At 72.0% G+C, this 57,671-nt stretch carries 47 protein-coding genes, 1 pseudogene and 1 riboswitch (2 of these 49 running past the window's edge); of the genes and pseudogenes, 31 read left to right on the forward strand and 17 right to left on the reverse strand.

From position 1 onward, the window contains the following. Positions 1-444 carry the 5' portion of a bacterioferritin gene (gene bfr, locus KGS77_RS27485; RefSeq protein ID WP_242585852.1) on the reverse strand. The gene continues 33 nt to the left of window position 1, outside the view, so the window shows 444 of its 477 coding nt (coding positions 1-444); it begins with the start codon at positions 442-444; its stop codon lies beyond the left edge, outside the window. Between the two features lie 154 nt (positions 445-598). On the opposite strand from bfr, the gene KGS77_RS27490 reads away from it, so the two are divergent. Further along, positions 599-1,222: a sulfite oxidase-like oxidoreductase gene (locus KGS77_RS27490; protein WP_242585853.1), complete on the forward strand. Its 624-nt coding sequence runs from the start codon at positions 599-601 to the stop codon at positions 1,220-1,222. A gap of 71 nt (positions 1,223-1,293) precedes the next feature. On the opposite strand, the gene KGS77_RS27495 is transcribed toward KGS77_RS27490, so the two are convergent. The 5 genes and pseudogenes from KGS77_RS27495 to thiO all read right to left on the reverse strand — a co-directional run bounded on the left by KGS77_RS27495 (position 1,294) and on the right by thiO (position 7,145). Continuing rightward, positions 1,294-2,193: a deoxyribonuclease IV gene (locus KGS77_RS27495; protein ID WP_242585854.1), complete on the reverse strand. Its 900-nt coding sequence runs from the start codon at positions 2,191-2,193 to the stop codon at positions 1,294-1,296. Between the two features lie 136 nt (positions 2,194-2,329). Next, complete coding sequence (locus KGS77_RS27500) at positions 2,330-4,489, reverse strand: PASTA domain-containing protein (protein ID WP_242585855.1); 2,160 nt, start codon at positions 4,487-4,489, stop codon at positions 2,330-2,332. Between the two features lie 272 nt (positions 4,490-4,761). Then, a complete protein-coding gene (locus KGS77_RS27505; protein WP_242585856.1) occupies positions 4,762-5,556 on the reverse strand; it encodes a thiazole synthase in 795 nt (264 codons plus the stop codon). A 9-nt stretch (positions 5,557-5,565) separates the two neighbouring features. After that, positions 5,566-5,766, reverse strand: a pseudogene (gene thiS / locus KGS77_RS27510) (sulfur carrier protein ThiS); the annotation flags it as partial. Positions 5,767-5,879: 113 nt separating this feature from the next. Beyond that, positions 5,880-7,145: a glycine oxidase ThiO gene (gene thiO / locus KGS77_RS27515; protein ID WP_242587721.1), complete on the reverse strand. Its 1,266-nt coding sequence runs from the start codon at positions 7,143-7,145 to the stop codon at positions 5,880-5,882. A 144-nt stretch (positions 7,146-7,289) separates the two neighbouring features. Continuing rightward, a riboswitch (TPP riboswitch) is annotated at positions 7,290-7,403 on the reverse strand. A 343-nt stretch (positions 7,404-7,746) separates the two neighbouring features. Here thiO and KGS77_RS27520 point away from each other — a divergent pair. The 5 genes from KGS77_RS27520 to KGS77_RS27540 all read left to right on the forward strand — a co-directional run bounded on the left by KGS77_RS27520 (position 7,747) and on the right by KGS77_RS27540 (position 12,876). Further along, positions 7,747-8,988, forward strand: coding sequence for an FAD-dependent oxidoreductase (locus KGS77_RS27520; protein WP_242585857.1), 1,242 nt, complete (start codon positions 7,747-7,749; stop codon positions 8,986-8,988). A 280-nt stretch (positions 8,989-9,268) separates the two neighbouring features. Beyond that, positions 9,269-9,634: an Rv2175c family DNA-binding protein gene (locus KGS77_RS27525; protein WP_242585858.1), complete on the forward strand. Its 366-nt coding sequence runs from the start codon at positions 9,269-9,271 to the stop codon at positions 9,632-9,634. Between the two features lie 234 nt (positions 9,635-9,868). Next, entirely contained in the window at positions 9,869-10,519 is a 651-nt protein-coding gene (thiE, locus tag KGS77_RS27530; RefSeq protein WP_242585859.1) for a thiamine phosphate synthase, read from the forward strand. A gap of 134 nt (positions 10,520-10,653) precedes the next feature. Beyond that, complete coding sequence (metF, locus tag KGS77_RS27535; protein ID WP_242585860.1) at positions 10,654-11,571, forward strand: methylenetetrahydrofolate reductase [NAD(P)H]; 918 nt, start codon at positions 10,654-10,656, stop codon at positions 11,569-11,571. Positions 11,572-11,607: 36 nt separating this feature from the next. Then, the gene (locus KGS77_RS27540; protein ID WP_242585861.1) at positions 11,608-12,876 is read left to right on the forward strand and encodes a hypothetical protein; all 1,269 of its coding nucleotides are present in this window, start codon (positions 11,608-11,610) and stop codon (positions 12,874-12,876) included. Between the two features lie 206 nt (positions 12,877-13,082). Here KGS77_RS27540 and KGS77_RS27545 read toward each other — a convergent pair whose 3' ends face one another. The 3 genes from KGS77_RS27545 to KGS77_RS27555 all read right to left on the reverse strand — a co-directional run bounded on the left by KGS77_RS27545 (position 13,083) and on the right by KGS77_RS27555 (position 16,177). Next, positions 13,083-14,600, reverse strand: coding sequence for an NAD(P)/FAD-dependent oxidoreductase (locus KGS77_RS27545; RefSeq protein WP_242585862.1), 1,518 nt, complete (start codon positions 14,598-14,600; stop codon positions 13,083-13,085). 10 nt (positions 14,601-14,610) lie between these two features. Beyond that, positions 14,611-15,237 carry a DUF4126 domain-containing protein gene (locus KGS77_RS27550; protein WP_242585863.1) on the reverse strand — a complete coding sequence of 209 codons (627 nt, stop codon included), beginning with the start codon at positions 15,235-15,237 and terminating at the stop codon, positions 14,611-14,613. A 322-nt stretch (positions 15,238-15,559) separates the two neighbouring features. Beyond that, the gene (locus KGS77_RS27555) at positions 15,560-16,177 is read right to left on the reverse strand and encodes a TetR/AcrR family transcriptional regulator (RefSeq protein WP_242585864.1); all 618 of its coding nucleotides are present in this window, start codon (positions 16,175-16,177) and stop codon (positions 15,560-15,562) included. Positions 16,178-16,495: 318 nt separating this feature from the next. Here KGS77_RS27555 and KGS77_RS27560 point away from each other — a divergent pair, with 318 nt between their 5' ends. The 4 genes from KGS77_RS27560 (at position 16,496) to KGS77_RS27575 (ending at position 19,587) form a co-directional block, all read left to right on the forward strand. After that, positions 16,496-17,002 carry an SAV_6107 family HEPN domain-containing protein gene (locus KGS77_RS27560; protein ID WP_242585865.1) on the forward strand — a complete coding sequence of 169 codons (507 nt, stop codon included), beginning with the start codon at positions 16,496-16,498 and terminating at the stop codon, positions 17,000-17,002. Positions 17,003-17,382: 380 nt separating this feature from the next. After that, positions 17,383-18,138, forward strand: a complete 756-nt coding sequence (locus KGS77_RS27565) for a methyltransferase (protein WP_242585866.1) — start codon at positions 17,383-17,385, stop codon at positions 18,136-18,138. Positions 18,139-18,396: 258 nt separating this feature from the next. Continuing rightward, complete coding sequence (locus KGS77_RS27570; RefSeq protein WP_242585867.1) at positions 18,397-18,816, forward strand: DUF3040 domain-containing protein; 420 nt, start codon at positions 18,397-18,399, stop codon at positions 18,814-18,816. Between the two features lie 405 nt (positions 18,817-19,221). After that, positions 19,222-19,587: a hypothetical protein gene (locus KGS77_RS27575; RefSeq protein ID WP_242585868.1), complete on the forward strand. Its 366-nt coding sequence runs from the start codon at positions 19,222-19,224 to the stop codon at positions 19,585-19,587. Positions 19,588-19,934: 347 nt separating this feature from the next. Here KGS77_RS27575 and KGS77_RS27580 read toward each other — a convergent pair whose 3' ends face one another. From KGS77_RS27580 to KGS77_RS27595, 4 genes are all read right to left on the reverse strand, one after another. After that, complete coding sequence (locus KGS77_RS27580; RefSeq protein WP_242585869.1) at positions 19,935-22,379, reverse strand: DUF3488 and transglutaminase-like domain-containing protein; 2,445 nt, start codon at positions 22,377-22,379, stop codon at positions 19,935-19,937. Positions 22,380-22,575: 196 nt separating this feature from the next. Beyond that, positions 22,576-24,024 carry a DUF58 domain-containing protein gene (locus KGS77_RS27585; RefSeq protein ID WP_242585870.1) on the reverse strand — a complete coding sequence of 483 codons (1,449 nt, stop codon included), beginning with the start codon at positions 24,022-24,024 and terminating at the stop codon, positions 22,576-22,578. Further along, positions 24,024-25,046: an AAA family ATPase gene (locus tag KGS77_RS27590; protein ID WP_242585871.1), complete on the reverse strand. Its 1,023-nt coding sequence runs from the start codon at positions 25,044-25,046 to the stop codon at positions 24,024-24,026. The genes KGS77_RS27585 and KGS77_RS27590 overlap by 1 nt, the downstream gene beginning before the upstream one ends. Before the next feature lie 380 nt (positions 25,047-25,426). Continuing rightward, entirely contained in the window at positions 25,427-25,999 is a 573-nt protein-coding gene (locus tag KGS77_RS27595; protein WP_242585872.1) for a carbonic anhydrase, read from the reverse strand. A 500-nt stretch (positions 26,000-26,499) separates the two neighbouring features. Between KGS77_RS27595 and rsmH the strand changes: the two genes are divergently transcribed. The 16 genes from rsmH to KGS77_RS27675 all read left to right on the forward strand — a co-directional run bounded on the left by rsmH (position 26,500) and on the right by KGS77_RS27675 (position 44,543). Beyond that, positions 26,500-27,459 carry a 16S rRNA (cytosine(1402)-N(4))-methyltransferase RsmH gene (rsmH, locus tag KGS77_RS27600; protein ID WP_242585873.1) on the forward strand — a complete coding sequence of 320 codons (960 nt, stop codon included), beginning with the start codon at positions 26,500-26,502 and terminating at the stop codon, positions 27,457-27,459. Beyond that, positions 27,456-27,965: a septum formation initiator family protein gene (locus KGS77_RS27605; protein WP_242585874.1), complete on the forward strand. Its 510-nt coding sequence runs from the start codon at positions 27,456-27,458 to the stop codon at positions 27,963-27,965. The genes rsmH and KGS77_RS27605 overlap by 4 nt, the downstream gene beginning before the upstream one ends. Before the next feature lie 262 nt (positions 27,966-28,227). Then, complete coding sequence (locus KGS77_RS27610; protein WP_277994331.1) at positions 28,228-30,057, forward strand: penicillin-binding protein 2; 1,830 nt, start codon at positions 28,228-28,230, stop codon at positions 30,055-30,057. An 18-nt stretch (positions 30,058-30,075) separates the two neighbouring features. Then, positions 30,076-31,887 (forward strand): UDP-N-acetylmuramoyl-L-alanyl-D-glutamate--2,6-diaminopimelate ligase, encoded by a 1,812-nt coding sequence (locus KGS77_RS27615; RefSeq protein ID WP_242585875.1) that lies wholly within the window; start codon positions 30,076-30,078, stop codon positions 31,885-31,887. Positions 31,888-31,952: 65 nt separating this feature from the next. Continuing rightward, positions 31,953-33,395, forward strand: coding sequence for a UDP-N-acetylmuramoyl-tripeptide--D-alanyl-D-alanine ligase (gene murF, locus KGS77_RS27620; protein WP_242585876.1), 1,443 nt, complete (start codon positions 31,953-31,955; stop codon positions 33,393-33,395). A gap of 5 nt (positions 33,396-33,400) precedes the next feature. Then, a complete protein-coding gene (gene mraY / locus KGS77_RS27625; RefSeq protein WP_242585877.1) occupies positions 33,401-34,465 on the forward strand; it encodes a phospho-N-acetylmuramoyl-pentapeptide-transferase in 1,065 nt (354 codons plus the stop codon). Beyond that, complete coding sequence (gene murD, locus KGS77_RS27630) at positions 34,447-35,889, forward strand: UDP-N-acetylmuramoyl-L-alanine--D-glutamate ligase (protein ID WP_242585878.1); 1,443 nt, start codon at positions 34,447-34,449, stop codon at positions 35,887-35,889. The genes mraY and murD overlap by 19 nt, the downstream gene beginning before the upstream one ends. Before the next feature lie 61 nt (positions 35,890-35,950). After that, positions 35,951-37,294 carry a putative lipid II flippase FtsW gene (gene ftsW / locus KGS77_RS27635; protein ID WP_242585879.1) on the forward strand — a complete coding sequence of 448 codons (1,344 nt, stop codon included), beginning with the start codon at positions 35,951-35,953 and terminating at the stop codon, positions 37,292-37,294. A 6-nt stretch (positions 37,295-37,300) separates the two neighbouring features. Beyond that, entirely contained in the window at positions 37,301-38,395 is a 1,095-nt protein-coding gene (gene murG, locus KGS77_RS27640) for an undecaprenyldiphospho-muramoylpentapeptide beta-N-acetylglucosaminyltransferase (protein ID WP_242585880.1), read from the forward strand. Between the two features lie 51 nt (positions 38,396-38,446). Next, positions 38,447-39,268 carry an FtsQ-type POTRA domain-containing protein gene (locus KGS77_RS27645; protein ID WP_242585881.1) on the forward strand — a complete coding sequence of 274 codons (822 nt, stop codon included), beginning with the start codon at positions 38,447-38,449 and terminating at the stop codon, positions 39,266-39,268. Positions 39,269-39,551: 283 nt separating this feature from the next. Continuing rightward, entirely contained in the window at positions 39,552-40,802 is a 1,251-nt protein-coding gene (gene ftsZ, locus KGS77_RS27650) for a cell division protein FtsZ (RefSeq protein WP_242585882.1), read from the forward strand. Positions 40,803-40,837: 35 nt separating this feature from the next. Continuing rightward, positions 40,838-41,587 carry a peptidoglycan editing factor PgeF gene (gene pgeF / locus KGS77_RS27655; protein ID WP_242585883.1) on the forward strand — a complete coding sequence of 250 codons (750 nt, stop codon included), beginning with the start codon at positions 40,838-40,840 and terminating at the stop codon, positions 41,585-41,587. Between the two features lie 3 nt (positions 41,588-41,590). Next, on the forward strand, positions 41,591-42,334 hold the full coding sequence (locus tag KGS77_RS27660; protein ID WP_242585884.1) for a YggS family pyridoxal phosphate-dependent enzyme: 744 nt from the start codon (positions 41,591-41,593) through the stop codon (positions 42,332-42,334). Positions 42,335-42,458: 124 nt separating this feature from the next. Beyond that, complete coding sequence (gene sepF / locus KGS77_RS27665; RefSeq protein ID WP_242585885.1) at positions 42,459-43,076, forward strand: cell division protein SepF; 618 nt, start codon at positions 42,459-42,461, stop codon at positions 43,074-43,076. 62 nt (positions 43,077-43,138) lie between these two features. Next, positions 43,139-43,432 (forward strand): YggT family protein, encoded by a 294-nt coding sequence (locus KGS77_RS27670; RefSeq protein WP_003986336.1) that lies wholly within the window; start codon positions 43,139-43,141, stop codon positions 43,430-43,432. A 49-nt stretch (positions 43,433-43,481) separates the two neighbouring features. Beyond that, on the forward strand, positions 43,482-44,543 hold the full coding sequence (locus KGS77_RS27675) for a DivIVA domain-containing protein (protein ID WP_242585886.1): 1,062 nt from the start codon (positions 43,482-43,484) through the stop codon (positions 44,541-44,543). A 506-nt stretch (positions 44,544-45,049) separates the two neighbouring features. Here KGS77_RS27675 and ileS read toward each other — a convergent pair. Continuing rightward, on the reverse strand, positions 45,050-48,196 hold the full coding sequence (gene ileS, locus KGS77_RS27680) for an isoleucine--tRNA ligase (protein ID WP_242585887.1): 3,147 nt from the start codon (positions 48,194-48,196) through the stop codon (positions 45,050-45,052). 604 nt (positions 48,197-48,800) lie between these two features. Here ileS and KGS77_RS27685 point away from each other — a divergent pair. The 4 genes from KGS77_RS27685 (at position 48,801) to KGS77_RS27700 (ending at position 53,327) form a co-directional block, all read left to right on the forward strand. Next, complete coding sequence (locus KGS77_RS27685; protein WP_242585888.1) at positions 48,801-49,697, forward strand: TraR/DksA C4-type zinc finger protein; 897 nt, start codon at positions 48,801-48,803, stop codon at positions 49,695-49,697. 217 nt (positions 49,698-49,914) lie between these two features. After that, positions 49,915-50,598, forward strand: a complete 684-nt coding sequence (lspA, locus tag KGS77_RS27690) for a signal peptidase II (protein ID WP_242585889.1) — start codon at positions 49,915-49,917, stop codon at positions 50,596-50,598. A gap of 13 nt (positions 50,599-50,611) precedes the next feature. Further along, the gene (locus tag KGS77_RS27695) at positions 50,612-51,553 is read left to right on the forward strand and encodes an RluA family pseudouridine synthase (RefSeq protein WP_242585890.1); all 942 of its coding nucleotides are present in this window, start codon (positions 50,612-50,614) and stop codon (positions 51,551-51,553) included. Positions 51,554-51,725: 172 nt separating this feature from the next. Beyond that, on the forward strand, positions 51,726-53,327 hold the full coding sequence (locus KGS77_RS27700; RefSeq protein WP_242585891.1) for a Na+/H+ antiporter: 1,602 nt from the start codon (positions 51,726-51,728) through the stop codon (positions 53,325-53,327). Positions 53,328-53,413: 86 nt separating this feature from the next. Here the strand turns inward: KGS77_RS27700 and KGS77_RS27705 are convergent, their stop codons facing one another. Beyond that, positions 53,414-54,535, reverse strand: coding sequence for a mechanosensitive ion channel domain-containing protein (locus KGS77_RS27705; RefSeq protein WP_242587722.1), 1,122 nt, complete (start codon positions 54,533-54,535; stop codon positions 53,414-53,416). A 103-nt stretch (positions 54,536-54,638) separates the two neighbouring features. Between KGS77_RS27705 and KGS77_RS27710 the strand changes: the two genes are divergently transcribed. Further along, the gene (locus KGS77_RS27710; protein WP_242585892.1) at positions 54,639-55,223 is read left to right on the forward strand and encodes a dienelactone hydrolase family protein; all 585 of its coding nucleotides are present in this window, start codon (positions 54,639-54,641) and stop codon (positions 55,221-55,223) included. 109 nt (positions 55,224-55,332) lie between these two features. Here the strand turns inward: KGS77_RS27710 and KGS77_RS27715 are convergent, their stop codons facing one another. Then, on the reverse strand, positions 55,333-56,976 hold the full coding sequence (locus KGS77_RS27715) for an alkaline phosphatase D family protein (RefSeq protein WP_242585893.1): 1,644 nt from the start codon (positions 56,974-56,976) through the stop codon (positions 55,333-55,335). Between the two features lie 81 nt (positions 56,977-57,057). Beyond that, positions 57,058-57,671: the 3' portion of a thioredoxin domain-containing protein gene (locus KGS77_RS27720; RefSeq protein WP_242585894.1), read on the reverse strand. 244 nt of this gene lie beyond the right edge of the window; the window shows 614 of its 858 coding nt (coding positions 245-858); the start codon falls outside the window, past its right edge; the stop codon is at positions 57,058-57,060.

Genomic DNA, 57,671 nt, shown 5'->3' on the forward strand with positions numbered 1-57,671 from the left:
CAACGCCTCGCCGAGCTTCTCCACCAGTTCGAGCTGGGTGTCGAGGTAGTCGAGGTGGTGCTCCTCGTCGGCGAGGATGTCCTCGAAGATGTTGGCCGAGGTGATGTCGTTCTTGGCCCGCATGACCTCGATGCCGCGCTTGAGCCGGTCGATCGCCTCGACCTCGATCTGCCGGTCCGCCTGGAACATCTCGGTGACGGTCTGGCCGATGCGTACGTGGAAGAGCCGCTGGTAATTGGGCAGCCCTTCCAGGAAGAGAATGCGGTCCGTCAGTACCTCCGCGTGCTTCATCTCGTCGAAGGACTCGGAGCGGGTGTACTTGGCGAGCTTGGTCCAGCCGAAGTTCTCCTGCATCTTCGCGTGCAGGAAGTACTGGTTGATCGCGGTCAGCTCGGCGGTCAACTGCTCGTTGAGGAATTCGATGACCTCTGGGTCGCCCTGCATGGCAGCGGGCTCCTTCCACGCGAGAACTGGGCAGGTGCCGCGCATCCTCGCACCGCTCAGAGAGGCCGTCCAGTAAGTACATGCTTAGTACGAGTTGCCCGAATCTCGACTGCCCTGGTCACAGGCACCCCTCCCGGTCTGACAACATGGGGGCATGGGTCAGCCGGAAAGCCGCAAAGCGGAGCATCCTCAGCTCCCTCCGGGGCAGCGACTTCAGCGAGGATGGCCGGTCACGCATTACGGCCCGGTACCGAGGTTCCGCCCCGAGCGCTGGGAGTTCAGGGTTTTCGGCGCGACCGAGGACGGCGGCAAGCACTGCTGGACGCACGAGGAGTTTTCGGCCCTTCCGTACGCGACCGTCGTGGCCGATATGCACTGCGTCACGAAATTCAGCATGCTGGGCGCCGAATGGGGTGGGGTGCTGACCCGGACGATCCTCGGCCTCGCGCCGCCCGCCCCGGACGTCACGCATGTCATGGTCTGGGCCGAATACGGTTTCAGCTCCAACCTCCGGCTCGCGGACTTCGCCTCCGAGAAGTGCCTCTTCGCCACGCACCGGTCCGGTGAGCCGCTCACCGCGGAGCACGGCTTCCCCGTACGGCTGATCGTGCCGCACCTGTACGCCTGGAAGGGCCCCAAGTGGGTCCGCGGCATCGAGTACATGACGGCGGACCGCCGCGGCTTCTGGGAGGAGCGCGGCTACCACAACCTCGGCGACCCGTGGCGCGAGCAGCGCTACTCCTACCAGGAGGAACCGGGCGACGGCCCGGAACTGTGAGCCTGACGCAGCCCTGCGGGCGGAGCCGGGCCCGGGGCCGTACGCCCTGAACCCGCCGGCCGCCCGCTGCCTCAGTGCCCCCGCAGCTCCTTGAGCCGCGCCACGTCCGCCGCGTGCCCTTCCTTGCCGCCCGGGGTCTCGATCACCAGCGGCACGCCCTCCGTCGCCGGGTGGCGGAACAGCTCCCCGAAGGGCTCGGCGCCGATGTGCCCGGCGCCGATGTTCTCGTGGCGGTCCTTGTGCGCCCCGGCCACGTCCTTGGAGTCGTTGGCGTGGATCAGCTTCAGCCGGCCCTCGCCCGCGACCTCCACCAGCTCGTCCAGCAGCCGCTTGGTGCCGCCGGGCGCCGCCAGGTCGTGTCCCGCGGCGTACGCGTGGCAGGTGTCCAGACAGATGCCGAGCCGGGGATGGCGGTCCAGGGCGTCGAAGTACGGGCCCAGGTCTTCGGCCAGCGCGCACAGCGACGCGCCCTGCCCGGCCGTCGACTCCAGCAGCAGCCACGGGTCGTCCTGGTGCGTCAGCTCCTCCAGCAGGGGCAGCATCCGCTCCCGTACCTGCGCCAGCGCCACCTCGCGCGGACGCCCGCCGGTCGCCGATCCCGTGTGCACCACCACGCCCAGCGCGCCGATCTCCCGGCCGCGCCGCAGCGAATGCCGCAGTGAGTGAACCGACTTCTCCACCGTCTCGGGGTTGTGCGAACCGAAGTTGATCAGATACGGCGCGTGCACGTACGCGGGAACCGAGTCCTGCGCGCAGGCCGCCCGGAACGCCTCGTCCTGCCGGGGATCGCCGGGCGGCGTCGCCCAGCCACGCGGATTGGCGACGAAGACCTGCACGGCCTCGCCGCCGATCTCCTGGGCGTAGGGGATGCCGACCTTGGCCAGGCCGCCGGCCACCGGCACGTGGCCGCCGACCGGGTTGCGCTCAGGGGCGCGCCGGGCGGCACGCTGCTGGGAGGGGGAAGTACTCACTCCACAAGGGTGCCAGGTGCGCGAGCGGTACGGCCGGGGCCGGAGCCCGGACCGTACCGCTCCACGGGCCGTGCAGCCTTACCGGCCCACCGGTCCCCGGCTTACCGGCTTACTGACCCACCGGCCCCCGGTGGCTCTACAGCGCTCCCTTGAGCCGGATCGTGATCGTGCTGCCCTTCGGCGCCCGGTCGCCGCCCTTGACCGACTGGGTGTCCACCGAGTCCTGGGGGAACAGCCACGGCTTCTTCACCTCCACCGCGAAGCCCGCGGCCATCAGCTCCCGCTTCGCGTCGTCCACGTTCTTGTCCGTGACGTCGGGGACCGTGACCATCTCCGGGCCCTTGGAGAGGGTGAGGGTGAGGGTGTCGCCCTTGGCCCCGTCCGTGCCCGGGTCCGGGGACTGCCGGGCGACCGTCCCCTTGTCCTGCGGGGCGAAGACGGGCTCCTCGGCGATCTTCACCTGGAAGCCGGCGGCGCGCAGCGCGGCCTCGGCGTCCGCCTGCGCACTGCCGGTCACCTTCGGCACCTGCACCTTCGCGCCCCGGCTGACGGTGAGCGCGACGGCGGTGTCCGGCCGCCGCTTGCTGCCGCCGGGCGGGTCCGTACGGATCACCGAGCCCTTGGCGACCTCGTCGCTGAACTCCTGGGTCTCGGTGCCGAGGACGAACCCGGCGTCCTTGAGCTTGCGCCGGGCGTCGGCGGCCGGAGTGCCCTCCAGATCCGGAATCCGTACGATCTCCGGCCCCCGGGACAGGACGATGGTGACCGTGCCGGTGCCACGGATGCGCTTGCCGGTCCCCGGCTTGGTCGACATCACATGGCCGCGCGCCACATTGGGGCTGAAGGCGTGCTCGACCTCGACCTGGAGGCCCTCGTCGCGCAGCGTCTTCTCGGCCTTCTCCCGGGGCATGTCCAAGACGGCCGGTACGGTCGTGAACTGGCCTGAGCTGATGTACCAGACGCCCGCCCCGACGCCGAAGACGGCCAGGACGGCGATGAGGACCGCGATCAGCTTGCGCCGTGCCGCGAGGAAGCCCGTACGTCTGCCGGGGCCGCCCGGACCCGCCGGACCGGCGGCGCCCACCGGACCCGTCGACACGGCCGGACGCAGCCGCGCGGTGTGCTCGGGCGGCGGGCCGGCCGGGGCCACCGCCGGCGGCAGCTCCAGCCTGCTCGTCCTGTTCAACTGCTCCTCGGCCGGCAGCGGCTGCTGGGGTTGCTGCGGCTGCTGCGGCGCACTGCCACGCGGCAGCACGCTCGTGATGTCCTGCGAGGAGTCCTGGCCGTGGTCGGCGCGGCCCACGCCCCGGGCCAAGTTTCCGCCCGGACCCTGACCAAGGCTCTGGCTCAGGTCCTGGATCCGGCTCTGCGTGGGGTCCTCGGGACCGGTGGCGGAAGCTTCCGGCGCCGGCTCCTTGGCCTGCGGCGGCACCGCGTCCAGGTGTTCCTCGCTCAGTTCGGCGCGGGCAGCCCGGACCAGCGCGAGCAGCGTCACCGCGTCCTGCGGACGCTGCTGCGGGTCGCGGGCGGTGGCCGCGGCGACCAGGTCGTCCAGTTGCGGCGCCAGCCCCGGCACGGCCTGCGAGGGCGGCCGGACGTCCTCGTGCAGCCGCTGGTAGAGGACCTGGGCCGGGCTGCCGCCGGTGTGCGGCTTGCCGCCCGTCAGCATCTCGAACAACACCACGCCGCACGCGTACACATCGGCGCGGGTGTCGGCGGTGCCGTACTCGATCTGCTCGGGCGCCAGGTAGGAGACCGTCCCCAGGACCGAGCCGGTGGAGGCGGTGGTGTGGGTGTCCACGGCGCGTACGAGACCGAAGTCCGCGACCTTGACCCGGCCGTCGTCGCCGATCAGGACGTTCTCCGGCTTCATGTCGCGGTGCACCAGGCCGGCGAGGTGGGCGGCGCCGAGCGCCGCGAGTATCGGCTCCAGGACGTCCAGCGCGGCGCGCGGCTGGAGGGCGCCGCGCTCGCGCAGCACGTCGCGCAGCGTGCAGCCGGCCACGTACTCCATCGCCAGGTAGACGTACGTGCCGTCCGTGCCCTGGTCGAAGACGCCCACCACGTTCGGGTGCGAGAGCCGGGCCACCGACTTGGCCTCACGGATGAAGCGCTCGACGAACGCCTCGTCCGTCGCCAGGGCCGGGTGCATGACCTTCAGGGCGAGCACCCGGTCCAGGCGGGTGTCCACGGCCCGGTAGACCGTGGCCATGCCCCCGGCGGCCACCCGTGCCTGGACGCGGTACCGGCCGTCGAGCAGTTGCCCCACAAGGGGGTCCTGAAGGGTCGTGTCCACGGCTAAGGAGTCTACGAGCCGTCACCGGCAGCTCGTACGCCCCGCTGCCCCCGGGGCCGTACTGAAGCCGAATGGTGACAGGAAACCGGTGGTCATGGGTGGGAAACGGGTGGCCCTGGGTGGTCTCGGGCCGAAAACGGATCGTGGGATCGGGACGGACGGTGAGCGCGGGCCCGGCACGGAGGGTGAGCGCGGGCCCGGGGCGGTCGGTGAGCGCGGGCCAGGCTCGGACGGTGATCAGGGGCTCAGGGGCCCAGGAGCCCAGGTGCACGTCAGAACGCGGGGCGTTCCGGGTCCAGGGACGCCCGGCCTTCGGTGGGCGAGGACGCGTGGGCGAAGTGGCGGCGGGGAATGCGCCCCGCCCGGTACGCCAGCCGCCCGGCCTCCACCGCGTGCCGCATGGCCTCCGCCATCAGTACGGGTTCCTGCGCCCGGGTCACCGCGGACGCCAGCATCACCGCGGCGCAGCCCAGCTCCATGGCGAGCGCGGCGTCCGAGGCGGTGCCCGCCCCCGCGTCCAGGATGACCGGGACCCCGGCCCGCGCGGTGATCAGCTCGAAGTTGTGCGGGTTGCGGATGCCCAGTCCCGAGCCGATCGGGGAGCCCAGCGGCATGATCGCCGCACAGCCCACGTCCTCCAGCTTGCGGGCCAGGACCGGATCGTCGTTCGTATAGGGCAGCACGGTGAAACCGTCGTCCACCAAGGTCTCGGCGGCGTCCAGCAGCTCGACGGGGTCGGGAAGCAGCGTCCGCTCGTCGGCGACGACCTCCAGTTTGACCCAGTGTGTCCCCAGCGCCTCGCGGGCCAGCCGAGCGGTGAGCACGGCCTCGCCGGCCGTGAAGCAGCCCGCCGTGTTGGGCAGGACGCGTATGGCGTGCCGGTCCAGAACGGAGAGCACCGAGCCCTGCACGGTCGGGTCCAGCCGCCGCATGGCGACCGTCGTCAGCTCCGTGCCGGAGGCGATCAGCGAGCGCTCCAGCACGTCGAGGCTGGGCGCGCCGCCCGTACCCATGATCAGGCGGGAGTGGAAGGAGGTGTCGGCGATGGTGAGGAGGTCGTCGGCCATGGTCTGCGCTCAGCCTCCCTGGACCGCGGTGAGGACCTCGACGCGGTCGCCCTCGCCGAGCGGGGTCGCCGGCCACTGGCCGCGCGGTACGACGGTTTCGTTCAGGGCGGCGGCCACGCCGGTGGGCGCCTGGGTCAGCGTTGCCACGAGGCGGTCGAGGGTGAGGCCGTCGGGAATGCGGCGCGACCGGCCGTTGACGGAGACGGATACGGAGACGGGGGCCGGGACGGGTTCGGACGCCGGGACGGGCCCGGTCGCGGGGCCGGGAGCGGACGCGGAGGCGGGGGCGGGGGCGGGCCCAGGGGTGGCGGGGGGAGTGGTGGTCATACGGACTGCTCCTGAAGGGCGTCGGCCGGTGCGCCGGTCGGTGCGGCGGGCCGTACGGAGGGAGGAAGGGGGGACGGTACGGCCGAGGAAACCGCGGAGGCCGGGGGCGTGGCGGGTGTGGCGGACGCGGCGGGCGCGTCGTACGGGAAGCGCTGCGGGGAGAAGGGGCGGGCCTCCTCCGGGAGCCGCCCGCTGACCAGCACCTCGGCCATCACATCACCCGTGACGGGGGTCAGCAGGACGCCGTTGCGGTAGTGCCCCGTGGCGGCCAGGAGGCCGGGCAGCGCGGTCGGGCCCAGGAGGGGCGCGTTGTCGGGGGAGCCGGGGCGCAGCCCGGCGCGGACCTCCACCAGCGGAAGTTCGGTGATGCCGGGCACCAGTTCGTGGGCGTCCCGCAGCAGCTCGTACACGCCGCCCGCGGTGACCGTGGTGTCCCAGCCCAGCTCCTCGCTGGTGGCGCCCACCACCAGCTCGCCGTTCTCCCGCGGCACCAGGTAGAGGTGGCCGCCGCGCACCACGGCCCGTACGGTGCGGGACAGGAAGGGCGCGGCCCCCCGGGGAGGGGCCGGCATCCGCAGCCGCAGCACCTGGCCCTTGACCGGGCGGACCGGCGGCAGCACTTCCGGCGGCACCCCGGCCAGCCGCCCGCTGTCGCTGCCCGCGGCGAGCACGGTCTGCCCCGCCTGAAGGCGGTCGCCGTCGGCCGTCTCGACGCCGGTCGCCCGGCCGCCGCCGACCGTCAGCCGTACCGCGGAGGTGCGGTGGAAGACGACGCCGGCGCGTTCGCAGGCCGTGTACAGCGCGGCGGTCAGTTGGCGCGGATCGACCTGGTGATCGCCGTCCACGCGCAGTCCGCCGCGTACGCCCGGCGCCAGCATCGGCTCCAGACGGCGGCACTCGCGCCCGGTCAGCCACTGCGCGTCCAGCCCCGAGCGGCATTGGAAGGCGTGGAGTTCGCGCAGGTGGGCGCGGTCGTCGGCGTCCAGGGCGACGGCGAGCGTGCCGCACCGGCGGTAGCCGGTCGGCCGGCCGGCGGCCTCCTCCAGTTCGGCGGTGAAGCCGGGGTAGCGCCGCGCCGAGGCCAGGTTGAGGCCGAGCAGGGTCTGCTCGCCGTAGTGGAGCTCGGTGACGGCGGCCAGCATGCCGGCCGCGACCTGGGCCGCGCCGCCGCCGGGCGCCGGGTCCACGACGGCGGTGCGCAGCCCGCGCCCGGCCGCCCGCCAGGCGGTGACCAGGCCGATCACACCGCCGCCGATGACCAGGACGTCCGGGTGCCGCCCGCCTGTCCCCGAAGGCGGACCAGTCGGACCAGGTGGACCAGTCGGCACAGGCGTGCCAGTCGGAACAGGCGGTACGGGCGATGGCTTCTCGGGCGTTTCGGATGGATGCGACGGATGCGATGGATGCATGGGCGTCCAGCCCCTCCCTTCGCCGGCATGACCCGGATCAGGTTCGTACGGTCGGAGGCCGCAGCAGCCTCCCTCTCAGCCCGGTGCGTCAGGGCTCCCGCGAGTGCGTGTGCTGGTAACCCTAGTACGGGCCCACGACGCCCCGTAAGGGAGCACCGAGCGTCCCATGAGGGGGCGCCGGGCGGTCCTTGAGGGGGCGCCGGGCGGTCTTCGAGGGGGCGCCGAGCGGCCCATGAGGGAGTGCCCGGCAGCGCGTAAAGGAGAGCCGGGCGGCGCGTAAGGGAGCGCCGAGGGCTTCCGGGAGAGCGCCGGACGGCCCGCGAGCACCGGCCGCGCGCCCCCACGGCAGGCTCCCGCCCCCGCCCCTACCCCGGTCACCGGCCGGTGACTCTGTGTCCGAGATCTCCTCGCGCGGTGCTGCGGGAGCCCGGTCCCGCCGTCCTACAGTGATCGGGTGAGTGAGCAGAGCACCCTTGCGCGGACCCCTGACCGCACGCGTCGCGTCGTGATCGTCGGCGCGGGGATGGCGGGCGTGCAGACCGCCGTGGCCCTGCGCGAACAGGGCTGGCACGGCGTGATCACGCTGGTCGGGGCCGAACCCCACCAGCCGTACGACCGCCCGCCGCTCTCCAAGGCGGTACTGCTCGGCAAGGCGGACGGGTCCGCCTTCGACGTGGACTTCCAGGCGCTGGGCATCGACCTGGAGCTCGGCCGGTACGTCACCGGGCTCGCGGCCGGCGCCCGGGTCGTGGAGACCGACACCGGCCCCGTCCCGTACGACCATCTGGTCATCGCCACCGGCGCCGAGCCGGTCCCGCTGCCCGGCAGCGCGGGGGTGCCCGGCGTCCATCTGCTGCGCACCCTGGACGACGCCGAGGGGCTGCGGCCCGTCCTGGCCCGGCAGCGCTCGGTCGTGGTCGTCGGGGCCGGCTGGATCGGCGCGGAGTTCGCGACCGCCGCGCGTGAGGCGGGCTGCCCGGTCACCGTCGTGGAGGCCGCCGACCGTCCGCTGGCCGGCGCGCTGCCCGCGGAGGTCGCCTCCTACATGACGGCCTGGTACGCGGACGCCGGCGCCCGGCTGCGCACGGGCGTGCCGGTCGCCTCCGTCGAGGACGGCGCGGTCACGCTCGTCGACGGGACTAAACTGCCCGCCGAGGCCGTCGTCGTGGGGATCGGAGCCCGGCCCGCGACCGGCTGGCTGGCCGGTTCCGGAGTCGAACTCTCGCCCGAGGACCGCTCCGTGCTCGCCGACGAGCGGCTGCGCACCTCCGTGCCCGATGTGTACGCGGTCGGCGACTGCGCCTCCTTCCCGTCCGCCCGCTACGGCAGCCGCCTCCTGGTCCACCACTGGGACAACGCGCTCCAGGGCCCCCGTACGGTCGCCGCCAACATCGCCCGGGGCGAGGCGGAGGGGCCGGTGTACGACCCGGTGCCGTACTTCTGGTCCGAGCAGTTCGGCCGGTTCGTCCAGTACGCCGGTCATCACGCGTGCGCGGACGAAACGATCTGGCGCGGCGATCCCACGAGCGCCGCCTGGTCGGTGATCTGGCTGCGGGGCGGGCGGCTGGTCGCCCTTCTGGCGGTGGGCCGGCCGCGCGATCTGGCGCAGGGGCGGAGGCTCATCGAAAGGGGCGCGGAGCTGGACCGGGGGCGGGCGGCGGACGCCTCCGTACCGCTGAAGTCGGCGGCGGTCTGACGCGCCTGCGGGCCTTTGGGCTTCCTCGCCCGACGGGGCCTGCGGATCCGGCAGCGGTCCGGCGGCCCCGACACCACCCGCAGCTCCGTGGCCGCCGGGCAGCTGTGATTTTTGCGATCTCCGCGGCCCCCACGGGCTTCGCCCTGCCCGGAGACTTCCCGGATTCTCCGGCCTTTTCCAGGGTTCCCGCCGGGTTCACCAGGGCTTTCGCAGGCTCCGGGGAGCCCTGAACGGCGATGCCCGGCTACCGGCTGTCAGTGGGAGGTGGCACGCTTGTCCCGTGACCGAGATTGACGCAAAGATCGATGGACTCGTCCCCGCCTGGCTCACCCTCCCCGACATCGCCGAACTTCTCGGCGTCGAGGTGACGCGCGTGCGACAGCTCGTCAAGGAGGGCCAGCTCATCGCGGTGCGCCGCGGCGAGAACCGGGCGCTTCATGTGCCGGCCGATTTCATCAAGGACGGCAAGGTCGTCAAGGGCCTGGTCGGGACGCTCACCCTCCTGCGGGACGACGGTTTCGCCGACGAGGAGATGCTGGAATGGCTGTTCACCGCGGATGAGACCCTGCCCGGTACCCCCGCGCAGGCGCTGCGCGAGAATCGGGGCACGGAGGTCAAGCGGCGGGCTCAGGCGCTCGCCGTCTGAGGCCGTCGGCGCGGCGGCCCGGGCGGCGCACGACCGCCGTCCGTGACCGCGTTCACCATCGTGGGCCATCAGGTGTGGTCCACCACTGCGGACCACCGCCGTGATCCACCACCGCATCCGTAACCGCAAGCGCAACCGCACCGGCGTGCGTGACGACCGCGTCAGCACGCGTGACCAGGGGTGTACGGGCCGGAAAGCCCGGCCCGTACACCCGGCCCTGGGGGAAGCCGACCGATGACCACCGCACGACAGTCCCTGGCCGACGCCCGGCTCTACCTGTGCACCGACGCCCGTAAGAAGCAGGGCGACCTGCCCGAGTTCCTCGACGCGGTGCTCGCCTCGGGCGTCGACATCGTGCAACTGCGCGACAAGGGCATGGAGGCGGGGGAGGAGCTGGCCCACCTGGAGGTCTTCGCGGACGCCTGCCGGCGGCACGGCAAACTGCTGGCCGTCAACGACCGCGCGGACGTCGCCCACGCCATCGGCTCGGACGTCCTGCATCTGGGACAGGGCGACCTGCCCGTCCCGGCGGCCCGCGCCATCCTCGGCGAGGAGGTGCTCATAGGCCGCTCCACGCACGCCGAGGCGGAGGTGGACGCCGCCGTCACCGAAGCGGGCGTGGACTACTTCTGCACGGGTCCGTGCTGGCCGACCCCGACCAAGCCGGGACGGCACGCCCCGGGGCTGGACCTGGTCCGCTACGCCGCCTCGCGCACGACCGCGCGCCCCTGGTTCGCGATCGGCGGGATCGACGCGGGCAACCTCGACCAGGTGCTCGACGCCGGAGCGCGCCGCATCGTGGTCGTCCGGGCGCTCACCGAGGCCGCGGACCCGGCGGCAGCGGCAGCCGAGCTGGCCGGACGGGTACGCGCCTACGACGCGTGACCCACCCGCTTTCTGGACGCCGGAGGACGGCGGTGCGGCGGCGAGGTGTCCGAGGCGTGGACGGCAATACGGCGAAACGGGCATTTCGTAGGCATCGGTTGGTGCCTGCCCGACCGGTCGATAACCTGCCACGTATGGCCCTAGGTACAGCTTCCACCAGGACTGATCGCGCACATACCGTGCGCGATCTGCTCGCCTCCGGCAAGCAGTCGTATTCGTTCGAGTTCGCGGCCCCGAAGACCGAGAAGGGCGAGCGGACCCTGTGGAACGCCATTCGCCGGATCGAGGCCGTCTCGCCGACCTTCGTCTCCGTGACCTACGGCGCGGGCGGCTCCTCCCGTGAGGGCACGGTGCGCGCGACCGAGCGGATCGCCACCGACACCACCCTCACACCGGTCGCCCACCTCACCGCGGTCAACCACTCCACCGCCGAACTGCGCAACGTCATCGGGCAGTACGCCGACGCCGGCATCCGCAACATGCTCGCGGTACGGGGCGACCCGCCCGGCGACCCCATGGGCGAGTGGGTGCCCCACCCCGGAGGCGTGACCTACGCGGCCGACCTGGTCCGTCTCATCAAGGAAGCCGGCGACTTCTGCGTGGGCGTCGCCGCCTTCCCCGAGATGCACCCGCGCTCGACGGACTGGGACACCGACGTACGGCACTTCGTCGACAAGTGCCGGGCGGGCGCCGACTTCGCCATCACGCAGATGTTCTTCTACGCGGAGGACTACTTCAGGCTGCGCGACAGGGTGGCGGCGGCGGGTTGCCGTACACCGATCATTCCGGAGATCATGCCGGTCACGAACGTCCGTCAGATCGAGCGGTTCGCGCAGCTCAGCAATGCCGCCTTCCCGCCCGCGCTGGCCGACCGCATCCTGGCGGTCAAGGACGATCCGGCGGCGGTACGCTCCATTGGCATCGAGTACGCGACGGAGCTGTGCGGGCGCTTGATGGCCGAGGACATTCCCGGGTTGCACTTCATTACCCTGAACCACTCCACGGCAACGCTGGAAATCTACGAGAATCTGGGGCTGCATCAGCAGTCCTGAACACGGCGGCCGGAGAGCGGCGGAACAGGGGCGTACATGGGCTGGACGGTCCTCTACATCGCATTCGGCCTGGTGGCGCTCTGGCTTCTGGGCGAGGTCCTGTTCCAGTACAAGGCGCCGCTGCACTGGCGGCTGCTGGCCTTCACCGGATTCCTCGGCGTGGTCGCCGGAGTGATCGTGCCGTCGGTGATCCTGATCGCGGTGGGAGCCGTCGCCTTCGCCGTGGGGCAGACGTACGTCACGCTCTCCTTCCGCAGTGGCTATGTCTCCGGCTGGTCGCTGGGCGGCAGGCGCGGCAAGTCCGGCCAGGCGCCGGGCGGTACGGGTGAGCCGGGTCAGCCGGCCGGGTCAGGCAGGCCGGGCAGGCTGAGCAAGTCGGGCAAGCCGGGCAAGTCGGGTAAGGCGTCGGGCGGTTCCTCGGGGGAGAACCGGCGGCGGAAGGGCCGGGGCGCCGGGAAGGGCGCCTCTTCCCGGTCCGCGCTCCAGACGTCGGGCTCGGACGCGGCGCCGGCCGCCGTGCCGGACGCGGTGCCGGCCGGACAGCAGGGTGAGGCACCGTACGCCGAGGGGCCCGAAGCCACGGCCACCCGCGAACACGACGGCATCCAGGACTCCAACGGCTTTCCGGGCCCCAACGGCTTCCCCGACGCGGACGGTTTCCCCGCCGCCGGCGGCTACCCGGCGGGGGACGGCTTCGCCCACGCCCAGGAAGGCTTCCCCGGCCGCGAGGACTTCTCCGGGCCGCAGGACCGTACGGCGGTCTACGCACCCCAGCCGCTGCCCGAGGAGAGCGGCCGGTACGGCGTCTACGACGCCGACGCCCGTACGCCGCAGGACGCTCCGCAGGACCGGTCCGTCTATGACGGCGGCGGGTACGGCGGTGCGTACGCAGACGGCTACGGCGAGGGCTACGGCCGAACCGCGCCGGGCCAGGACGGATACGGCGACCACTACGGCGCGTACGGCGACGGGCAGGGGCAGGGCCACACGCACGGCGGCGAGCAGACGCCCTACCCCGACCCTTACACGGGGGCACAGCAGTACTCCGGCCCCTACGACCCGTACGAGCAGCACGACCCCTACGGCTCCGCGTCCTACGCCCCGCATCCGGCGCAGTCCGCACAGCCGGCGCAGCAGTACGGCGGGGAACACATACAGCACGGGCAGGAGCCCCAGGGATACACCGAGACCCCGCCCGGCGGCGTCTGGGTCCCGCAGCAGCGCCACACCGGCCTCCCGCCCGAGCAGCAGCCCTACCCGCCGTACCAGCAGCGCGGCTTCGACGAGCAGCAGTACCGCTACTGACACCGCACCGCGGCCGGACCGCCCGCCCGGACGCGCCCCGTTCCCCGTCCGGCCCCCGCTGCGTTACACAAGCCGACTGCACACGCCTCCGGCCGCCCCGTACCGCGCCCGGGCGCTTGCGCCTCCTGGGAGACAGGAGAGCAGCACCAGCTCCCGGGACCGCACCAGTTCCCGGGGGCCGCGCCGACTACTGGGAGCCGCACCGACTACTGGGAGCCGCGCCAGTCGTCGCCGTTGACGATCAGACCCGCGACGACGGCGCCGGACATCCCGGCGTGCGCCAGCCCGCCGCCGGGGTGCGACCAGCCGCCGACCGTATAGAGGCCGGGTATCGCGGTGCGGTTGGAGGGCCGCAGGAAGCGCCCGTCGGCACCGGCCAGTGACGGCCCCGGCACCGGCCCGTCGGCGCCGGGCGGACGGACCTCGCTCCACAGCACCCGCTCGCGCAGCCCCGGTACGGCCGCCTCGGCGGTCTCGATCATCCGGTCCGCGGCCGTCCGGGCGGCCCCGCCGTCCTCCTGCCCGTCCGGGCCGCGCCAGGCCACCGTCGCGCTCAGCGTCACGGCCTCATGGGCGTCGTCGGGACGGGAGGTGGGATCGTCGGGGCGCAGCACCGTCACCGTCGGCCGTGCGCACGGCGTCCGCGTGTCCGGCCCGTCCCCGAACACTTCCGTCAGCTCCGCCTGACGGTCCGCCGCGTGGACCACGGTGCGGTGCGCCGCGTCCGCCGGGCGCGCGCCGCGCAGCGCCAGGAAGACGGTGAGCCGCCCCGTCGCCCGGCCGCCCGGCCCCGGGTCCGGACGCACCGCGCCGTCCTCCCACGGCTCCACGCCCTTGAGCAGCGAGGGAAGCCGCACCGGGTCCAGGCCCGCGACGACCGTGTCCGCCTCCGCGACACCGCCGTCCGCCAGCTCGACGCCCGCCGCCCGGCCGTCCTCCTGGACGATCCGTGTCACCTCCGCCCCGAAGGTGAACTCCACCTTGCGGGCCAGGCAGCGTTCGTACAGCGCGTCCGCCAGCGCGCGCATACCACCGCGTATGTACCAGCTCCCGAAGGTCTGCTCCATGTAGGGCAGTACGGCGGCGCTAGCGGGCGCCGTCCGCGGATCGAAGCCGTACGCCAGCGCATGGCTCTCCAGCAGGGCGACCAGCCGCGGATCCGCCAGCTCCCGGCGCGCCACCTCGGCGAGATGCGGCGCGGCCGGCGACCGGCCGAACCCGAGGAGTCCGCGCCTGCGCACCGCCGGGTACGGATCGCGGCCGAGCACCTGCCAGTCCTGCCGCAGCGGCTCCTCCAGCAACGGCCGCCGCATCGCGTCCCACGCCTGCCGCGCGCGGTTGACGAACTCGCTCCAGCGCTCGCCCGCGCCCGCGCCCAGCGCGGCATCCAGGGCGGCGACCACACCGGCCCGGGAGGCGTTGGGCAAAGAGACGGCCGTACCGTCGGCGAAGACATGGCGGCCGGCCGGATCCACTTGGGACAGCTCCACGACGCTCTCCAGCGGCTCCCGGCCCGTCTTGATGAACAGGTCGCGGTAGACGGCGGGGAGGTGCAGCAGCCCCGGCCCGGTGTCGAAGCCGAAGCCCTCCCGCTCCCACCGCCCCACCGCGCCGCCGTGCGTGCTCCCACGCTCGAACACCGCCACCCGGTGGCCCGCGACGGCCAGCCGGGCGGCAGCCGCCATCGCGCCCATCCCGGCGCCGATCACCGCAATCCGTGCCATGCCTGCGACTCTAGCCGGGGCCACCGACAACGCCGGAACCGCGCTGCCTCCCCTCCTCGCGCGCCAGCCGCCGCTGCCGCCTGCGCCGCAGGAAACGCCGGATCCGCCGCCACAGGAAGACCACCACGAAGACACCCAGGGCCAGCAGCACCGCCGCGATGACCGCCGCGGCCACCGGATGGAAGACTGCGAAGACGACGATCCCCGCGACGCCCAGGTCCTCGGCCGTACTGAGGAGGAAATTGCTCGCCGGCTCGGGAGAGGTGTTGGCAGCCATCCGCGTACCGGCCTTGACCAGGTGGCTCAGCAGCGCGGTGGAGCCGCCCACCGCGCCCGCCGCCAGCTCCGGGAGCGAGCCGTCGTGCCCCGCCAGCAGGGCCGCCACCACCGCCCCGGACACCGGACGGATCACCGTGTGCACGGCGTCCCACACCGAGTCCACGTACGGGATCTTGTCGGCGACGGCCTCACAGAGGAACAGTGCCCCCGCCGCGATCAGCACATCGGTGCGCTGCAAGGACGCGGGTACCTGGTCGGTGGCCCCGGTCGCGCCCAGCAGGCCGAAGAGCAGCACGACGGCATAGGCGTTGATCCCGCTCGCCCAGCCACTGGTGAACACCAAAGGGAGTACAGACACGCGTGCGAGCGTAGCCAGCTCTGGGGGCGGGTGCTCAGTTTTGAGTATCCGTACCTAGTCACCGGGATGAGTAGGTACGCGGATGGGCTTTCACCTGTGCGGAAGGAAGAGTGGGGGCCACGGAAGGGGCGCGGCACCGGCACCGCCGACACGGGGCGGCGGAACGGGGCGGCTCCCCCGAAGTGACGGGGGAAGTACGGGGGATACGGGGGAAATACGGGGGCTCCACGGGGGAGCCACGGGGGAAGCGCTGTCCTGGTCGGATCGGTGGGGGAACGATCCGCGCCAGGACAGCGCGCTTTCCGGATCTCGACGACAGGGCCTACTGGGCGGGGTGCCCGCTCACCCGCCCCTGCAACAGCCGCGAGAGCGCCGCGTGCACGTCCTGCACCGACCGGTGCGGCTGGTAGGACAGCCAGTCCAGTGCCGCCACCAGCACCATCCCGAACAGCGCGGAGGCGGTCAGCGGGATGTCGATCTCCTGGCTCAGCTCGCCCTCCGCCACGGCTTCCCGCAGCACACCCTCCACCACCGCGATCGCCCGTTCCCGGACCACCATCAAGGTGGACTGCCAGGCCCGGTTGGTGCGCCACAGTTCGGCCACGTACAACTGCGTCAGTGACGGGTAGCGGGAGATGAACTCCAGCCCCGCCCGGATCATCGCGTCCAGTGCGTCCACCCGGGTGCCGCCCCGCTCCGCGGCCTCGTCGGCGGCCTGCTGCAAGGAGGCCGCCAGCAGTTCGATGCCGTGCCGCAGCAGCTCCTCGAAGAGTTCGTTCTTGCTGGCGAAGTTGTAGTAGACGGTGCCCTTCGCGACCCCCGCCCGGTCGGCGATCTCGTCCACGGTGGTGGAGGAGAAACCCTGTTCGGCGATGAGGGTGACCGCGGCGTCGAAGAGCTTGCGCCGGGTGGCCTGACGGCGCGTACTGGAGCTGTCCATGGAGGCGATTGTGCCGCTCCCGGCACACCGCCCGCTCAGGGACTCGGCTCCGTACGCGGATCGGGGTGCCGCCCCCGGCCCTCCGTATCGGACTGACTGGTCAGTTCGATACGGAAGGCGGTCGGCGACCGGCCTCCGGGTTGCGCCATGACGCGCTCGACGCCCCCCTCATCCGGCAGGGCCAAGGGATGCACATCCCCTACGGAACACCGTTCCCCCCCCAACCACCCCATATGTGCCCCGTTTTCGGGGAAAGAGCAGGTCAGGGCCGATTGTCAGTGGTGTCCCTCACGATGGGTTCTGCGGTTCCGAACCGTCATGCGACGACAGGAGGTTCGTCATGGCAGTCACTCCCTCCAAGGGCGGCTCCGCCGCGTACGGTCCCCCGGCGATGTCCACCCCGTCCTGCGCCGGGCAGGCGCACCACCCGCGGCGCTGGACCTGCTCTCCAAGGCCCAGCAGGGCCTCGACGAGGCCCGGGAGCTGGAGACTCCCAACGAGCGCTACGCCACCGCCCACCTCGCGGCGCTGCGCACCGCCGCCGCCGTGCTCGCCGTGCGCGGCCGGCCCGAACCCACCCTCCGCCGCAGACAGCGCATCCGCAGCGCCTGGGAAGTGCTGCCGGAGGTCGCACCCGAACTGGCCGAATGGAGCGCGTTGTTCGCCTCCGGCGCGCAGCGGCGGGCGCGCGCCGAGGCGGGCATAGAAGGCGCGGCCGGTCCGCGCGACGCCGACGACCTCCTGCGGGACGCCGGGATGTTCCTGCGCCTGGTGGAGCGGATGCTCGTCCTGCAGCCGGTGCTGCCGCCCCAGCGGGCGGGCTGACAGGGCGCGGGGCCGGTCCCGGAGGCGCGCGGGCGGTGTGAGCGTGGCGCCCGCCCCGGGACCTCCGCCGGCCGTACGGGTCCGGTTCGGGCGGAGCCGTACGGACCGGCTCCCGGATCAGCCGCCGGACCAAGGGCCATCGGGCCGCCGGACCGGGGCCGCCGGACCGGGGTCGCTGGGCCCGGGCTGCCGGGCCGGGGCTGCCGGTGTCGTCAGGAGCCGCCGGGGCACCGGGAGCCCCGGCGCTGGAGTGTGCCGGGCCGGGCGGGAACGCCGGACCGGGAGTCGGTCGGTGATGGGCGCACCGGGTGCCCATTAGGGTGGGAGGCGCCTATCAGTTCAGTTCATGCAGTTCATGCCCCCTTCGAGGAGCCCCCGCCGTGTCTGACCCGCTGCGCCCGCGCGCGTCCCTTCGTACCGCCGTGGTCTGGGACGTCCTCAAAGACGCCCTGGACCGCCGGGCCAAGGCCGCCGGGCGGGACGCCCTGGACATCCTGGACACCGGCGGCGGCACGGGGAACTTCGCCGTGCCGGCGGCCCGTCTCGGCCACCGCGTCACCGTCGTCGATCCCAGCCCGAATGCCCTTTTCGCCCTGGAACGCCGGGTAGCGGAGGCAGGTGTCGCCGACCGGGTGCGCGCTGTCCAGGGTGACGCGCACGGCCTGTTCGACGTGGTCGAGCGCGGCGGCTACGACGCGGTGCTGTGCCACGGCGTCCTGGAGTACGTGGACGATCCGGCCGAAGGCGTACGCAACGCCGTCGCCGCGCTGCGCTCCTCCGGCACCCTCAGCCTGCTCGCCGCCGGCCTCGGCGGTGCCGTGCTCGCCCGCGCCCTGGCCGGCCACTTCACCGAGGCCCACCATGCCCTCACGGACCCGGCCGGCCGCTGGGGCGAGGGCGACCCGATGCCCCGCCGCTTCACCGCCGAGCAGCTCGCCGGACTGGTCTCCGCCACCGGCATGGAGGTCGGCGCGGTCCACGGCGTACGCGTCTTCGCCGACCTGGTCCCCGGCGTGCTGGTGGACACCGAGCCCGGCGCCATGGACGCCCTCCTGAAGCTGGAGGCGGCAGCCGCCGAGCAGCCCGCCTTCCACTCCGTGGCCACCCAGCTCCACGTCCTGGCCGAACGCGGCTGACCGCACCGCCCGCGGCCGGTGCCGAAGGCAGTCGTGGACAGCCCACCCGATCAGCCGCTTCGCCCCGTATGATCGGGGGACAGCGTCCGGCATGACGGACGGGCGGGTGGGGAATGCAGGCTGCATCACCACCGGCCGCCGCAGCGGCCCGGACAGTGAATTGGCGTAGAGGGGCGGGTTTCACGGGGGCGATTCCCTGCCTATCCTGAAAGGGTCGCACCCCGGTCGCCCCCCGCGACCGACGAGTAGGAGGACTCCGTGCCGCTCTCGGAGCACGAGCAGCGCATGCTCGAGCAAATGGAGCGAGCGCTGTACGCCGAAGATCCCAAGTTCGCGACAGCGCTTGAGGGAAGCGGGCTGCGTACGTACACCCGGCGACGGGTCTACCAAGCGGTCGCGGGCTTTCTGGTGGGTATCGCACTCCTCATGGCAGGAATGGTCGCGCAGCAGATCTGGGTCAGCGTGGTGGGGTTCCTCGTCATGCTCGGCTGCGCGGTGCTCGCGGTCACCGGATGGCGTAAGGCTCCCAAGCCGGGAGACCAGCAGCCGGCCGTCGGGGCAGCGGGCAGCGCCAGGGGCCCGGGAGCAGCGGCCCGAGGGCAGGCGCGGCAGCGTCGCTCGATGATGGACCGTATCGAGAACCGCTGGCAGCGCCGCCGCGACGAACAGGGCCACTGACCTGACACAGGCCCGCCGACTTCTCCCCTCATAACACTCCCGCCCGAACGGCGCGACCCCGCCCCCAGGCGGCCCGCGCCGCTCGCCGTCCACCCACCCACTCACGCCCCGGCGCACCCGGCGCATTCCACACGTCCCACGGCTCCCACGCCGCCGCACGTACCCACCTGCGCCATTGCTCTGCCCCCGCCCGTCTTGTCGGTCGGCGGCGCGGACGCGGTCCGGGCGTGCCCGCGGGCGGCCCCACCACGCCGCCCGGTCCTGTGAACCGTGGTGACCGGCCCACCCCACGAGCCCCCGGTGCCTTCGCTCCTCCGTCGCCGCCGCACGCGCTGCACCTCCTTACGTTTGCGCCGGCCCAGGCTTTCCGGCGGGGCAGCGCCAGAAGACAACTGCCCTGTCCGCGTGGCCGGGCAGGTGGAAGATGAGGCAAGGAGCTTCGACCTTGCGGTCCTGGCGATGGACGTGTCGGCTGACGCAGCGACGGCACATGCGATGTTCGAGCGGTGCGTGTCCGGACGTCACGACGAGGGAGACCCGGACGAGCGGGTGGTCGCGTGCCATGACCGGTCGCGCTCGCGGTTTCCGGACCACCCGCCCCACGGTGAGGACTCGCCGTGGATGTCGACGCCGCCGAGCGTCGGCATCGACCCCGCGATCATGCATGTGAGCTTCTCGTTCAGCAGCGACGCCGCGCTCAGGGCGATCGAGGAGCTTGCTGCTCGGCTTGGGTGCGGGCCGGGCGGCAGGGGCCGGCGCCGGTTTCCGTGAGGTGCCGTTGCAGAGCGCTCCCGTACGCCCCACAAGTGGGGCCGGGCGAGCCGGACAAGCCGGACGACTCGGAGCGCTGAAGTCACGGCCGGTGCCGGTGCCGGGCCGGAGCGCTGTGAGGGCCGGTGGCGTCGGCCTCGATCCACAGCCCGGCCGGGGTCCGTCGACAGGTGCCGTTGGCGGCCGGTGGCGGTGTCGCCCGTACGAGGTTCCCCCAGGGCCGCACCGTTCGGGCAGGTGCAGCCGGGGCCCGCCGGGGCGCCCCGGCGGACCCCGGCGCCGATCCGCCCGGCTCAGCAGGAGCCGTCAAGAACGGTTGATAACCGTTGATAACGGTCGAGACTGGTTCAGGACTCTCGGCGGAACGGGCGCAGCGTGTGGAGGCCGCGGCGGGCGGTGGTCCATTTCCGGGCCGCGCGGCTTGTGTGCCAGCGGGACAGGAGGGCCGAGCGGCGGGCGGAGAGGGACCACAGGACCCGGACCGCGGAGCGGGGGAACAGCAGGGCGCGCAGGCGCAGGCCAGCGGAGGCGGTGCTCCGCAGTCCGGCCCGGACGCGCCGGACGTCCGCGCCCAGGCCCGTCGCCGGGCGGGGCCGTGGGGCGTACAGCACCTGCTCCACCGCGCCCGCCACCCGGTGCGCCGACTCGGCCGCCGCCCCGCGCAGCTCGCCGATCCGTACGATCCGGGCCGCCGCCTTGCGCGGGCCGAGCGACTCGTCCGGCACGATGCCGAAGTCCCAGCCGCTGTCCACCAGCTCCCGCCAGGCCGCCAGGACCGGTGCTCCGGCGTCCACGCCCCGGCGGCCCGCTCCCAGGCGCCGGGCCCGTACGCGGGCGCGCCACAGCAGCGGCAGCAGCGGCAGCACCACGACGACCAGCGCGCCCAAGGAGATCCACGCGATCGTCTTGGCCGAGGGCCCGCCGTCATCGGGGCCGGCGCCCAGTTGGGCGGGCGCCGCCGGGCACCCGTCCGTCCGGTGCCCGCCGGGGGCGCAGCCCGGCGCGGCGGACGGGCCGTCCGGTGCGGCGGCGGAGCGGGACGGCAGCGGCGCCGGGGCGCTCGGACCACCCTCGGCCGGGGTGTTGGCCATGGTGTAGTCCGGAGTGGTGCCACGGCTCGGCGTCGGCTCGAAGCGCGTCCAGCCGACCCCTTCGAAGTACAGTTCCGGCCAGGCGTGGGCGTCCTTCAGGCCGACCGATGTCGTACCGTCCCGCTGTTTGACGCCGGGGGTGAAGCCGACCGCGACCCGCGCCGGTATGCCCAGCGTCCGCGCCATCGCCGCCATGGAGAAGGCGAAGTGGACGCAGAAGCCCTCCTTCTGCTGGAGGAAGCGGGTGATGGCTTCCGTGCCGCTGCCCGCCCGCACCTCGGTGTTGTAGCTGAAGCCGCCGTTGAGCGCGAACCAGTCCTGGAGCCTGACGGCCTTGTCGTACGGGGTACGGGCCCCTCCCGTGACCCGCGCCGCGGTCTTCCTCACCACGGCCGGGAGCGAGTCGGGAACCTTGGTGTACTCGCGCAGGATCTCCGTACGGGGTGCCGGCGCCGAGGCGAGCTGCCGCGCGGTGGGCCGCACGAGCAGGCTCTCGACCTGGTACTGCACGCCCCGGGTGCTCTGCCCCCGGTCGCCGACCAGCGTGCGGCCCTCGGGCTCGAAGCGCCAGCGGCCGGAGATGTCCACCTTGGAGGCCGGGTAGGGCAGCGGGAGCCAGCTCTGGGCGTACCAGTCGGCGGTGGAGACGGAGGTGTTGATCTTCTCCGCGTCCACGTCCGGACCGAGTCCGGCCGGGGAGGGAAGGGTGTCGGGCACGTCCGTGACCGTCCGCTCGGACGGCTTCCACGCCGTGCCGTCGAACTGGTCCAGCGCCACGATCCGCAGATACAGATCGCGGGTGTCCTCGATGGTCGTGCGGTAGTTGAGGACTTCCCGGTCCTCCGGCTGGTTCAGGCTGTTCTGCAAGGACACCAGCGGGTTCACGGCGGAGATCGTGCTGCCGTCGCCGGAGCCCGGACCGGGCCGGGGCGGCGCCAGCAGTCCGCCGCCGAGCGCGGGCAGCGCGGCCGGCACCACCAGCGCGATGCCCAGGACGACCGCGCCGATCCTGCGCCCGGTACGGACCGGAGCCAGCGCCGGGCCCCCGGCCGCGGCGGCGAAGCTCTGGCCGGCGGTCACCGGCGGCCGGCCCGTACCGGGGCCGGTGCCGCCGAACACCCGGCCCCACTGGGAGAGCCGGTCGCGGCCCTCGGCGAGGAGCAGCAGCAGATAGCCGGCCGCGGCGATCAGGAACCACAGCCAGGCCGCCCCGCCCTGGGACAGCCCCGCGGCGACCGAGTACAGGGCGAGCAGCGGCAGCCCGGCGGGCGCGGCACTGCGGTAGGTGACCGCCAGGGCGTCCACCACCAGCCCGATGACCACCACCCCGCCGACCAGCAGCAGCCGGATACCGCCGGTGACCGGCGCCGGTATCGCGTAGCGCCCGACATCCCCGACGCCCTCCCCGACCAGCCGCCCGAACGTCTGGAAGACCTCCGGGCCCGGCAGCACGCCGCCGATCGCCCGGTCGCGCGCGAAGACCACCGTGAGCAGGACCAGCAGCACCAGGGTCTGTACGGCGACGGTCAGCGGCCGGGCCAGCGGGACCCGGCGGGCCAGTGCCCCGACCCCCGTCACGATCATGAGCAGGATCGTCGCCTGGAGCATCCAGCCGACCGGATCGACCAGCGGCAGCAGCGCGCAGCCCGCGCAGAGCGTGGCGACCGCCGCGCACACCGTCAGCCGCGCCCGCCCGCTCATGCCGGCCTCCCGCGCAGCCCGTGCCTATACGAACGCCCCGGCCCGTGACCGTATGAATGCCCCGGCCCGTGCCCGTACGCACGCCGCAGGTCGTGCCCGTACGCACGCCCCGGCCCGCAGCGGAGGTAACCGCTGTCTTCGCCACCGGCCCGTGCGGACGTTCCGTGCCGCGCCTCTGCGTCCCGCACCCTCACGGTCACCCCGCACCCCCTGCCCCCGGGCCGGCCGCCGCGCCACCAGTCATTCCGGTGTCCCGTGACACCCCGGCACCCCTACCCGCACCCGCTCCGTGTCCGTCCAGCCGCTCCGCCGGTGCCCCCGCCCGGTCCGTCCGCCGCCACAGTGCCGCCAGCGAGTCACCCGGGGAGACGGGCAGCGCCGTCCAGCCCGCCTCCCGCAGCATCCGCAGCCGCGCCGCCGGTGCCGCCCGGCCGCCGGACGGTCCGCTCGCGCCCGGGGCGCCCGCAGTCCTCGTGGACCAGGTCGCGCCGTCCAGGACGAAGGCGACCGCCGTCCCGCTGCGCCGCCGCATCCGCGCGGCCACCGCCGCCTGCTCCTCGTCCAGGTCCCCGAAGAACGCGACCAGCAGCCCTTCATTGCCCCCACGCAGGACGTCGTACGCGCGCGCCAGGCCTGGTTCGTCGGAATGTTCCACGACCGCGAGGGTGTCCAGCAGGAGCCCGGCCGCCTCGGCGGATCCGGCACCGCCCGTATAGCCGCTCGCGCCGTCCGGACCCGGGACACAGTTTCCGGTGTCGGTCAGGAACCGTACGGCCAAGCCCCGCTCCAGCAGGTGCACCGCCGCGGAGGCGGCACCCGCGACCGCCCACTCGAAGGCCGAGTCGGGCCCGGCACCCCGGTAGGCCGTCCGCCGGGTGTCCAGCAGGACCGTGCAGCGGGCCCGCTGCGGCTGCTCCTCGCGGCGGACCATCAGCGAGCCGTGCCGCGCGGTCGAGCGCCAGTGGATCCGCCGCAGGTCGTCGCCGTGCCGGTAGCCGCGCGGAATGATGTCGTCCTCGCCGGCCGGCGCCAGCGCGCGCCGCTGCCCCTCCCCGTATCCGGACGCCTCGCCGGCCAGTTGCACCGGCGGCAGCGGCTCGACCTTCGGTACGACCGTCAGGGTGTCGTACGTACTGAAGGAGCGGGTCAGCTCGCACATCCCGAAGGGGTCGGACAGCCGCAGTTGCAGCGGCCCCAGCGGATAGCGTCCGCGCAGGTCCGAACGCACCCGGTAGGAGACCTCACGGCGCCCGCCGGCCTCGACCCGGTCCAGGACGAAACGCGGCCGTGGCCCGAGGACATAGGGCACCCGGTCCTGGAGCATCAGCACTCCCGTGGGCAGCCGGGAGATGTTGTCCAGGCACAGCCGCACCCGCGACTCGGCCGTGGCGGGCACCCGGGCCGGGGAGAGCGTACGGCTGCCCGCGACCCGGTAGCGGGTGCGGTACAGCACCACCACGCACACCAGCGGGAGCGCCGCCAGCAGCAGGCCGACCCGCAGCAGATCGGCCTGCCCCAGGACGTAGGAGCACACGGCGGCGGCGAGGCCCGCGGCCAGGAAGGACCGGCCGCGCGTCGTCAGCCCGCCGAGCGCGGACCGCAGTCCGCCGTGCTCCGGCGCGCTGCCGCTCCCGCCGGCCGGCATCACAACCCCCGTACCCCGGGCGGCTGCTGTCCGGGCGGCTGCCGCCATTGCTGCGCCGAGGGATCGGGCACCGCGGTGCGCCGCAGGATCTCCAGGACGATCTGCTCGGCCGTACGGCGGTTCAACTGCGCCTGCGCGGTGGGCAGCAGCCGGTGGGCCAGCACGGCCACCGCCAGTGCCTGCACATCGTCCGGCAGGGCGTACTCCCGCCCCGCCAGCGCCGCCGACGCCTTGGCCGCCCGCAGCAGATGCAGCGTGGCGCGCGGCGAGGCGCCGAGCCGCAGCTCCGGGTGGTCACGGGTGGCGCCCACCAGGTCCACGGCATATCTGCGCACCGGTTCGGAGACATGGACCGTACGCACCGTGTCGATGAGCTTGACGATCTCGTGGGCGTGGGCGACCGGCCGCAGATCTTCCAGGGGAGAGGCCGCGCCGTGTACGTCCAGCATCTGCAACTCCGCCGCCGGGCTCGGGTATCCGATGGACACCCGGGCCATGAAGCGGTCCCGCTGGGCCTCGGGCAGCGGGTAGGTGCCCTCCATCTCCACCGGGTTCTGGGTGGCGATCACCATGAAGGGGCTGGGCAGTTCATAGGTCTGCCCGTCCATCGTGACCTGGCGCTCCTCCATCGACTCCAGCAGCGCCGACTGGGTCTTGGGGGAGGCGCGGTTGATCTCGTCACCGATCACGATCTGGGCGAAGATCGCACCGGGCTTGAACTCGAAGTCGCGCTGCTGCTGATCGAAGACGCTCACGCCCGTGATGTCCGAGGGCAGCAGGTCGGGGGTGAACTGGATACGGCGCACCGAGCAGTCGATGGACCGCGCCAGGGCCTTGGCGAGCATGGTCTTGCCCACGCCCGGCACGTCCTCGATGAGCAGATGCCCCTCGGCGAGCAGTACGGTCAGCGAGAGCCGTACGACCTCGGGCTTGCCCTCGATCACAGCCTCCACCGACCGGTGCACCCGCTCCGCCGTGGTAGCCAGATCGGTCAGGCCCGCTGGTTCGTCATAGGTCGTCACCCGGCCCTCCTCGGCCCTTCCCCAAGCTCTTCGGAGCGGTTGTCACCCGCCCCGGGCCGGGATCCTCGGTACGGACCGGCCCACCCACAAGTGGCGCCGCACCCGGTCGGCGACCGCGGCGACGTCACCTCTGCATTCTTGCCGCCCGTGCCACTCCACGTCATGGGCTGTGGATAACTCGGGGAGGTCTTCTCCTCATCCGGCCCCGCCCGGGCCGTCACCGGGCCCACGTCCGGCCCTTGTCCGGCGGTGGCCGGCCACCGCCGGACCGAAAGACCGCCGGACCGAAAGACCGCGGACCGAAGCACCGCGGACCGGCCGGGGCTGACCGGCCACCGCGGACCGGCCGCCCACTGCCGGGCCGCCCACCGCCAGGCCGGCTACCGCCCCTCGACCGGGTCGATCTCCCGCAGCAGCCCGGTCGTCACGTCGAAGACGAAGCCCCGCACATCGTCCTTGTGCAGCAGGAACGGCGAGGTGCGTACGCGCTCCATCGACTGGCGCACGTCCTCGTCGAGGTCCTTGAACGCCTCGACGGCCCAGGTCGGCCGCTGGCCGACCTCCGCCGCCAGATCGTGGCGGAAGTCCTCGGTCAGGCTGAGCAGGCCGCACCCGGTGTGGTGGATCAGGACCACCGAGCGGGTGCCCAGCGCGCGCTGGCTGATGGTCAGCGAGCGGATGATGTCGTCGGTGACCACGCCGCCCGCGTTGCGGATGGTGTGGCAGTCGCCGAGCTCCAGGCCCAGCGCGTCGTGCAGGTCGAGTCGGGCGTCCATACAGGCCACGACGGCGACCTTGAGGACCGGACGGGCATCCATACCCGGGTCGGTGAAGTCGGCGGCATAGCGCTTGTTGGCTTCGACGAGGCGATCGGTGACCGTTGCGCCCTCGGGCGCGACGGAGACGGCGCTGTCGGTGGACTGGGGCAGCGGCTGCGACGCAGGTATCGACATACCCCACACGTTAAAGGTCTGCGGCCTGAATTGCTGCACGTGAGACAGGGCATAGGGGTCAACTTCACTCCTTGTGAATTAACCCACAGGATCAGCCGGACGCCCCGCCGCCGTGCGGGTGAGGGGCCGGGCCGGACCCCGGAGGAGCCGACGGCCGGACCCGGGAGGCGCCGACTGCGCGCCGAGCGCCTCACACCGGTCAAAAATCGGTCGAAAGCCGCTTCGGGACGCGCGGAACCGGTTGATTGACCGCAGGAGGCAGTGGACTAAAGTGGCGCGAAGTGGGAGGCGTGACGCTCTCCTTGGATCCCGAGACCCTCGCGTGCGCGATCTGCACGTACGGCTCGGCCTCCTCCCGCTCCACCGGTCTGCCGACGGCACTTCCCCGTCGCCGGAGGCCACTTCCCCTTCAGAGCGGGCGGGGACCAAGCGGTACGTGCGGCAATCCCCCAGCCTACGGCCGGGGGAGTCCCCCTGCCGCCCACCCCATCGGAAGGCGCATGAGCAGCAACACTCGCCACGTACCCGTCATGCTCCAGCGTTGTCTGGACATGCTCGCCCCCGCGCTCGCCGGGCCCGGCGCGGTCGTCGTCGACTGCACGCTCGGTCTCGGAGGGCACAGCGAGGCGCTGCTCGCCGCGTTCCCGCAGGCCCGTCTCGTCGCCCTGGACCGCGACCCCTCGGCGCTCAAGCTCGCCGGGGAGCGCTTGGCGCCCTATGGGGAGCGCGCGACCCTCGTACACGCCGTCTACGACGAGCTGCCCGAGGTCCTGGACCGTCTGGGCATCCCCTCCGTCCAAGGAGTCCTCTTCGACCTCGGCGTCTCCTCCATGCAGCTCGACGAGGCCGACCGCGGCTTCGCCTACGCCCAGGACGCCCCGCTGGACATGCGCATGGACCAGACGACCGGCATCAGCGCCGCCGAGGTCCTCAACACCTACCCGCCCGGCGAGCTCGTACGGATCCTGCGGTCCTACGGGGAGGAGAAGCAGGCCAGGCGGATCGTGGAAGCGGTCGTACGCGAGCGCGCCAAGGAGCCCTTCACCACCAGCGCCCGGCTGGTCGAGCTGATCCGCGACGCGCTGCCGCAGGCCGCCAAGCGCACCGGTGGCAACCCCGCCAAGCGCACGTTCCAGGCCCTGCGCATCGAGGTCAACGGCGAGCTGACCAGCGTGGAGCGCGCCATTCCCGCGGCTGTCAAGGCGCTGGCCGTCGGCGGCCGGATCGCCGTGCTCTCCTACCACTCCCTGGAGGACCGCCTGGTCAAGCAGGTCTTCGCGGCGGGCGCGAGCAACACCGCGCCACCCGGCCTGCCGGTGGTCCCCGAGCGCTACCAGCCGCGCCTGAAACTGCTGACCCGCGGCGCCGAACTGCCCACGGAGGAGGAGGTCGCCGGGAACCGGCGCGCGGCCCCCGCCCGGCTGCGCGGCGCACAGCGCATCCGCGAGGACATCGCGTGAGCGGGCCGGGGCGGACACGCGGCGGAGCGGGGCGCCTGACGGGGCTGCTCCACTCGGGCCGGGGGACGGCGGCGCGTACGCCCTTCGTCCTCCTGGTCGTCGTGCTGCTCGGCTCCGGCCTGATCACGCTGCTGCTGCTCAATTCCTCCCTGAACCAGGGCTCGTTCGAGCTCAGCAGGCTGGAGAAGAAGACCAACGAGCTGACGGACGAACGCCAGGCGCTCCAACAGGAGGTCGACGCCTACTCGGCGCCGGGCGCCCTCGAAGAACGCGCCCGGCGGCTGGGCATGGTGCCGGGCGGCAACCCGGCCTTCCTGGAGCCGGACGGCACGGTACGCGGCAAGCCGAGCCGGGTCGTGTTCGGGCAGCCGTCACCGGGCGGTCCGGCAGGGACGGAGGGCGGCCTCCTCAAGGCCCTCGGCCGGGTCCCCGTACCCGCCGGACCGCTCCCCGTACGCGTCCCCGTACCCGTACCGCCCGAGGCCGGACCGGAGGGCACCACATGACCGATGCCAAGGGCCCCGGTCCCCGCTCCAGGGACGGCCGGGGAAACCAGGGAAACCCGGGGAACCGGAACGGGCAGGCAAGCCGAGGGACCCAGAGCAAACAGGGGGCCCAGAGCAAGCAGGGACCTCAGAGCAAGCAGGGGGCCCAGAGCAAGCAGGGCAGTAGGGCAAACCAGGGCAAAGTCCCACGTCCCGCCCGCCCCGGCGGCCCCCGCCCCACCACCCGCCCCCGGGCCGCCGCCCGCCCTCCGGCACCGCCTACATCCGCCTGGGCAGCCCGCGCCCCCGCCTGCGCCTGGTCGCCCTCGGACTGACGCTCGTCCTGGTCGTCTTCGTCGTACGGCTCTTCCAGGTGCAGGCCGTGGACGCCGGCGCGTACGCGGCCAAGGCCAACGAGAACCGCTACGTCCCCGTCAAGCTCGCGGCCGAGCGCGGCACCCTCACCGACCGGAACGGCGTGGCCCTGGCCACCACCGTGGACGCGTACGACATCACCGCCGACCCCAGCCTGCTGGCCCCCGACAAGATCAAGGTCCCCGACGCCCCACGGCAGGCCGCGGCGCTGCTCGCGCCCATCCTGGACGAGGACCGGGACGCGCTGACCAAGAAGCTCTCCAAGTTCACCTCGCGCTACGTCCGGCTCTCCGCCCAGCGCACCCCGCAGGTCTGGAAACGCGTCAAGGACCTGCGCCACACCCTGGAGGTCAGGGCCGCCCGGGCCCCCAAGAGCAAGCCCCGGCCCAACGTCCTGGTCGGCATCTTCGCGGACAAGCACAGCAAACGCGTCTACCCCAACAAGGACCTGGCGGCCGGCGTCCTGGGCTTCGTCAACAGCGAAGGGCGGGGCGGCGGCGGCCTGGAGGCCCGGCTGGACCGGGAACTGGCCGGCCGGGACGGCAAGCTGGTCTACGCCCAGTCCGGTGGCCGCCGGGTGCCCACCGCCGACACCCAGGAGCGCCCCGCCGTGCCCGGCACCAACGTCGAGCTGACCTTGGACCGGGACATCCAGTGGATGGCCCAGCAGGCCATCAGCAAGCAGGTCGAGGAGTCCGCCGCCGACCGCGGCTACGTCGTCGTCCAGGACGCCCGGACCGGCGAGATCCTGGCCCTGGCCAACTCCCCGGGCTTCGACCCCAACGACATCTCCAAGGCCGGCGCCTCGGCCCTGGGCAACGCCGCCCTCTCGGACGCCTACGAACCCGGCTCCACCAGCAAACTCATGTCGATGGCCGCCGTCCTGGAGGAAGGCGCCGCCACCGCCGCCACCCGCGTGACCGTCCCCAACCGGCTGCACCGCGGCGACCGGCTGTTCTCGGACGACATCGACCACCCCACCTGGTACCTCACCCTCAACGGGGTGCTGGCCAAGTCCAGCAACATCGGCACCATCCTGGCCACCGAACAGCTCGGCGCCAACCGCAAGGACGCCAACGCGGTGCTCTATTCATATTTGCGCAAGTTCGGGATCGGCAAGCCGACCGGCCTGCGCTTCCCCGGCGAGACCCCCGGCATCCTGGCCGAACCGCAGAACTGGAGCACCTCCCAGCAGTACACGATCCCCTTCGGGCAGGGCCTGTCCCTCAACGCCGTCCAGGCCGCCTCCGTCTACTCGACCATCGCCAACGGCGGCGTACGCGTCGCCCCCACGCTCGTACGGGGCACCACCGGGCCACAGGGCCGCTACACCCCCGCGCCGCGCCCGGACAAGAGCCGCGTCGTCAGCGAGAAGACCGCCGCAACCCTGGCCACCATGCTCGAATCGGTGGTCGACGACGAGGAGGGCACCGGCGCCAAGGCGAAGATCGAGGGCTACCGGGTCGGCGGCAAGACCGGCACGTCCAACCGGGTGGACCCGGAAACCGGCCGCTACCGCGGCTACACCGCCTCCTTCGCCGGCTTCGCACCCGCCGACAAGCCGCGCGTCACCGTCTACTGCGCCGTCCAGAACCCCACCCGGGGCAGCTATTTCGGCGGGCAGGTCTGCGGCCCGATCTACAAGCAGGTCATGGAGTTCGCGCTCAAGACCCTCCAGGTCCCGCCGAGCGGCGCCCAGCCCCCGCGCCTGCCGGTCACCTTCCAGCCCGGCGAATGAAATCGAGGCAGTCCCGCCGTGACGACCATCACCCCCCACCCCGGGAACCGCTCCCGCTCGCGGCCCTCACTTCGCCCCGGGCCCGCCGCGCCCGGTACGCTCACCGCCGTGTCACACGCTGATCAGTCCCACCACGCCCACAAGGACGCCTCCGGGAAATACCCCGGAGCGCCCCGCCCCGAGCAGGTCCGCCCCACCCCCCTCGCGGACCTCGCCGAGCGGTTGGGCATCCCGGCCCCGGCCCCCGCAGCCGCGCAGCCCGACGACGGCGGCGCGGCGCCCCGGGCCCAGGTCACCGGCATCACCCACGACTCGCGGGCGGTCCGCCCCGGCGACATCTACGCGGCCCTGCCGGGCGCCCGCTTCCACGGCGCCGACTTCGCCGCCCAGGCCGCCGACCTCGGCGCCGCGGCGATCCTGACCGACCCCGCGGGCCGCGACCGCGCCGCCGCCACCGGTCTGCCCCTCCTGGTCGTGGACGACCCGCGCGCCTCCATGGGGGGCCTGGCCGCCCAGGTCTACGGGGAGCCGGGTGCGGACCTCCTCCAGATCGGCATCACCGGCACCTCCGGCAAGACCACCACCGCGTACCTCATCGAAGGCGGGCTGCGCGCCGCCTCCCGCGCGAGCGGCGGCGGCCCGACCGGCCTCATCGGCACCGTCGAGTCCCGGATCGGCGACGAGCGCCTGAAGTCCGAGCGGACCACGCCCGAAGCCACCGACCTCCAGGCGCTCTTCGCGGTCATGCGCGAGCGCGGCGTCCGGTCGGTCGCCATGGAGGTCTCCAGCCACGCGCTGGTCCTGGGCCGCGTGGACGGCTGCGTCTTCGACGTGGCGGTCTTCAACAACCTCAGCCCGGAGCACATGGAGTTCCACTCCGGCATGGAGGACTACTTCCAGGCCAAGGCCCAGCTCTTCACCACCGCCCGCAGCCGCGCCGGTGTGGTCAACCTCGACGACGAGTACGGCAGGCGGCTGGCCGGCGGGGTGTCCGAGGTCCCGGTCACCACCTTCTCCGCCGAGGGCCACCCGGACGCCGACTGGCGGGCCGCGGACGTGGAGGTCGGCGCGACCGGCTCCACCTTCACCGCCCTGGGCCCTAACGGCGAGTCCGTACGCGCCGCCGCGCCCATCCCCGGCCCCTTCAACGTCGCCAACGCGCTCGCCGCCATCACGGCCCTGGTGGTCGCCGGCATCGACCCGCAGACCGCCGCCGACGGCGTCGCCGCGGTCCCCGGCGTACCCGGCCGCCTGGAGCGCGTGGACGCCGGCCAGCCCTACCTGGCGGTCGTCGACTACGCCCACAAGACCGACGCCGTCGAATCGGTCCTGCGCGCCCTGCGCAAGGTCACCGAGGGACGCATCCACGCCGTGCTGGGCTGCGGCGGCGACCGCGACCGGCACAAGCGCGCCCCCATGGGCGCGGCTCTCGCCCGCCTGGCCGACACCGCCGTACTGACCTCCGACAACCCCCGCTCCGAGGACCCCCTGGCGATCCTGGCCACCATGCTCGCGGGCGCCGCGGAGGTACCCGTCCACGAACGCGGCACCGTCCTGGTCGAGGAGGACCGGGCCGCCGCGATCGCCGCCGCCGTAGCCCGCGCCGAGCCCGGCGACACCGTGCTCGTCGCCGGCAAGGGCCACGAGCAGGGCCAGGACATCGCCGGAGTGGTACGCCCCTTCGACGACCGTCTGGTCCTGCGTGAGGCCATCGAGGCCGCGTCGGCGCCCGGACAGCGGCCGACGTCCGGGCAGCCCCCGCGGCCCGGGTCACAGCCCGAGTCCGAGCAGCAGCGCAACTCCCAGCAGCAGCCGAACCACCAGGGATGACACACCGCCATGCGCGTACAACCCTTCCACCGGCACCGTCTCGCGCCCACGGCCGGAGGTGACCTGTGATCTCCCTGTCCCTCGCCGAGATCGCGAGCATCGTCGGCGGGCAGCAGCACGACATACCGGACCCGGACGGACAGGTCACCGGGCCGGTCGTGTTCGACTCCCGTGAGGTGCGCCCCGGCAGCCTCTTCGCCGCCTTCGCCGGCGAGCGCGCCGACGGCCACGACTTCGCGCGCTCCGCCGTCCAGGCAGGCGCGGCGGCCGTACTGGCGACCCGCCCCGTCGGCGTCCCGGCGATCGTCGTCGACGACGTCGTCGCCGCGCTCGGGGCGCTGGCCAGATCCGTCGTCGGGCGGCTGGGCACCAACGTCGTCGGGCTCACCGGCTCGGCCGGCAAGACCAGCACCAAGGACCTGATCGGCCAGCTCCTGTCCCGTCTGGGCCCCACCGTGTGCCCCGCCGGGAACCTCAACAACGAGATCGGCCTGCCGGTCACCGCGCTGCGCGCCGACGCCACGACCCGGCACCTGGTCCTGGAGATGGGCGCCCGCGGCATCGGCCACATCCGCTACCTCGCCGGGCTGACCCCGCCGAGGATCGGTGTCGTCCTGAACGTCGGCAGCGCGCACATCGGCGAGTTCGGCGGCCGGGAGCAGATCGCCGAGGCCAAGGGCGAGCTGGTGGAGGTCCTGCCGTCGGCCGACGAGGGGGGCGTGGCCGTGCTGAACGCCGACGACCCCTACGTACGCGCCATGGCCGCGCGCACCAAGGCCCGGGTCGTCCTGTTCGGCGAGGCCGCCGACGCCCACGTACGCGCCGGAAATGTCCGGCTCACGGAGCAGGGACGGCCCTCCTTCACGCTTCACACACCCTCCGGGTGCAGCGAAGTGACCATGCGCCTGTACGGTGAGCACCACGTGTCGAACGCGCTCGCCGCGGCAGCCGTCGCCCACGAGTCGGGCATGCCCGTAGACGAGATCGCCGTGGCGCTCTCCGAAGCCGGCACGCTCTCCCGGTGGCGTATGGAGGTCACCGAGCGCGCGGACGGCGTGACGGTCGTCAACGACGCCTACAACGCGAACCCCGAATCCATGCGGGCGGCGCTCCGCGCGCTCGTCGCCATGGGCAAGGCCTCCCAGGAGGCCGGGGGACGTACGTGGGCGGTGCTCGGTGAGATGGCCGAGCTGGGCGAGGAGTCACTCGCCGAACACGACGCGGTCGGACGCCTGGTCGTCCGGCTCAACGTCAGCAAGCTCGTGGCAGTCGGCGGCAGGGAAGCCGCCTGGCTCGACATGGGCGCCAAGAACGAGGGTTCGTGGGGTGAGGAGTCGGTGCACGTGTCCGACGCGCAGGCGGCGATCGACCTGTTGCGCAGCGAGCTGCAGCCGGGAGACGTCGTGCTGGTGAAGGCGTCCAGGTCGGTGGGGCTGGAGCGGGTCGCCGCGGCATTGCTGGAGGGCGAGGGCGGCACCGGCGCCCGGGGCGGGGCCGGCGCCCGATGAACTCGATGAAGCAGATCCTCTTCTCCGGAATGATCGGGCTCTTCCTGACCCTGATCGGTACCCCGGTGCTGATCAAGCTGCTGGCCAAGAAGGGCTACGGCCAGTTCATCCGCGACGACGGCCCGCGGGACCACCACAGCAAGCGCGGTACGCCCACCATGGGCGGCATCGCCTTCATCCTGGCCACGCTCATCGCGTACGCGCTGACCAAGGTCATCACCAGCAGCGACCCGACCTTCTCCGGTGTGCTGGTGCTGTTCCTGATGGCGGGCATGGGACTGGTCGGCTTCCTCGACGACTACATCAAGATCGTCAAGCAGCGTTCGCTCGGTCTGCGGGCCAAGGCCAAGATGGCCGGCCAGCTCATCGTCGGCATCGCCTTCGCGGTGCTCTCCCTGCAGTTCGCCGACCAGCGCGGCCAGACCCCGGCCTCCGACCGGCTGTCCTTCACCCAGGACTTCGGCTGGCAGATCGGCCCGGTGCTCTTCGTCATCTGGGCGCTGTTCATGATCCTGGCGATGTCCAACGGCGTGAACCTCACCGACGGCCTGGACGGCCTGGCCACCGGCGCCTCGGTGATGGTCTTCGGCGCGTACACCTTCATCGGCATCTGGCAGCACCAGGAGTCCTGCGGCAACCCGATCACCGCCGGACCGGCGTGTTACGAGGTACGCGACCCGCTCGACCTCGCGGTGGTCGCCTCCGCCCTGATGGGCGCCTGCTTCGGCTTCCTGTGGTGGAACACCTCGCCCGCCAAGATCTTCATGGGCGACACCGGCTCGCTGGCCCTGGGCGGCGCGCTGGCGGGCCTGGCCATCTGCTCCCGTACCGAACTGCTGATCGCGGTGCTCGGCGGCCTGTTCGTCCTGATCACCATGTCCGTGGTGATCCAGGTCGGGTCCTTCCGGCTCACCGGCAAGCGCGTCTTCAGGATGGCGCCGCTCCAGCACCACTTCGAACTCAAGGGCTGGAGCGAAGTCCTGGTCGTGGTCAGATTCTGGATCATCCAGGGCATGTGCGTGATCGTCGGCCTGGGCCTCTTCTACGGCGGATGGCAGGCGGCCAAGTGATCCCGGCCGGCACCGAGGACTTCTCCGGCCTGCGGGTCACCGTCGCCGGCCTCGGCGTGAGCGGCGTCCCCGCCGCCCGCGCCCTGGCCGGCCTGGGGGCCGTCGTCACCGTCGTCAACGGCAGTGACGGCGAACGCGAGCGCGCCCAGGCGGCCCCCTTGCGCGAACTGGGTGTCACCGTCCGCCTCGGCGACGGCGACACTCTCCCGGAGGGCACCGAACTGGTCGTCACCAGCCCCGGATGGAAGCCCACCAGCCCGCTGTTCCTGGCCGCCGAGCAGGCCGGCGTCCCCGTATGGGGCGACGTCGAACTGGCCTGGCGGCTGCGCGGCCCCGACGCCGCCCCCTGGCTGGCCGTCACCGGCACCAACGGCAAGACGACCACGGTACGGATGCTGGCCGCCATCCTGGAGGCCGAGGGGCTGCGTACGGCCGCCGTCGGCAACATCGGCGTGCCGCTGGTGGACGTGGTGCTGGGCGACGAGCCGTATGACGTCCTGGCCGTCGAGCTCTCCAGCTACCAGCTCCACTGGGCGCCCTCCGTACGCGCCCACTCCGCGGCCGTCCTCAACCTCGCCCCCGACCACCTGGACTGGCACGGCTCCATGGAGGGCTACGCCGCCGACAAGGGCCGTATCTACGAGGGCAACCGGGTCGCCTGCGTCTACAACGCCGCCGACCCGGCCACCGAGGACCTGGTCCGCGCGGCCGACGTCGAGGAGGGCTGCCGGGCCATCGGCTTCACCCTGGGCACCCCCGGCCCCTCGCAACTGGGCGTCGTCGAGGGCATCCTCGTCGACCGCGCCTTCGTGGAGAGGCGGCACCAGCAGGCCCAGGAGCTCGCGGAGATCTCCGACGTGACCCCGGCGGCGCCGCACAACGTCGCCAACGCCCTGGCGGCGGCGGCCCTGGCGCGCGCGTTCGGCGTACGGCCCCAGTCCGTACGCGAAGGGCTGCGCGCCTTCCGCCCCGACGCCCACCGCATCGAACACGTCGCGGACGTGTCCGGCGTGGCCTACGTGGACGACTCCAAGGCCACCAACACCCACGCCGCCGAGGCGTCCTTGGCCGCCTACGACCACATCGTCTGGATCGCCGGAGGGCTGGCCAAGGGCGCGACCTTCGACGAACTGGTGCGCAAGTCCGCGCCGCGGCTGCGCGGGGCCGTCCTCATGGGTGCCGACCGTGCCCTGATTCGTCAGGCCCTGTCGCGACACGCCCCGGATGTCCCGGTCGTCGACCTCGAACGGACCGACACTGGAGCGATGTCGCAGGCCGTCCGGGAAGCGACCCGTCTGGCGCGCCCGGGCGATACGGTCCTGCTGGCTCCGGCCTGCGCCTCGATGGACATGTTCGTGAACTACAACAAGCGGGGCGACGCCTTCGCCGAAGCGGTCCGGGAAAGGGCCGCGCAGGAACAGTAGTCCGTCCGTCCCCGCCGCCGTCGAGGACGGGCGGCACAGCGCACCTCTGGAGGGGACGAGGATGACGGCCCGATCGGCGAAGGCGGCGCCACCGCGCCCGGCACGGCGGCCCGGCCCCCGGCCGCGTCCGCCGCGCCGCGGGCGCACCGCCGGCGGCCCGCTGCGTCTGTACACACAAGCGAAGCGGGCCTGGGACCGGCCGCTGACCGCCTACTACCTGGTCCTGGGTGGCAGCCTGCTGATCACCGTTCTCGGCCTGGTGATGGTCTACTCGGCGTCCCAGATCAAGGCCCTCCAGTCCGGCCTGGCCCCGACGTTCTTCTTCCGCAAGCAACTGCTGGCCGCCGTGCTCGGCGGCGGGCTGATGGTGATCGCCTCACGGCTGCCGGTCAAGCTCCACCGGGCCCTGGCCTACCCGCTGCTGGCCGGCTCCGTCTTCTTGATGTGCCTGGTCCAGATCCCCGGGATAGGAGTGTCGGTCAACGGCAACCAGAACTGGATCAACCTCGGCGGGCCTTTCCAGATGCAACCCAGCGAGTTCGGCAAGCTGGCCCTGGTCCTGTGGGGCGCCGACCTGCTGGCCCGTAAACAGGACAAAAGACTGCTCACCCAGTGGAAGCACCTGCTGATCCCGCTGATCCCCGTGGCCTTCATGCTGCTCGGTCTGATCATGCTGGGCGGCGACATGGGCACCGCCATCATCCTGACCGCGATCCTCTTCGGGCTGCTGTGGCTGGTCGGCGCCCCCACCCGGCTCTTCGTCGGTGTGCTCGCCGCCGCCGCCGTCATAGGAGCGCTGCTCATCAAGACCAGCGCCAACCGGATGTCCCGCCTGGCCTGCATCGGCGCCACCGATCCGGGCCCGGGAGACCAGTGCTGGCAGGCCGTGCACGGGATATACGCCCTGGCCTCCGGCGGATTCTTCGGTTCCGGCCTCGGCGCCAGTATGGAAAAATGGGGAGAACTCCCTGAACCGCACACCGACTTCATCTTCGCCATCACCGGGGAGGAACTGGGACTGGCGGGGACGCTGTCGGTGCTCGCCCTCTTCGCGGCTCTAGGCTATGCGGGTATCCGCGTGGCCGGACGCACGGAGGACCCCTTCGTGAGGTACGCCGCGGGAGGCGTGACCACCTGGATCACGGCCCAGGCCGTCATCAACATCGGTGCGGTGCTCGGCCTGTTGCCGATCGCCGGTGTCCCGCTCCCGCTGTTCTCCTTCGGAGGCTCCGCCCTGCTGCCCACGATGTTCGCCATCGGTCTGCTGATCGCCTTCGCGCGTGACGAGCCCGCTGCACGGGCGGCACTGGCCATGCGGCAGCCTGTTTTCGCCAAGAAACTGGCTGGGGTGAGACGGAAGACGATGAGACGGCGCGTCAAGAAGCGGCCGTCCGGAGAGCGGTGAATTTCGGTGCATGTCGTACTCGCCGGTGGGGGGACCGCCGGCCACATCGAGCCCGCGCTCGCCCTCGCGGACGCCCTGCGCAGGCAGGACCCGACCGTGGGGATCACGGCACTGGGCACGGAGAAGGGGCTGGAGACCCGGCTCGTACCGGAACGGGGCTACGAACTCGGCCTGATCCCGGCCGTGCCGCTGCCGCGCAAGCCCACCCCCGAACTGATCACCGTGCCCGGGCGGCTGCGCGGCACGATCAAGGCCGCCGAGCAGATCCTGGAGCGCACCAAGGCGGACTGTGTGGTCGGCTTCGGCGGCTACGTGGCGCTGCCCGGCTATCTGGCCGCCAAGCGCCTGGGCGTGCCGATCATCGTCCACGAGGCCAACGCCCGGCCGGGCCTGGCCAACAAGATCGGCTCCCGGTACGCCAAGTACGTCGCCGTCAGCACTCCCGACAGCAAGCTGCGCGGTGCCCGCTACGTCGGCATCCCGCTGCGCCGCACCATCGCCACCCTGGACCGTGCGGCCGTCCGCCCCCAGGCGCGGGCCGCCTTCGGCCTGGACCCGAACCTGCCGACGCTGCTGGTCTCCGGCGGCTCGCAGGGCGCCCGCCGGCTGAACGAGGTCATCCAGGCCGCCGTACCGCTGCTCCAGCGCTCCGGCATCCAGGTGCTGCACGCCGTCGGCCCGAAGAACGAATTGCCGCGCGTGGACAACATGCCGGGGATGCCGCCGTATGTACCGGTACCGTACGTGGACCGGATGGACCTCGCGTACGCCGCGGCGGACATGATGCTCTGCCGCGCGGGCGCGATGACCGTCGCCGAACTGTCCGCCGTCGGGCTCCCGGCCGCCTACGTCCCGCTGCCCATCGGCAACGGCGAGCAGCGGCTCAACGCCCAGCCGGTGGTCAACGCCGGCGGCGGACTGCTGGTCGACGACGCCCAGCTCACCCCGGAATGGGTGCACAACTCCGTGCTCCCGGTGCTCTCCGACCCGCACCGGCTGTACGAGATGTCCCGCGCGGCCTCCGAGTTCGGCCGCCGGGACGCCGACGAGCTGCTGGTCGGCATGGTGTACGAGGCGATTGCGGCACGCAACAGCGCGTGAGGCCGGGCCGCCCCGGGACCGACCCGGGGCCCGGCCGGAAGGAGAGGGAGCGTGGCCGGACCGACGACCGCCCGGCGCGGCGGGAAGAAGTCTTCGCCGTCCGGCCCGCGCTCTGCCCGGCGCCCGGGGAAGCAGCGCCGCCCCTCCGGCGCTCCCGTGCGCTCCCGCCTCCCCAAACGCCGTACGGTCGTCCTGGCCGCCGTCCTCGGGCTGCTCCTGGCCGGGGCCGGCGTCTGGGCGCTGTACGGCTCCTCCTGGCTGCGCGCGCGGTACGTCACGGTCTCCGGCGTCAGGACCCTGACGGAGCATGAGGTGGTCGGCGCGGCGGCCGTCCCCATGGATACGCCTCTGGTCTCCGTCAACAAGGAGGCGATTGCCGCCCGGCTGCGTTCCCAGCTTCCGCGCGTCAAGAAGGTCGATGTGGCGCGCGTCTGGCCGCACACCATCGGTCTGAAAGTGACCGAAAGGGTGCCAGAACTCCTTATTCAAACGGGCGGAAAGTTTGTCGAAGTGGACGACGAAGGAGTCCGTTTCGCCACGGTGAGCACTGCCCCAAAGGGGGTACCGCTGCTCGAAATGGACGTCCGCGACGCGCCGGACCCGCGCCGGTTCGGCGGCGACCGGCTGCGCCGCGAGGCGGTACGGGCGTGCGCGGCCCTGCCCAAGGCCGTTCACCAGGACCTACGGGTCGTCAAGCTGCGCTCGTACGACTCCATCACGCTGGAGCTGGCGGGCGACCGTACCGTCGTATGGGGGAGCGGGGAGCGCAGCGCGGCGAAGGCCAAAGTCCTCGGCGCGCTGCTGAAAGCGGCCGGTGACGCGCGCCACTTCGACGTGAGCGTTCCCTCCGCCCCCGCGGTGTCCGGGAGTTGACGTCCGTACCCGCAGGCCAGCACCCTGGATGGCTACCACTATGGGTGATCACATAGGGTGAAAAGAAAAACGGGAGGTTCGGCGTGTTCGTTGAACGTGCGCCACTTGTCGACTTAGTGTCTCGTTCCAAAGGGACTACGGAAACCGAGGAACACAAGCACTGGTAACCCTAAACTTCAACGTTAGGGTTCGGGTCGGCGATACGGACCGTCCCATCGGCATCAGTCGGCTCCCCACAACAAGTGAGGCGCCGACACGTAACTCGAGGCGAGAGGCCTTCGACGTGGCAGCACCGCAGAACTACCTCGCAGTCATCAAGGTCGTCGGCATCGGCGGCGGTGGCGTGAACGCCATCAACCGGATGATCGAGGTCGGGCTCAAGGGCGTCGAGTTCATCGCGATCAACACCGATGCGCAGGCGTTGCTGATGAGCGACGCCGACGTCAAGCTCGACGTCGGCCGCGAGATGACGCGCGGACTCGGCGCCGGCGCCAACCCGGACGTGGGCCGCAAGGCGGCCGAGGACCACCGTGAGGAGATCGAGGAGGTCCTCAAGGGCGCCGACATGGTCTTCGTGACCGCGGGCGAGGGCGGCGGTACCGGCACCGGCGGCGCGCCCGTCGTCGCCAACATCGCCCGTTCGCTGGGCGCCCTGACGATCGGTGTGGTCACCCGGCCGTTCACCTTCGAGGGCCGCCGCCGCGCGAACCAGGCCGAGGACGGCATCGCCCAGTTGCGCGAAGAGGTCGACACCCTCATCGTGATCCCCAACGACCGGCTGCTGTCGATCTCGGACCGCCAGGTGAGCGTGCTGGACGCGTTCAAGTCCGCGGACCAGGTGCTGCTGTCGGGTGTGCAGGGCATCACCGATCTGATCACCACACCGGGTCTGATCAACCTGGACTTCGCGGACGTGAAGTCCGTGATGTCCGAGGCCGGCTCGGCCCTCATGGGCATCGGCTCGGCGCGCGGCGACGACCGCGCGGTGGCCGCCGCGGAGATGGCGATCTCCTCGCCGCTCCTGGAGGCGTCCATCGACGGCGCCCGCGGTGTGCTGCTCTCCATCTCCGGCGGCTCCGACCTCGGTCTCTTCGAGATCAACGAGGCCGCGCAGTTGGTCAGCGAGGCCGCGCACCCCGAAGCCAACATCATCTTCGGCGCGGTCATCGACGACGCGCTGGGCGACGAGGTACGGGTCACCGTCATCGCCGCGGGCTTCGACGGCGGCCAGCCGCCGGCCCGCCGCGACACGGTCCTGGGCTCCGCCTCCGCCAAGCGCGAGGAGCCCGCGTCCGTCCCCGGCCGCCCCGCGGACCGGCCCGAGCCCCGCTCCTCCTTCAGCGGCCTGGGCTCGGTGCCCGTACGGGACGAGGAGCCGGTCCCGGCCGAGCCCTCCCCGCTGAGCGAGGTGCCTGCCCCGCCCTACGGGGGCGACAGCCCGCTGCCGTCGGCCGGCGGGGCCCAGGTTCCCCCGGCCCGTCCGTACTCGGACAGCGCGGCCGAGGAGCTGGACGTCCCCGACTTCCTGAAGTAGCCGAAGACTCCACAGTGATAGGGCAGCAGCACGCAGTGCTGAAGAACCACGAGAGCGGCGCCCACTTCGCCTTCACCGACCGGTGGGGCGGGGTGAGCGCCGCTCCGTATGACGAGCTGAACCTCGGCGGCGCGGTCGGCGACGACCCCAAGGCCGTACGGGCCAACCGGAAGCTGGCAGCCGGCGCGCTGGGTCTGGACCCGGCCTCGGTCGTCTGGATGAACCAGGTGCACGGCAAGGACGTCGCCGTGGTCGACGGGCCGTGGGACACGGCGGACATTCCGTGCGTGGACGCGGTGGTGACGGCCCGTCGGGGGCTCGCCCTGGCCGTTCTGACCGCCGACTGCACGCCCGTGCTCCTGGCGGATCCGACCGCCGGGGTCGTGGGCGCGGCGCACGCCGGACGGCCGGGGCTGGTCGCCGGGGTCGTGCCGGCGACCGTCGAGGCCATGACCGCGCTGGGAGCCGACCCCGCCCGTATCGTGGCGTACACGGGACCGGCGGTGTGCGCAGGCTGCTACGAGGTGCCGGAGACGATGCGCGCCGAGGTCGCCGAAACGGTTCCTCAGGCGTGGGCCACCACACGCCGGGGCACCCCGGCGGTCGATGTCGTCGCGGGCGTGGGGGCCCAGCTCGCCGCCGCGGGCGTGCTCGTCCGTGAGCATTCCCACATCTGCACACGGGAATCGGCGGACCATTTCTCCTACCGGCGCGACCGCACGACCGGGCGGCAGGCGAGCTACGTGTGGCTCCGGGAGCCCGGCGTCGACAGTGGAAGAGGCTGAGGTGTGAGCGACCGCAAGAAGGAACTGGCCGACAACCTGGCGCGGGTGGAGGACCGGATCTCCACCGCCTGTGCCAAGGCCGGCCGGGCGCGCGAGGAGGTGACCCTGATCGTGGTCACCAAGACCTACCCCGCCCAGGACGTCCGGATGCTCGCGGAGCTGGGGGTCCGTCACGTCGCGGAGAACCGCGACCAGGACGCGGCGCCGAAAGCCGCTGCCTGCACGGATCTGACCCTTACGTGGCACTTCGTCGGTCAATTGCAGACCAATAAGGTGCGTTCTGTGGTCGGTTACGCCGATATCGTGCAGTCGGTCGACCGGCCCAAGCTGGTCTCCGCACTGTCGAGGGAAGCCGTACGGGCCGGCCGCGAGCTCGGCTGCCTCCTCCAGGTGGCACTTGACGCCGAGCCGGGCGGCACCGGGCAGACGGCCGGCGCCGGCCCCGCGGCCCGCGGGGGCGTGGCGCCGGAGGGGGTCGCCGAACTCGCGGACGCGATCGGCCGGGCCCAAGGGCTGCGCCTGGACGGCCTGATGACGGTGGCCCCGCTGGCCGGTCCGTACGCGGGCCGCCAACTCGCCGCGTTCGAGCGTTTGATGGAAATCTCATCCGGCCTGCGCGTGAACCATCCGGCTGCGAACATGGTCTCAGCAGGTATGAGCGCGGACCTTGAGGACGCAGTGATGGCCGGGGCGACACATGTACGCGTCGGCACTGCGGTACTCGGAGTCCGACCTAGGCTCGGGTAACGTCGCCAAGCAAGTCGGACCACAGCACAAAATATGGTCAATACCGCCAAAAGGCGGGCAGGCCGAGTGGATCCAGGGCACCCGGTGACGGAGCCGATCCACCACAGAGCGGAGGACGTAGAGAATGGCCGGCGCGATGCGCAAGATGGCGGTCTACCTCGGCCTCGTGGAGGACGATGGGTACGACGGCCGGGGTTTCGACCCCGACGACGAGTTCGAACCCGAACTCGATCCCGAGCCCGACCGGGGTCGGCGGCAGCAGCAAGTACCCACCGAACCACACCCGGAACGGGAGGAACCGGTCCGAGTCGTACAGCCTCCGGCTCAGCGCGAACCGACTCCGCTCGCCACCGAAAGCGGACGACCCGCGCGAATCGCCCCCGTGGCGTCCATCACACCCGACCGTCCGAATCTGGAGAAGAACGCACCGGTGATCATGCCCAAGGTTGTGTCCGAGCGGGAGCCCTACCGCATCACCACGCTGCACCCCCGGACCTACAACGAGGCCCGTACCATCGGGGAACACTTCCGTGAAGGCACTCCGGTGATCATGAATCTCACGGAGATGGACGACACGGACGCGAAGCGACTTGTCGACTTTGCTGCCGGTTTGGTCTTCGGTCTGCACGGAAGTATTGAACGGGTGACGCAGAAGGTGTTCCTGTTGTCGCCTGCTAACGTCGATGTCACGGCGGAGGACAAGGCCCGCATCGCAGAGGGCGGGTTCTTCAACCAGAGCTGAGACGCAACACCGGGCACACCGAGGCCGCGAGGCCGACACAGGCAAGGGGAGAGGGACGCGAGATGAGCATCGCTGGTCAGGTGATCTACATCGCGCTGTACTGCTTCCTGATCGTGTTGATCTTCCGGCTGGTGATGGACTACGTCTTCCAGTTCGCCCGTTCATGGCAACCCGGCAAGCCAATGGTGGTCGTTCTGGAGGCCACCTACACTGTCACTGATCCGCCACTCAAGCTTCTGCGGCGATTCATTCCGCCGCTGCGTCTCGGGGGCGTGGCGCTCGACCTGTCCTTCTTCGTATTGATGATCATCGTCTACATCCTGATCACCGTCGTGAGGTCGGTGTTGTTGGTGTGAACGATACGGTCTTGCCGATTGCCGACGACTACGTTGAGGTGAAGTAGAGATGCCGTTGACCCCCGAGGACGTGCGGAACAAGCAGTTCACGACCGTCCGCCTCCGAGAAGGCTATGACGAGGACGAGGTCGATGCCTTCCTCGATGAGGTCGAAGCCGAACTGACCCGCCTGCTGCGCGAGAACGAGGACCTGCGCGCCAAGCTGGCCGCCGCGACCCGGGCCGCCGCGCAGAACCAGCAGCAGAACATGCGCAAGCAGGACGGACCGGACCAGCGCGCCGGGGCTCCCGTGCCCGCCGCCATATCCGGACCGCAGCCGGTGCCGCAGCAGCAGCAGATGGGTGGCCCGCCCCAACTGCCCGGCGGTGCACCGCAGCTTCCGGCGGGTCCCGGCGGACACGGCCCCCAGGGCCCGCACGGCCCCGGTCCGATGGGTCCCGGCGGCCCGATGGGTGGCCCCATGGGCGGCCCCGGCGGCCCCCAGATGCCGCAGCCGGGCCAGGGTCCGGGCGGCGACAGCGCGGCCCGCGTGCTCTCGCTCGCCCAGCAGACCGCCGACCAGGCGATCGCGGAGGCCCGTTCCGAGGCCAACAAGATCGTCGGCGAGGCCCGCAGCCGCGCCGAGGGCCTGGAGCGGGACGCCCGCGCCAAGGCGGACGCGCTGGAGCGGGACGCGCAGGAGAAGCACCGCGTCGCGATGGGCTCGCTGGAGTCCGCCCGCGCCACGCTGGAGCGCAAGGTCGAGGACCTGCGCGGCTTCGAGCGCGAGTACCGCACGCGTCTGAAGTCCTACCTGGAGAGCCAGCTCCGGCAGTTGGAGAACCAGGCGGACGACTCGCTGGCCCCCCAGCGGACCCCCGCGACCGCGTCGCTGCCGCCGTCGCCGTCGATGGCTTCGGCCGGCGCGGGCTCCATGGGCGGCAACCACTCCATGGGCGGCCCCTCGATGGGCCACGGCGGCCCGTCCGGCGGTCCGTCCTACGGCGGCCAGCAGCAGATGTCGCCCGCGATGACACAGCCGATGGCACCGGTACGGCCGCAGGGCCAGCAGCCGATGCAGCAGGCGCCGTCGCCGATGCGGGGCTTCCTCATCGACGAGGACGACAACTGACACCCGTACCACGCGGATAGTCGGCAATCAGGGCCGGGCCCCGAGGGATCTCTCCCTCGGGGCCCGTTTCCGTCCGTGACGGCCGGCCGAGGAAGTGGCCCCGCGCCGAGGGGCGCCCCATAGGGAGGCGCGCCCCTCGAACGAGGGAAGATACGGCGCCATTCGGGCGATATCCGACGCAGCGGCCGTCGCGGCGGAACCGCTGGACCAGCCCGCGTGCGTCGGGGTGCGTTCCGTGTTGGTGTCCCGCTTGTGGGTGGCGCACGGGGTTGGTCGGTGAGTCGGGGACGCGTCGGCGGCATCTCCCGGCCGAAGGCTGAGGGAGAGTGGCCCCGGCCCCCACCCACCGGGCGACTGCACAACTCCCAGACACATCAAGCGCGCCTGGACGCGTAATAACGCACCCACCATGCAAACACCCCCCGGCCCCCACACGGGGAACCAGGGGGCAGGCAGAGGGGTAGGCCGGGGTGACCCCTAAGAGGCCGGGGTCACCCCGGAAAGACCTACGCCTTGCGGAGGCGGAAGGTCAGGGACAGGCCCTCGTCCGTGAAGGGCTCGCCGTACGCGGTGTCCCCGGCGGCGTCCACCTCGCCGGAGGCGAAGTCCGTGGCCAGGACCTCGTCCGCGATGAGGGCCGCGTGGTCGGTCAGGGCCGTACGGACCTCCTCGTCGGTGGAGTGCCAGCGCAGAGCGATCCGGTCGGCGACGTCCAGGCCGCTGTTCTTGCGGGCCTCCTGGATCAGCCGGATCGCGTCACGGGCCAGCCCGGCGCGGCGCAGCTCCGGGGTGATCTCCAGGTCCAGGGCGACGGTGGCGCCGGAGTCGGAGGCCACCGACCAGCCCTCACGCGGGGTCTCGGTGATGATCACCTCGTCGGGGGACAGCGTCACCGTCTCCCCGTCGACCTCGACGCTCGCCTCACCCGAGCGCAGGGCCAGGGAGAGCGCCGCGGCGTCCGCGGCGGCGACGGCCTTGGCGACGGCCTGTACGCCCTTGCCGAACCGCTTGCCCAGCGCCCGGAAGTTGGCCTTGGCGGTGGTGTCGACCAGGGAGCCGCCGACCTCGGAGAGCGAGGCGAGGCCGGAGACGTTCAGCTCCTCGGCGATCTGGTCGCGCAGCTCGGGGGAGAGGGACTCGAAGCCCGCCGCCGCGACCAGCGCGCGCGACAGCGGCTGGCGGGTCTTGACGCCGGACTCGGCACGCGTGGCCCGGCCCAGTTCGACCAGGCGGCGGACCAGCAGCATCTGCTGCGAGAGCACCGGGTCGATGAGGGAGCGGTCGGCCACCGGCCAGGTGGAGAGGTGGACGGAGTCCGGGGCGTCCGGGGTGACCGGGACGACCAGGTCCTGCCAGACCCGCTCGGTGATGAAGGGGGTCAGGGGGGCCATCAGTCGGGTCACCGTCTCGATGACCTCGTGGAGGGTGCGCAGCGCGCCCGCGTCGCCCTGCCAGAAGCGGCGGCGGGAGCGGCGTACGTACCAGTTGGACAGGTCGTCCACGAAGGACGACAACAGCTTGCCGGCGCGCTGGGTGTCGTAGGACTCCAGCGCCTGGGTGACCTCCTCGACCAGCGTGTTCAGCTCGCCGAGCAGCCAGCGGTCCAGGATGGGGCGGTCGGCCGGCGCCGGGTCGGCGGCGGAGGGGGCCCAGCCGGAGGTGCGGGCGTACAGGGCCTGGAAGGCGACGGTGTTCCAGTAGGTCAGCAGGGTCTTGCGGACGACTTCCTGGATCGTGCCGTGGCCGACGCGGCGGGCCGCCCAGGGGGAGCCGCCGGCCGCCATGAACCAGCGGACCGCGTCGGCGCCGTGCTGGTCCATCAGGGGGATCGGCTGGAGGATGTTGCCCAGGTGCTTGGACATCTTCCGGCCGTCCTCGGCCAGGATGTGGCCCAGGCAGACGACGTTCTCGTACGAGGACTTGTCGAAGACGAGCGTGCCGACGGCCATCAGCGTGTAGAACCAGCCGCGGGTCTGGTCGATGGCCTCGGAGATGAACTGCGCCGGGTAGCGCTTGTCGAAGACGTCCTGGTTCTTGTACGGGTAGCCCCACTGCGCGAACGGCATCGAGCCCGAGTCGTACCAGGCGTCGATGACCTCCGGGACGCGGGTGGCGGTGTCCTGGCAGGCCGGGCAGGGGAAGGTGACGTCGTCGATGTACGGGCGGTGCGGGTCCAGCCCGGACTGGTCGGTGCCGGTCAGCTCGGACAGCTCGGCCAGGGAGCCCACGCAGGTGAGGTGGTCCTGCTCGCAGCGCCAGATGGGCAGCGGCGTGCCCCAGTAGCGGTTGCGGGACAGCGCCCAGTCGATGTTGTTGTTCAGCCAGTCGCCGAAGCGGCCGTGCTTGACCGACTCCGGGTACCAGTTGGTCTTCTCGTTCTCCCGCAGCAGGGCGTCCTTGACCGCGGTCGTACGGATGTACCAGGACGGCTGGGCGTAGTAGAGGAGCGCGGTGTGGCAGCGCCAGCAGTGCGGGTAGCTGTGCTCGTAGGCGAGGTGCTTGAAGAGCAGGCCGCGCGCGGCGAGGTCCTCCACCAGGGCCTCGTCGGCCTTCTTGAAGAACTGGCCGCCGACCAGGGCGACGTCTTCGGCGAAGGTGCCGTCGGGCCGGACCGGGTTGACGACCGGGAGGTCGTACGCCTTGCAGGTGCGCAGGTCGTCCTCGCCGAAGGCCGGTGCCTGGTGGACCAGGCCCGTACCGTCCTCGGTGGTGACGTACTCGGCGTTGACGACGAAGTTGGCACCTTCCAGCTCCACCAGGTCGAACGGGCGCCGGTAGGCCCAGCGCTCCATCTCACGGCCGGTGAAGGACTGGCCGGTGGCGCTCCAGCCCTCGCCGAGGGCCTTTTCCAGCAGCGGTTCGGCGACGACCAGCTTCTCCGTGCCGTCGGTGGCCACGACGTACCGGACGTCGGGGTGGGCGGCCACGGCGGTGTTGGAGACCAGCGTCCAGGGGGTGGTCGTCCAGATGAGCAGGGCGGCCTCGCCGGCGAGCGGGCCGGAGGTCAGGGGGAGGCGGACGAAGACCGAGGGGTCCACGACGGTCTCGTAGCCCTGGGCCAGCTCGTGGTCGGACAGGCCGGTGCCGCAGCGCGGGCACCAGGGGGCGACGCGGTGGTCCTGGACCAGCAGGCCCTTGGAGAAGATCTGCTTCAGGGACCACCACACCGACTGGATGTAGTCGGGGTCCATCGTGCGGTACGCGTCGTCCAGGTCGACCCAGTAGCCCATACGGGTCGTGAGCTCGGTGAAGGCGTCGGTGTGCCGGGTCACCGACTCCCGGCACCTGGCGTTGAACTCGGCGATGCCGTACGCCTCGATGTCCTTCTTGCCGTTGAAGCCCAGCTCCTTCTCCACGGCCAGCTCGACCGGCAGGCCGTGGCAGTCCCAGCCCGCCTTGCGGCCGACGTGGTAGCCCTGCATCGTGCGGAACCGGGGGAAGACGTCCTTGAAGACGCGGGCCTCGATGTGGTGGGCGCCGGGCATGCCGTTGGCGGTCGGCGGGCCCTCGTAGAAGACCCACTCCGGCCGTCCCTCGGACTGCTGGAGGCTACGGGCGAAGACCTTGCGCTCGCGCCAGAAGTCGAGCACGGCGTGCTCAAGGGCGGGCAGGTCGACCTGGGCGGGCACCTGGCGGTACTGGGGCTGCGTCATCGGGCTTCCTCCGGCGGACACCACTTGCTTCTCCGTCCGGAGGGACGAGAGCGCTGGGCTCCCGCGGTACCACCCTCCTTGGCGGCGGGTTCCCGCCGCCCCCTCATTGGGGTAGCGCTGCCGGTTCTACTCGCCCCGCGGCGGTGCGGGGCTTTCTTCCGACGGCTCCGGGGTGATCTTCACCTCGCGCACACCCCCGGGCTCACACCGTCCCCGGGTCGCTCTTGGCTGCGTACGACGCTACTCGTCCCCATCCATGCCTTTCGCTGCGCCCAGTGTACGGCGCGCGGCGATCGCGGCCGACCGCATTTTCCCGCTGCGCCGACCGGGGTACGGCGGTGCCGGGTCCGTGACCCGAATGGCGACACGTGGGGCCAGGGGGCTGCGGACCGGTGCGGGCGGGTGGCGGGCGGCGGGCGGTCATCGCTGCTGGGCTGCCGGATTACCGCGCGGGGAGTTGGGCACAACCGAGGCAGACCCGGGGCTCCGGGCGGGGAGACCGGGTGGGAAAGGGCGGTGCGTCCCGTTGCCGCGTGCCTTGAGGCGTTTTATCGTTCCGGTCACGATTCACGAACAAGATCACATACGTGAAGGGGTCGCGGCCATGGTGGCGAAAAAGACCACCGCGAAGAAGAGCACGGCGAGCGCCGGTAGGACCGCGGCCAAGAAGGCGGCCGAGAAGGCCCCGGTCAAGAAGGCGGCCGAGAAGGCCCCGGTCAAGAAGGCCACAGCCAAAAAGGCCGCGGCCAAGAAAGCGGTCAAGAAGACCGCGGCGGCCAAGACCGTGGCGGCCGGGACGGCCACGAACGCGGCGCCTGCCGTCAAGGCGGTGGCCGCCGGGACCGTACCGGCCGGGAAGACCGCACCACCCAAGAAGACCGCACCGGCCAAGAAGACGGCATCGGCCAAGAAGGCGGTGCCCGCGAAGAAGACGGGAGCCAAGACGGTGGTGGCGAAGGACACTGCGGGCGGGGCACCGACCGCCGCGGCCGATGAGCGCGAAGGTCAGTACGCAGCACCGCACGGGGAGCGGCACGCACAGCAGCCACGGGCCGAGGAGGACCTCACGGAGGTGCCCAGGGCCCGTACGGCCGTGGCGGCACCGGGCGAGCTGGCGGTACGGCCCGGCGAGGACCCCTGGTCGCCGGCCGAGGTCGCCGAGGCGCGGACGGAGCTGATGGCCGAGGTGGGGCGGCTGCGTACGGAGATCGCGGCCTCCGAGGACGCGATCGCCGGGCTGATGCGGGACTCCGGTGACGGCGCGGGCGACGATGAGGCGGACACCGGCACCAAGAACATCACCCGCGAACACGAACTGGCGCTGGCCTCCAACGCCCGCGAGATGCTCTCGCAGACCGAGCGGGCCCTGGAGCGGCTGGACGCCGGCACGTACGGGCTGTGCGAGAACTGCGGCAACCCCATCGGAAAGGCGCGTATGCAGGCGTTCCCGAGGGCGACGCTGTGCGTGGAGTGCAAGCAGAAGCAGGAGCGCCGCTCCTGAGGACGCCGGTGCCCCTGCCGCCGCTTGCGCCGGGGCACCGCTCCGTTCCCGTGGGACATCTGTCTGTTCCTGTGGGGCACCTGTCCGTTCCTGTGGCGGTACGAAAATCGCCGACCGCGGGCACGGGCACCCGGGTTGTCCGTACGGGTGTGCCGTACCCTCGTGCTCAGCCGGGCGAGGCCCGGCGCGCGGACTCAACGGGCTGAGGGACTCACACGTGACAGAGGCGGAGCGCATCACCGGTACGCCGGAATCCGGGCCGGACTCCGGCAAGGGGCCCCTTTCGGGTGCCGGGCAGCGACCCGACGGGGGACAGCCGGCCGAGCCGGGGACGGACGGCGGCCAGGAGGCCGGGGCCGAGGCCAAGACCGGGCCGGCCGAAGCGGGCGGGGCGACCGGGGCGGGTGCGCCCCGGCGCAAGCGCCGGATCCTCGCGCTCCTCGTGGTTGCCGCCTTGGTGTACGCCCTGGACCTGGGCAGCAAGATCCTGGTGGTCGCCAAGCTGGAGCACCACGCGCCGGTGAAGATCATCGGGTCGCTGCTGCGCCTGGAGGTGATCCGCAACCGTGGTGCCGCCTTCAGCATCGGCGAGGCGCTGACGATCTTCCTCACCGCCATCGCCGTGACCGTGATCGTGGTGATCGCCCGTATCGCGCGCAAGCTCTACAGCCTGCCGTGGGGCATCGCGCTCGGGCTGCTGCTCGGCGGCGCCTTCGGCAACCTCACCGACCGCATCTTCCGTACCCCCGGTATCTTCGAGGGCGCGGTGGTCGACTTCATCGCCCCGGCCCACTTCGCGGTCTTCAACTTCGCCGACTCCGCGATCGTCTGCGGCGGCATCCTGATCGTGATCCTGTCCTTCCGCGGACTGGACCCCGACGGGACCGTTCATAAGGACTGACATACTCGTAGGCGTGAGCACCATTCCCGAGATCCGCACCCTGCCCGTACCGGACGGCCTGGAGGGCGAGCGCGTCGACGCCGCGCTGGCCCGCATGTTCGGCTTCTCTCGTACGAAGGCGGCCGAGCTGGCGGCGGCCGGGAAGGTCCGGGTCGACGGCGCCGAGGTCATGAAGTCCGAGCGGGTGCGCGGCGGCGCCTGGCTGGAAGTGGAGATGCCGCGGTCGGCGCCGCCGGTGGAGATCGTCGCCGAGCCCGTCGAGGGCATGGAGATCGTCCATGACGACGACGACATCGTGGTGATCGTCAAGCCGGTGGGCGTCGCGGCCCACCCGAGCCCCGGATGGACCGGCACGACCGTCATCGGCGGGCTCGCCGCCGCGGGCTACCGGATCTCGACCTCCGGCGCCGCCGAACGCCAGGGCATCGTGCACCGCCTGGACGTGGGCACCTCCGGCCTGATGGTCGTGGCCAAGTCCGAGCGCGCCTACACCCTCCTCAAGCAGCAGTTCAGGGACCGCACGGTCGACAAGCGCTACCACGCGCTGGTGCAGGGCCACCCGGACCCGCTGAGCGGCACGATCGACGCCCCCATCGGCCGCCACCCGCAGCACGACTACAAGTGGGCGGTCACCGCCGAGGGCAAGCCGTCGGTCACGCACTACGACCTCATCGAGGCGTTCCGGGCGGCCAGCCTGCTGGACATCAAGCTGGAGACGGGCCGCACCCACCAGATCCGGGTGCACATGTCCGCCCACCGCCACCCCTGCGTCGGCGACCTCACCTACGGCGCGGACCCCACGCTGGCCAAGCGCCTGCGCGTGAGCCGGCAGTGGCTGCACGCGGTGCGCCTGGGCTTCGAGCACCCCTCCGACGGCCGCTGGGTGGAGTTCGAGAGCGCCTACCCCGACGACCTCCAGGGCGCGCTGGACAGGGTGCGGGCGGAGAGCGCGTAGCCGTACGGGCGACAGGCGCGTAGCCGTACGCCAGGCGCGTAGTCGTACGCGAGGTGTGCGGGTAAGCCGGACGAGAGATATGAGGGCCATGCCCGCCTGAGCGGGGTTTGCCCCGCTTCGTGGCACGCTTGATCCGGAACGTCATCGATGTCGACACCGGAGCGTGCCCGCCGTGGACCAGTTGGCCCTGATGTTCGTCCTGCTCCTGGGGGCCGTGGTCATGGTTCCCGTCGGCGACCGGCTGGGTCTGCCGTCCCCGGTGCTGATGACCCTCCTGGGAGCCGCGCTGGCCCTGATCCCGTTCGTGCCGAACGTGGACCTGCCGCCGGAGTTCATCCTCCCCCTGGTCCTGCCGCCGCTGCTGTACGCCGCCGTGCAGCGCACCTCCTGGCGGCAGTTCACCGCCAACCTCCGGCCGATCTTCCTGCTCGCGGTCGCCCTGGTCTTCGCCACCACGGCGGCCGTCGCCGCGGTCGCGCACGCCGTCGTCCCCGGCCTGCCGGTGGCCGCCGCCGTGGTGCTCGGCGCGCTGGTGGCCCCGCCCGACCCGGTCGCCGCCACCGCGGTCGCCGGCAAGCTGGGCCTGCCCCGCCGCATGGTCTCCATCCTGGAGGGCGAGGGGCTCTTCAACGACGTCACCGCGATCGTGCTCTACCACGTGGCGCTGGCCGCGGCGGTCAGCGGCAGCTTCTCCGCCCCCTCCGCTGCCGTCGCACTCGTCCTGTCGGCGGTGGTCGCCATAGCGGTCGGGCTGGTGCTGGGCTGGGCCGCCAACAGACTGATGGGGCTGCTCGGCGACCCCACGCTGCAGATCGGCCTGACGCTGCTGGTGCCGTTCGTGGCGTACGTGGTGGCCGAGGAGTTCCGGGGCTCGGGCGTGCTGGCCGTGCTGACCTGCGCGCTCTTCCTGGCCGAGTACGCCGCCGACCCTGATGACGTCATGGGCCGGCTCGCCGGCTACACCTTCTGGGAGGTCGTCGACACCCTGGTCACCGGGGTCGCCTTCGGACTCATCGGCCTGGAGCTGCACAACACCTTCGGCACCGCCTCCGGCCGCTGGGGCGAGATGCTGCGGACCGGCGCCGTGGTCGTCGCGGTCGTGGTGGGCGTACGGCTGCTGTGGCTGCTGCCCGCCGCCTGGCTGGCCAAGCGCATGCACCGGCTGCGCGACTACGACGAGGACATCCCCATGAGCTGGCGGGAGACCCTGATCATGTGGTGGTCGGGGATGCGCGGGGTCGCGTCGGTGGCGCTGGCGCTGGCCATCCCGTACGAGACCGACTCCGGCGACCCCTTCCCGGCCCGCGACGAGATCCTCTTCATCGCCTTCGCGGTCGTCCTGACCACCTTGATCGTGCAGGGCCTGTCCCTGCCCCGGCTGGTCAAGAAGCTGCGGGTACGGGCCGACTCGGAAGCCGAGGAGGAGCTGGAGCGGGAGCTGGCGCTACGGGTGATCAAGGCGGCCAAGCGGCGGCTGAAGGAGATCATGGAGGTCGAGGAGCTGCCGGAGGAGATCGCCGACCAGCTCTCCCGCCGCGCGTACGACATAGGAGCCCGCATCGCGCCGGACATCGTGGACGACGACCGGCGGGAGCACTTCGACAAGCGGATCGCGCGGGTGAAGAAGGTGCACCGGGTCCAGGGCGAGATGCTCTCGGCCGCCCGCCACGAGGTGCTCGCCGCCCGCAGCGAGCCCGGCGCCGACCCGGAGATCGTGGACCGGGTGCTGCGCCAGCTCGACATGCGCAGCCTGCGCGGGGCGCCGCTCCAGTAGAGGCGCCGTTCCGGTAGGGCCGTAGCTCCAGTAGGGCCGTCGCTCCGGTAGAGCCGTAGCTCCAGTAGGGCTGTCGCAGGGAGTCGCTAGGACCGCGCTCCCCGGGAACCCGGGCCCGGCCCCCTGTCCGGCTCCGGCCCCTCGTACAGGTACGGACCGCTCTCGCCGGAGCTCCCGGGGGCCGGGGCGGTGGCGATCCGCGGCAGCGCGTACGGGTGCTCCGTACGCAGCCACTCGATCATCCGCTCGCGCACCTCGCAGCGGACCGACCAGATCGCGTCGGAATCCCGGGCGGTGACCAGGGCCCGTACCTGGATCGTGGAGGGTGTGGTGTCGGTGACCACCAGGCTCCAGGCGCGGCCGTCCCAGTCCGCGCTGTCCTGGAGGATCTCGTGCAGCTTCTCGCGCATCTTCTCCACCGGGGCGGCGTGGTCGAGGTGGAAGAAGACGGTGCCGGTCATCTGCGCGCCGCCGCGCGACCAGTTCTCGAAGGGCTTGTTGGTGAAGTAGGACACCGGCATCGTTATCCGGCGCTCGTCCCAGGTCCGTACGGTCAAGAAGGTCAGGGTGATCTCCTCGACCGTGCCCCACTCGCGCTCCACGACCACCGTGTCGCCTATGCGCACCATGTCACCGAAGGCGATCTGGAGCCCCGCGAAGAGGTTGCCGAGCGTGGACTGCGCCGCGATACCGGCGACGATGCCCAGCAGTCCGGCGGAGGCCAGCATGGACTGGCCGACGGTGCGCATCTCGGGGAAGGTCAGCAGCATCGAGGCCGCGGCGACCACGATGACCACGGCCGTCACCACACGCTGGATCAGCGTCACCTGGGTCCGTACGCGCCGTACCCGGGCCGCGTCCCGGGCGACGGCCGCATAACGGCTGTAGGTGGACTCCACGATGGCCGCGGAGGCTCTGATGGCCAGCCACGCCGTGGCCGCGATCAGCACCAGCGACAGGCACTGCCCGATGCCCGCCTGGTGGTCCCGGACGAGGCCGATGTCGGTCTCGTCGTACGAGCCGCGCAGCAGGGCGGCGGCCAGCAGCAACTGGAGCGGTATGCGGCAGCGCCGCAGCAGACCCCACAGGGGAGTGTCCGGCCGGGCGGCGTCGACCTTGCACAGGGCCCGGTCGGTGAGCCAGCCCAGAATCAGCGTGACGATTATCGTCCCGCCCACGACGACGAGCGGACGCAGCACGTCCTCCATGGACACTTGGTCCTCCCTTTCATGGTCGGCCTGGTGCCGGTCCCCTCCGACCGTAACTGGCACGATGGGGGAAGTGCGATCCAGTGACAGGGAAGTGAATCCAGTGGCCCATGCCCCCTCGACCGTTGTTCTGTTCCATTCGGTGTGCGGCCTGCGGCCCGCGGTGCACGCCGCGGCCGACAAGCTGCGTGCGGCGGGCCACGAGGTGATCGTGCCGGATCTCTTCGAGGGGCGGACCGCGACGACCGTCGAGGACGGCACGGCGATCAAGGACGAGATCGGCAAGGACGAGCTGCTGCGGCGGGCCGTGACGGCGGTCGCGCCCTATTCCGACCGGGGCCTGGTCTACGCCGGGTTCTCCTTCGGCGGGGCGGTGGCGCAGAACCTCGCGCTGGCGGACGAAAAGGCGCGCGGGCTGCTCCTGCTGCACGGTACCTCGGACATCGCGGACGACGCCTTTGTGGACGACCTGCCCGTGCAGTTGCACGTCGCGGACCCGGACCCCTTCGAGCCGCACGACTGGCTCAACGCCTGGTACCTGCGGATGTGCCGGGCCGGTGCGGACGTGGAGGTCTACCGCTACCCCGGCGCGGGGCACCTGTTCACCGACGACGGTCTGCCGGACCACGACGAGGAGGCGGCCGAGAGCACCTGGAAGGTGGCTCTCGGCTTCCTCGGCTCACTTTGAGCCCTGCGGCTCACTCCGGGGCCTGCGACTCACTCCGGGCTTTCCGGGCTTCTTCCCGCTGCCGTAGGGGCGTACGGGTGTACAGGCGTACGGGCCCGGCGGGTTTCCGTCAGCGCACCGGCTGGTCCACGGCCTCCACCCGCTGCGTTCCCGCCAGTGTCCGGTAGGAGCGGATGTGCTTGCTGGTGGCGTTCTTGTCGGCCCGGTCCGAGACGGCGAAGTAGTCCATCTGCGTACGCCGGGCGTCGACGTCCAGGACGCCGTAGCCGTGCGAGTCCATGTCCAGCCACTTCACGTGCCGGTTGGCCGCCTTGATGGCGGCGACGCCGACCAGTGAGACGGTGTGCGGGGCGACGTGGAGGAAGTCGTCCACGTTGTCGGAGGTGACCGAGGTGACCACGAACTCGGTGGCGACCGGCGGCTCGGACGGGTAGTCCGCGGCCTTCAGCGGCACGTCGTTGGCCCAGGCCATGTGGATGTCGCCGGTCAGGAAGACGGTGTTGTCGATGCGCCGGTCGTGCAGGTGGCTCAGCAGCTCGCGCCGGTCGTCGGTGTAGCCGTCCCACTGGTCGGTGTTGACCGCCAGCCCCTCCTGGGGCAGGCCGAGCAGCTTGGCCAGCGGCGCCAGCAGCTTGGCCGGTACGGAGCCGAAGGCGACCTGGGAGATCATCACGGAGGTGCCGACCAGCCGCCAGGCGGTGTCCGAGCGCTCCAGTCCGGCCTTGAGCCAGTCCAACTGGGCCCGCCCGGTGATCGTACGGTCCGGGTCGTCCACCGCCCCGCTGCCGGCCTTGGCCTGCTGGTCGCGGAAGGACCGCAGGTCCAGCAGGTGCAGGTCGGCGAGCTTGCCGAAGCGCAGCCGCCGGTAGGTGGTGCCGGCGGTGGAGGTCCGTACGGGCATCCACTCGAAGTAGGCCTGCTTGGCGGCGGCCATCCGCGCGGACCACTCGCCCTCGGTGCCCGGGGTGTGGTTGTTGGCCCCGCCCGACCAGGCGTTGTCGGCGAACTCGTGGTCGTCCCAGATGGCGATGACGGGGTGGGTGGCGTGCATGGCCAGGGCGTCCGGGTCGGTCTTGTGGATGCCGTGGCGGATGCGGTAATCGGCGAGCGAGATGATCTCGTGCGTGGGGGCGTGCGGGCGCACCACGTACTTCGCGGCCGGGTATTCGCCGGACTTGTACTCGTATATGTAGTCGCCGAGGTGGAGCACCGCGTCCAGGTCGGCCCGGTCGGCGAGATGGCGGTACGCGGAGAAGTAGCCGGCCTCCCAGTTGGCGCAGGAGACCACGCCGAAGCGGATGTTGGAGGCGTCGGCGTCGGGCGCCGGGGCGGTGCGGGTGCGGCCGACGGGGGAGTACGTGCCGTCCAGGCCGAAGCGGTAGTAGTAGGTGGTGGCGGGCGTCAGGCCCCGTACGTCCGCCTTGACGGTGTGGTCGGTGGCGGCGGAGGCGGTCACGGTTCCCCGCGCGACCACCGTGCCGAAGTCCTTGTCCGCCGCCAGCTCCCAGCTCACCGTGGCGGCCGGCCCCCGGCCGGAGCCGGGTACGGCGTCGGGGGTGGGGGTGACGCGGGTCCACAGCAGGATGCCGTCGGGGAGCGGGTCACCGGAGGCGACGCCGTGCAGGAAGAAGGCGCCGGGGGCCGGCCGCTCCTGGGCGCGGGCGGTGGCCGCGGAGGCGAACGGCAGGAGAGCGGCGGTGGCCGCTACGGCCGTAACGGCGGTACGGCGCGAGATCTGGTCATGATCGGTCACGGCCGATGACCATACTGTCAGGTAGTGAACAGCGGGAGGGTTGTTTCGAAAGATTGCGCCCTCCCGCTGCCGGGCCTGGCGTTACTTTTCCTTTGCCTTCCCGAACTCGTCGTCGATCATCTTGGCGAAGTTCGCCTTCGCGAGCTGGTAGTACTGCTCCTTCGTCAGCTTCCTGTCGGGGATTTCGGCCATCTTCAGCTTCTTGTCGCCGTGCATAAAGGTTGGCGTGCTTTTGACGCCTTTACGGCCGAAAAGCGCCGTCATCTCCATCGCCCACCGGTCGTACGTGCCCTTCTTGACCGCCGTCTTGAACGCCTGGTCGTTCCTCAGCTCCGGCACCTGGTCGGCGACGGCCAGCAGCCTGTCGTCCTTGGCGTAGGCGTCGTCGGTCTCCTCGGGGTGGTTCTTCTCCGCGTACAGCGCCGTCTTGTACTTCAAGAACGCCTCCGGGCTGTGGTTGAGGGCCGCGCCCAGCGCGCTGAGCGCGTTCTTGGAGCCCTGCCCGCCCTGCCCGTCGTCGATGAAGCTGTACAGCGTGAAACGGACCTTGTAGCGGCCGTCCTCGATGTCCTTCAGCAGCGCCTCACCGGCACTCTGCTCGAAGGCGGCACAGGCCGGACAGCGGATGTCCTCGAAGACCTCCAGCGTCTCCTTGGCGTTCTTGTCCCCGACGAGGATCTCGGTGCCGTTCTCCC

Origin of the sequence: Streptomyces sp. MST-110588, assembly GCF_022695595.1 — a bacterium.
Lineage (GTDB): Bacteria > Actinomycetota > Actinomycetes > Streptomycetales > Streptomycetaceae > Streptomyces.

Coding starts and splice junctions, on each gene's coding strand:
- KGS77_RS27490 (WP_242585853.1), top strand. CDS start 599: ATGGGTCAGCCGGAAAGCCGCAAAGCGGAGCATCCTCAGCTCCCTCCG.
- KGS77_RS27505 (WP_242585856.1), bottom strand. CDS start 5,556: ATGGCCGACGACCTCCTCACCATCGCCGACACCTCCTTCCACTCCCGC.
- thiE (WP_242585859.1), top strand. CDS start 9,869: ATGACCACCGCACGACAGTCCCTGGCCGACGCCCGGCTCTACCTGTGC.
- metF (WP_242585860.1), top strand. CDS start 10,654: ATGGCCCTAGGTACAGCTTCCACCAGGACTGATCGCGCACATACCGTG.
- KGS77_RS27540 (WP_242585861.1), top strand. CDS start 11,608: ATGGGCTGGACGGTCCTCTACATCGCATTCGGCCTGGTGGCGCTCTGG.
- KGS77_RS27545 (WP_242585862.1), bottom strand. CDS start 14,600: ATGGCACGGATTGCGGTGATCGGCGCCGGGATGGGCGCGATGGCGGCT.
- KGS77_RS27555 (WP_242585864.1), bottom strand. CDS start 16,177: ATGGACAGCTCCAGTACGCGCCGTCAGGCCACCCGGCGCAAGCTCTTC.
- KGS77_RS27560 (WP_242585865.1), top strand. CDS start 16,496: ATGCGACGACAGGAGGTTCGTCATGGCAGTCACTCCCTCCAAGGGCGG.
- KGS77_RS27580 (WP_242585869.1), bottom strand. CDS start 22,379: ATGAGCGGGCGGGCGCGGCTGACGGTGTGCGCGGCGGTCGCCACGCTC.
- KGS77_RS27585 (WP_242585870.1), bottom strand. CDS start 24,024: ATGCCGGCCGGCGGGAGCGGCAGCGCGCCGGAGCACGGCGGACTGCGG.
- KGS77_RS27595 (WP_242585872.1), bottom strand. CDS start 25,999: ATGTCGATACCTGCGTCGCAGCCGCTGCCCCAGTCCACCGACAGCGCC.
- rsmH (WP_242585873.1), top strand. CDS start 26,500: ATGAGCAGCAACACTCGCCACGTACCCGTCATGCTCCAGCGTTGTCTG.
- mraY (WP_242585877.1), top strand. CDS start 33,401: ATGAAGCAGATCCTCTTCTCCGGAATGATCGGGCTCTTCCTGACCCTG.
- murD (WP_242585878.1), top strand. CDS start 34,447: ATGGCAGGCGGCCAAGTGATCCCGGCCGGCACCGAGGACTTCTCCGGC.
- ftsW (WP_242585879.1), top strand. CDS start 35,951: ATGACGGCCCGATCGGCGAAGGCGGCGCCACCGCGCCCGGCACGGCGG.
- sepF (WP_242585885.1), top strand. CDS start 42,459: ATGGCCGGCGCGATGCGCAAGATGGCGGTCTACCTCGGCCTCGTGGAG.
- KGS77_RS27670 (WP_003986336.1), top strand. CDS start 43,139: ATGAGCATCGCTGGTCAGGTGATCTACATCGCGCTGTACTGCTTCCTG.
- KGS77_RS27675 (WP_242585886.1), top strand. CDS start 43,482: ATGCCGTTGACCCCCGAGGACGTGCGGAACAAGCAGTTCACGACCGTC.
- ileS (WP_242585887.1), bottom strand. CDS start 48,196: ATGACGCAGCCCCAGTACCGCCAGGTGCCCGCCCAGGTCGACCTGCCC.
- KGS77_RS27685 (WP_242585888.1), top strand. CDS start 48,801: ATGGTGGCGAAAAAGACCACCGCGAAGAAGAGCACGGCGAGCGCCGGT.
- KGS77_RS27705 (WP_242587722.1), bottom strand. CDS start 54,535: ATGGAGGACGTGCTGCGTCCGCTCGTCGTCGTGGGCGGGACGATAATC.